Source organism: Natrinema gelatinilyticum (assembly GCF_024266705.1).
In the GTDB taxonomy this organism is placed as follows: domain Archaea; phylum Halobacteriota; class Halobacteria; order Halobacteriales; family Natrialbaceae; genus Natrinema; species Natrinema gelatinilyticum.
Map to the genome: position 1 here is coordinate 1420064 of NZ_CP100756.1, position 57179 is coordinate 1477242.

General features: G+C 63.0%; 50 protein-coding genes and 2 pseudogenes (2 of these 52 running past the window's edge). 23 read left to right on the forward strand and 29 right to left on the reverse strand.

What is annotated here, in order from left to right; translation table 11 throughout:
• From NJU76_RS06975 to NJU76_RS06990, 4 genes are all read right to left on the reverse strand, one after another.
• Positions 1-1062, reverse strand: the 5' portion of a protein-coding gene (locus NJU76_RS06975) for a TrkH family potassium uptake protein (RefSeq protein ID WP_254532052.1). Its footprint begins 435 nt before the window's first position; the window shows 1062 of its 1497 coding nt (coding positions 1-1062); its start codon is at positions 1060-1062; the stop codon falls past the left edge of the window.
• 108 nt (positions 1063-1170) lie between these two features.
• Positions 1171-1440 carry a DUF8028 family protein gene (locus NJU76_RS06980; RefSeq protein WP_254532053.1) on the reverse strand — a complete coding sequence of 90 codons (270 nt, stop codon included), beginning with the start codon at positions 1438-1440 and terminating at the stop codon, positions 1171-1173.
• Positions 1441-1919: 479 nt separating this feature from the next.
• Entirely contained in the window at positions 1920-3503 is a 1584-nt protein-coding gene (gene serA / locus NJU76_RS06985; protein ID WP_254532054.1) for a phosphoglycerate dehydrogenase, read from the reverse strand.
• A 471-nt stretch (positions 3504-3974) separates the two neighbouring features.
• On the reverse strand, positions 3975-4670 hold the full coding sequence (locus NJU76_RS06990) for a DUF7978 family protein (RefSeq protein WP_254532055.1): 696 nt from the start codon (positions 4668-4670) through the stop codon (positions 3975-3977).
• A gap of 122 nt (positions 4671-4792) precedes the next feature.
• Between NJU76_RS06990 and serB the strand changes: the two genes are divergently transcribed.
• Positions 4793-5437 carry a phosphoserine phosphatase SerB gene (gene serB / locus NJU76_RS06995; RefSeq protein WP_254532056.1) on the forward strand — a complete coding sequence of 215 codons (645 nt, stop codon included), beginning with the start codon at positions 4793-4795 and terminating at the stop codon, positions 5435-5437.
• A 227-nt stretch (positions 5438-5664) separates the two neighbouring features.
• Positions 5665-6054 carry a hypothetical protein gene (locus NJU76_RS07000; protein ID WP_254532057.1) on the forward strand — a complete coding sequence of 130 codons (390 nt, stop codon included), beginning with the start codon at positions 5665-5667 and terminating at the stop codon, positions 6052-6054.
• Between the two features lie 240 nt (positions 6055-6294).
• On the opposite strand, the gene metX is transcribed toward NJU76_RS07000, so the two are convergent.
• The 5 genes from metX to NJU76_RS07025 form a co-directional block, all read right to left on the reverse strand.
• Entirely contained in the window at positions 6295-7500 is a 1206-nt protein-coding gene (gene metX / locus NJU76_RS07005; protein WP_254532058.1) for a homoserine O-acetyltransferase MetX, read from the reverse strand.
• Entirely contained in the window at positions 7497-8837 is a 1341-nt protein-coding gene (locus NJU76_RS07010) for an O-acetylhomoserine aminocarboxypropyltransferase/cysteine synthase family protein (protein ID WP_254532059.1), read from the reverse strand. Before NJU76_RS07010 ends, metX begins: the two co-directional genes overlap by 4 nt.
• Before the next feature lie 257 nt (positions 8838-9094).
• Positions 9095-10399 (reverse strand): IS4 family transposase, encoded by a 1305-nt coding sequence (locus NJU76_RS07015; protein ID WP_254532060.1) that lies wholly within the window; start codon positions 10397-10399, stop codon positions 9095-9097.
• Positions 10400-10771: 372 nt separating this feature from the next.
• On the reverse strand, positions 10772-11470 hold the full coding sequence (locus tag NJU76_RS07020; protein WP_254532061.1) for a hypothetical protein: 699 nt from the start codon (positions 11468-11470) through the stop codon (positions 10772-10774).
• 249 nt (positions 11471-11719) lie between these two features.
• Positions 11720-12376: a DUF6517 family protein gene (locus NJU76_RS07025; protein ID WP_254532062.1), complete on the reverse strand. Its 657-nt coding sequence runs from the start codon at positions 12374-12376 to the stop codon at positions 11720-11722.
• 161 nt (positions 12377-12537) lie between these two features.
• On the opposite strand from NJU76_RS07025, the gene NJU76_RS07030 reads away from it, so the two are divergent.
• Positions 12538-13770, forward strand: a complete 1233-nt coding sequence (locus tag NJU76_RS07030) for an MFS transporter (protein ID WP_254532063.1) — start codon at positions 12538-12540, stop codon at positions 13768-13770.
• 246 nt (positions 13771-14016) lie between these two features.
• Positions 14017-14604 (forward strand): plastocyanin/azurin family copper-binding protein, encoded by a 588-nt coding sequence (locus tag NJU76_RS07035; RefSeq protein ID WP_254532064.1) that lies wholly within the window; start codon positions 14017-14019, stop codon positions 14602-14604.
• 55 nt (positions 14605-14659) lie between these two features.
• Here the strand turns inward: NJU76_RS07035 and NJU76_RS07040 are convergent, their stop codons facing one another.
• Complete coding sequence (locus NJU76_RS07040) at positions 14660-14869, reverse strand: hypothetical protein (RefSeq protein ID WP_254532065.1); 210 nt, start codon at positions 14867-14869, stop codon at positions 14660-14662.
• A gap of 3 nt (positions 14870-14872) precedes the next feature.
• Here NJU76_RS07040 and NJU76_RS07045 point away from each other — a divergent pair, with 3 nt between their 5' ends.
• Positions 14873-15040 carry a plastocyanin/azurin family copper-binding protein gene (locus NJU76_RS07045; protein WP_254532066.1) on the forward strand — a complete coding sequence of 56 codons (168 nt, stop codon included), beginning with the start codon at positions 14873-14875 and terminating at the stop codon, positions 15038-15040.
• 285 nt (positions 15041-15325) lie between these two features.
• Positions 15326-16438 carry a pyridoxal-phosphate-dependent aminotransferase family protein gene (locus NJU76_RS07050; RefSeq protein WP_254532067.1) on the forward strand — a complete coding sequence of 371 codons (1113 nt, stop codon included), beginning with the start codon at positions 15326-15328 and terminating at the stop codon, positions 16436-16438.
• 87 nt (positions 16439-16525) lie between these two features.
• Here the strand turns inward: NJU76_RS07050 and NJU76_RS07055 are convergent, their stop codons facing one another.
• Together NJU76_RS07055 and NJU76_RS07060 are read right to left on the reverse strand one after the other, a co-directional pair.
• Positions 16526-16909, reverse strand: a complete 384-nt coding sequence (locus NJU76_RS07055) for a DoxX family protein (RefSeq protein ID WP_254532068.1) — start codon at positions 16907-16909, stop codon at positions 16526-16528.
• Positions 16906-17955, reverse strand: coding sequence for a WD40/YVTN/BNR-like repeat-containing protein (locus NJU76_RS07060; protein WP_254532069.1), 1050 nt, complete (start codon positions 17953-17955; stop codon positions 16906-16908). The genes NJU76_RS07055 and NJU76_RS07060 overlap by 4 nt, the downstream gene beginning before the upstream one ends.
• 125 nt (positions 17956-18080) lie before the next feature.
• Here NJU76_RS07060 and NJU76_RS07065 point away from each other — a divergent pair, with 125 nt between their 5' ends.
• The gene (locus NJU76_RS07065) at positions 18081-19088 is read left to right on the forward strand and encodes a TatD family hydrolase (protein ID WP_254532070.1); all 1008 of its coding nucleotides are present in this window, start codon (positions 18081-18083) and stop codon (positions 19086-19088) included.
• 30 nt (positions 19089-19118) lie between these two features.
• Here NJU76_RS07065 and NJU76_RS07070 read toward each other — a convergent pair.
• Positions 19119-19367: pseudogene (locus NJU76_RS07070) on the reverse strand (fumarylacetoacetate hydrolase family protein); the annotation flags it as partial.
• 117 nt (positions 19368-19484) lie between these two features.
• Positions 19485-20846, reverse strand: coding sequence for an amidohydrolase family protein (locus tag NJU76_RS07075; protein ID WP_254532071.1), 1362 nt, complete (start codon positions 20844-20846; stop codon positions 19485-19487).
• A gap of 102 nt (positions 20847-20948) precedes the next feature.
• Between NJU76_RS07075 and NJU76_RS07080 the strand changes: the two genes are divergently transcribed.
• Positions 20949-21563: a TetR/AcrR family transcriptional regulator gene (locus NJU76_RS07080; protein WP_254532072.1), complete on the forward strand. Its 615-nt coding sequence runs from the start codon at positions 20949-20951 to the stop codon at positions 21561-21563.
• A 589-nt stretch (positions 21564-22152) separates the two neighbouring features.
• Here NJU76_RS07080 and eif1A read toward each other — a convergent pair.
• Positions 22153-22443: a translation initiation factor eIF-1A gene (eif1A, locus tag NJU76_RS07085; protein ID WP_254532073.1), complete on the reverse strand. Its 291-nt coding sequence runs from the start codon at positions 22441-22443 to the stop codon at positions 22153-22155.
• Between the two features lie 132 nt (positions 22444-22575).
• Here eif1A and NJU76_RS07090 point away from each other — a divergent pair, with 132 nt between their 5' ends.
• Positions 22576-22755: a DUF7470 family protein gene (locus NJU76_RS07090; RefSeq protein WP_254532074.1), complete on the forward strand. Its 180-nt coding sequence runs from the start codon at positions 22576-22578 to the stop codon at positions 22753-22755.
• A gap of 351 nt (positions 22756-23106) precedes the next feature.
• On the opposite strand, the gene NJU76_RS07100 is transcribed toward NJU76_RS07090, so the two are convergent.
• Both NJU76_RS07100 and rnz read right to left on the reverse strand, forming a co-directional pair.
• Positions 23107-25083 carry a DUF460 domain-containing protein gene (locus tag NJU76_RS07100; protein WP_254532075.1) on the reverse strand — a complete coding sequence of 659 codons (1977 nt, stop codon included), beginning with the start codon at positions 25081-25083 and terminating at the stop codon, positions 23107-23109.
• Between the two features lie 221 nt (positions 25084-25304).
• Complete coding sequence (gene rnz, locus NJU76_RS07105; RefSeq protein ID WP_254532076.1) at positions 25305-26231, reverse strand: ribonuclease Z; 927 nt, start codon at positions 26229-26231, stop codon at positions 25305-25307.
• Positions 26232-26612: 381 nt separating this feature from the next.
• Here rnz and NJU76_RS07110 point away from each other — a divergent pair, with 381 nt between their 5' ends.
• Together NJU76_RS07110 and NJU76_RS07115 are read left to right on the forward strand one after the other, a co-directional pair.
• Positions 26613-27743 (forward strand): DUF7282 domain-containing protein, encoded by a 1131-nt coding sequence (locus NJU76_RS07110; RefSeq protein ID WP_254532077.1) that lies wholly within the window; start codon positions 26613-26615, stop codon positions 27741-27743.
• A 91-nt stretch (positions 27744-27834) separates the two neighbouring features.
• Positions 27835-28839, forward strand: a complete 1005-nt coding sequence (locus tag NJU76_RS07115; protein ID WP_254532078.1) for an AAA family ATPase — start codon at positions 27835-27837, stop codon at positions 28837-28839.
• A gap of 169 nt (positions 28840-29008) precedes the next feature.
• On the opposite strand, the gene NJU76_RS07120 is transcribed toward NJU76_RS07115, so the two are convergent.
• From NJU76_RS07120 to NJU76_RS07130, 3 genes are all read right to left on the reverse strand, one after another.
• On the reverse strand, positions 29009-29404 hold the full coding sequence (locus tag NJU76_RS07120) for a VOC family protein (RefSeq protein WP_254532079.1): 396 nt from the start codon (positions 29402-29404) through the stop codon (positions 29009-29011).
• Positions 29405-29408: 4 nt separating this feature from the next.
• Positions 29409-29726, reverse strand: coding sequence for an ArsR/SmtB family transcription factor (locus NJU76_RS07125; protein WP_254532080.1), 318 nt, complete (start codon positions 29724-29726; stop codon positions 29409-29411).
• 329 nt (positions 29727-30055) lie between these two features.
• Positions 30056-31216, reverse strand: a complete 1161-nt coding sequence (locus NJU76_RS07130; RefSeq protein WP_254532425.1) for a TIGR01177 family methyltransferase — start codon at positions 31214-31216, stop codon at positions 30056-30058.
• 519 nt (positions 31217-31735) lie between these two features.
• On the opposite strand from NJU76_RS07130, the gene NJU76_RS07135 reads away from it, so the two are divergent.
• Positions 31736-32296: a TATA-box-binding protein gene (locus tag NJU76_RS07135; protein ID WP_006671604.1), complete on the forward strand. Its 561-nt coding sequence runs from the start codon at positions 31736-31738 to the stop codon at positions 32294-32296.
• A gap of 359 nt (positions 32297-32655) precedes the next feature.
• Entirely contained in the window at positions 32656-33075 is a 420-nt protein-coding gene (locus NJU76_RS07140) for a DUF7344 domain-containing protein (RefSeq protein WP_254532081.1), read from the forward strand.
• A 16-nt stretch (positions 33076-33091) separates the two neighbouring features.
• Here the strand turns inward: NJU76_RS07140 and hisG are convergent, their stop codons facing one another.
• Both hisG and NJU76_RS07150 read right to left on the reverse strand, forming a co-directional pair.
• A complete protein-coding gene (gene hisG / locus NJU76_RS07145; protein WP_254532082.1) occupies positions 33092-33976 on the reverse strand; it encodes an ATP phosphoribosyltransferase in 885 nt (294 codons plus the stop codon).
• Between the two features lie 569 nt (positions 33977-34545).
• A complete protein-coding gene (locus tag NJU76_RS07150) occupies positions 34546-34914 on the reverse strand; it encodes an SHOCT domain-containing protein (protein WP_254532083.1) in 369 nt (122 codons plus the stop codon).
• Positions 34915-35327: 413 nt separating this feature from the next.
• Here NJU76_RS07150 and NJU76_RS07155 point away from each other — a divergent pair.
• Positions 35328-36710 (forward strand): annotated as a pseudogene (locus NJU76_RS07155) (permease).
• A gap of 170 nt (positions 36711-36880) precedes the next feature.
• Here NJU76_RS07155 and NJU76_RS07160 read toward each other — a convergent pair.
• Entirely contained in the window at positions 36881-37078 is a 198-nt protein-coding gene (locus NJU76_RS07160) for a heavy-metal-associated domain-containing protein (RefSeq protein WP_254532084.1), read from the reverse strand.
• A gap of 128 nt (positions 37079-37206) precedes the next feature.
• Here NJU76_RS07160 and NJU76_RS07165 point away from each other — a divergent pair, with 128 nt between their 5' ends.
• The gene (locus tag NJU76_RS07165) at positions 37207-37797 is read left to right on the forward strand and encodes an AsnC family transcriptional regulator (RefSeq protein ID WP_254532085.1); all 591 of its coding nucleotides are present in this window, start codon (positions 37207-37209) and stop codon (positions 37795-37797) included.
• A gap of 84 nt (positions 37798-37881) precedes the next feature.
• Positions 37882-40506 (forward strand): heavy metal translocating P-type ATPase, encoded by a 2625-nt coding sequence (locus NJU76_RS07170; RefSeq protein ID WP_254532086.1) that lies wholly within the window; start codon positions 37882-37884, stop codon positions 40504-40506.
• A 102-nt stretch (positions 40507-40608) separates the two neighbouring features.
• On the opposite strand, the gene NJU76_RS07175 is transcribed toward NJU76_RS07170, so the two are convergent.
• Positions 40609-41391, reverse strand: a complete 783-nt coding sequence (locus NJU76_RS07175) for a DUF4382 domain-containing protein (RefSeq protein WP_254532087.1) — start codon at positions 41389-41391, stop codon at positions 40609-40611.
• A 191-nt stretch (positions 41392-41582) separates the two neighbouring features.
• Positions 41583-42254, reverse strand: a complete 672-nt coding sequence (locus NJU76_RS07180; RefSeq protein WP_254532088.1) for a stage II sporulation protein M — start codon at positions 42252-42254, stop codon at positions 41583-41585.
• A gap of 94 nt (positions 42255-42348) precedes the next feature.
• On the opposite strand from NJU76_RS07180, the gene NJU76_RS07185 reads away from it, so the two are divergent.
• The gene (locus NJU76_RS07185; protein ID WP_254532089.1) at positions 42349-43647 is read left to right on the forward strand and encodes an amidohydrolase; all 1299 of its coding nucleotides are present in this window, start codon (positions 42349-42351) and stop codon (positions 43645-43647) included.
• A gap of 178 nt (positions 43648-43825) precedes the next feature.
• Complete coding sequence (locus NJU76_RS07190; RefSeq protein ID WP_254532090.1) at positions 43826-45115, forward strand: adenosylhomocysteinase; 1290 nt, start codon at positions 43826-43828, stop codon at positions 45113-45115.
• A 12-nt stretch (positions 45116-45127) separates the two neighbouring features.
• On the opposite strand, the gene NJU76_RS07195 is transcribed toward NJU76_RS07190, so the two are convergent.
• Together NJU76_RS07195 and ddfA are read right to left on the reverse strand one after the other, a co-directional pair.
• Positions 45128-45985: a PAS domain-containing protein gene (locus NJU76_RS07195; protein WP_254532091.1), complete on the reverse strand. Its 858-nt coding sequence runs from the start codon at positions 45983-45985 to the stop codon at positions 45128-45130.
• 122 nt (positions 45986-46107) lie between these two features.
• Positions 46108-46365, reverse strand: coding sequence for a DdfA family disk-determining factor (gene ddfA, locus NJU76_RS07200; RefSeq protein ID WP_254532092.1), 258 nt, complete (start codon positions 46363-46365; stop codon positions 46108-46110).
• A gap of 260 nt (positions 46366-46625) precedes the next feature.
• On the opposite strand from ddfA, the gene NJU76_RS07205 reads away from it, so the two are divergent.
• The 3 genes from NJU76_RS07205 (at position 46626) to hjc (ending at position 53545) form a co-directional block, all read left to right on the forward strand.
• Positions 46626-52037, forward strand: a complete 5412-nt coding sequence (locus NJU76_RS07205) for a PAS domain S-box protein (RefSeq protein ID WP_254532093.1) — start codon at positions 46626-46628, stop codon at positions 52035-52037.
• An 82-nt stretch (positions 52038-52119) separates the two neighbouring features.
• Complete coding sequence (locus NJU76_RS07210; RefSeq protein WP_254532094.1) at positions 52120-52947, forward strand: CPBP family intramembrane glutamic endopeptidase; 828 nt, start codon at positions 52120-52122, stop codon at positions 52945-52947.
• 73 nt (positions 52948-53020) lie between these two features.
• Positions 53021-53545 carry a Holliday junction resolvase Hjc gene (gene hjc, locus NJU76_RS07215; protein ID WP_254532095.1) on the forward strand — a complete coding sequence of 175 codons (525 nt, stop codon included), beginning with the start codon at positions 53021-53023 and terminating at the stop codon, positions 53543-53545.
• Positions 53546-53723: 178 nt separating this feature from the next.
• Here hjc and NJU76_RS07220 read toward each other — a convergent pair whose 3' ends face one another.
• Positions 53724-54593 (reverse strand): alpha/beta fold hydrolase, encoded by an 870-nt coding sequence (locus tag NJU76_RS07220; protein ID WP_254532096.1) that lies wholly within the window; start codon positions 54591-54593, stop codon positions 53724-53726.
• A gap of 237 nt (positions 54594-54830) precedes the next feature.
• Between NJU76_RS07220 and priL the strand changes: the two genes are divergently transcribed.
• Positions 54831-55919, forward strand: a complete 1089-nt coding sequence (priL, locus tag NJU76_RS07225; RefSeq protein WP_254532097.1) for a DNA primase regulatory subunit PriL — start codon at positions 54831-54833, stop codon at positions 55917-55919.
• 216 nt (positions 55920-56135) lie between these two features.
• Here priL and NJU76_RS07230 read toward each other — a convergent pair whose 3' ends face one another.
• Complete coding sequence (locus NJU76_RS07230) at positions 56136-56381, reverse strand: DUF7472 family protein (RefSeq protein WP_254532098.1); 246 nt, start codon at positions 56379-56381, stop codon at positions 56136-56138.
• 207 nt (positions 56382-56588) lie between these two features.
• On the opposite strand from NJU76_RS07230, the gene NJU76_RS07235 reads away from it, so the two are divergent.
• Positions 56589-57179 carry the 5' portion of an SWIM zinc finger family protein gene (locus NJU76_RS07235; protein WP_254532099.1) on the forward strand. It continues 48 nt past the right edge of the window, so 591 of the gene's 639 nt are visible here — the first part of the coding sequence; its start codon is at positions 56589-56591; its stop codon lies beyond the right edge, outside the window.

Consider the following 57179-nt stretch of genomic DNA (forward strand, 5'->3'; position numbering starts at 1 on the left):
GGCCATCCCGCCCGTAAACATACACAGGAACAGCATGTGCTTGGCACCGGGAGACCAGAGGTCGAAGTTCGTCGACGCGTAGCCCGTCGTCGTCACCATCGATACCACGTTGAACAGGCTATGGCGTATCGTCGCCTCGAGACCCGGAACGAGATGCGGGTCGAGAACGAGAAGGACGGCAACGATAACCCCGATCGAAGCGAGAATACTGACGTAGAAGCGGAACTCCGCGGACTCGAGGGGTCGTCGGTACTCTCCCTGGACGACGTAGTAGAGGAGGATGAAGTTGGTCGCACCGACGATCATGACGGGGATCAACGTCCACTGTACCGCCGGTGAAAACGCGCCGATGCTGTCGGGTTGCGGGGAGAAGCCGGCCGTCGAGATGCTGGTCAGCGCGTGTGCGACTGCGTTATAGAGGTCCATGTCGGGCGCGAACCCAACCAGATGGAGCAGGTAGAGAGCGAGCGTCGTGAGGACGGTCAACCCGACGTACAACCACCAGATGAGCCGAGCCGTTTCACCGATGCGCGGCCGAAGTCTGTGGACGTCACGCGTTTGCGTTTCGGTTTCCATCAACTGGGCACCGCCGACCAGCAGGTGCGAAAAGAGGCCAATCGCGACGATCAGAATACCGAGACCACCGAGCCACTGGAGGATCGCCCGCCAGAGCATGATCGCACGCGAGTGAACGGCGAAATCCTCGATTACGGTCGCGCCCGTCGTCGTGACGCCGCTCGTGCTCTCGAAAACGGCATTGACCGGCCGTGAAAAGACGCCGTCTCCGGCGACGAAAAACGGTATCGCCCCGACCAGTGCGACCCCCAGCCAGGTCAGCGCGACCATCAGGAACGCTTCGCGCTGACCGATCTTCCGGTCGTCGGTCAGTCGCTCGAGGCCGGTCGCGAGGACGAGGCTTACGACGATTGCGACGAGAAACGGACCGGGAGAATCACCGTCGACCAGTGCGAGCGTGAGCGGTGCCACCAGCGCGACGGAGAACCACTTCAGGACGGTTCCGGTGAGGCTACAACTCGAGCGCCAGTCGACACGAATCGCCATCTCACGTTCCGATGTGAATCCGGCAAGGGGAATAACAGTTCGGACCGACTGAGCGGGCACCAGATTAGAATAGAACGCGCCCTCGTTCCGGACGGCGAGCGGAGACAATCAGCTCCGGTTGTACCCGTGACCGAGATAGAGCGCGAAGACGTTGACTAGCAGCAGGACGAAAAACGTCAGCGTGACGGTGGGGTCGCCGAGTCCCTGCGTAAGGAGCGGGAAATAGATGAACGGGAGCGCGATAGCGACCCAGAACGACAGGAACTGCGTCGGGCCTTTGATCGAACGGACGAGACGGTGGCGTAGCTCGGGTTGGGTCTCCGCCTCAGGGCTCGACGGAGCGACCGATTCGTTCGGAAGCGGGGAGGGGTTGGACATCAGGTCGGGCACCTCTTCTCGGTCACGACATTCAACCCACAGGGCATATAACGGGCTGAATGTTGACGTTGTTTCGGCCCGTTTTATCGCGGTCTACCAATTGAACGGTTTTTTTGTCCGTTTAGGATTGTTTAGACCGTTTAGCTGAAATGAGGCGCTCCGCTCCCCCTTCTTTAGCGAGTGCCAACCGAAAGGGAAGGCGTGAGTAGGGAGAGGATAGAGCGTTCACAAGGGTTCACAAGGGCTTCGCTCTTGTGCGCGAACGAGACGCGAATTGTCTCGTCAACGCCGCACGGTTCATATGCACTGTTCGGTGGCAGGTCCACAGACCACCATAGTTTCACTGTTTTTGCAGTAGGGTAATAGTATAGTAGTGACCGAGCCCAATGGGGTCCGACCTCGACTCGGGAGGACACTCGACCTGCCACTTGATACTCACCACGACGTATCGGCGCGGAGTATACACCCGTAGGCGGATGTCAGTGGCCGTTCAGCGTGATGTCGCTGACGCCGATGATCCGCGAGTCGTTCTCGAGTTCCGCTTTCGCGTCCGCGGGGACGTCGTTGTCGACGTTGTAGACGGTCAGGGCTTCGCCGCCGATGGCCTCGCGGGCGTTGAACATCCCGGCGATGTTGACGCCGTGCTCGCCCATGACCGTGCCGATCAAACCGATGACACCGGGTTCGTCGGTGTTTCGCGTGATGACCATCCGACCGTGCGGGATCGCGTCCACGCGGTAGCCGTCGATGCGGACGATCCGCGGATCGTCGCCCGCGAAGAGGGTACCGTCGACCGATACCTGATCGTCGTCGTTGCTGACGGTGACGGTGATCAGGCTCTGGAAGTCTTCGGCCTGACGGGTTTTAGATTCGGTGACGTCGACGCCGCGGTCCTCGGCGATCTGCGGTGCGTTGACCGCGTTGACCTGCCACTCGAGGGGTTCGAAAACGCCCTTGAGCGCCGACGCGGTGACGAACTCGACGTCCTCGTCAGCGATGTCTCCCTCGTAGGTGACTTCGACGTCCTCGATGCGGCCGTCGAGCAACTGGGTCGCGACTTTCCCGGCCGTCTCTGCGAGTTCGATGTAGGGTTCCACACGAGGGAACGCGCTCTCGTCGATCGAGGGTGCGTTCAGGGCGTTTGCGACGGGTTCACTGGTGAGCGCAGCGTTGACTTGCGCGGCGGTCGAGGTGGCGACGTTCTCCTGGGCGGCTTCCGTCGACGCGCCGAGGTGGGGCGTGACGATGATCTCCTCGTGTTCGAGCAGCGGGGAGTCCGGCGAGAGCGGTTCCTCTGCGAAGACGTCCAGTGCCGCGCCGGCCACCGTGCCGTCTTCGACCGCGGCGGCCAGCGCGTCCTCGTCGACGACGCCGCCGCGAGCGCAGTTGATCAGGTAGCCGTTTCCGAGCAGTTCGAGTTCGGTCGTGCTGATCAGCCCTTCCGTCTCCGGCGTGAGAGGGGTGTGAACGGTCAAGAAATCAGCCTGCTCGAGGCACGTCTCGATGTCGACGAGTTCTGCGCCAATACGGTGGGCCCGCTCTTCGCTGATATAGGGGTCGTAGGCGACGATATTCATCCCGAGGGAGTCGAGTTTCTTGGCCACTTCCTGGCCGACGCGGCCCAGGCCGACGACGCCGAGCGTCTTACTGTTGAGTTCGGCACCGAGGTAGTCGCTTTTGGCCCATTCGCCGTTCTTCAGGCGGATGTGAGCCTGCGGGATCGAGCGAGCGGCCGCGAACGTCATCGCGACGGTGTGTTCGGCAGCGGCGCGTACGTTCCCCTCGGGAGCGTTGGCGACGATGACGCCGTGATCTGTCGCGGCGTCGATGTCGATGTTGTCGACGCCGATACCCGCTCGACCGACGATGACCAACTCGGCGGCGGCTTCGAGGACCTCGTCCGTAACTTCGGTGCCGGACCGAACGATCAATCCGTGGGCATCCGAGATCGCCTCGAGGAGGTCGTCACCGTCGACGTCGTAATTCGTTTCGACCTCGTGGCCGGCGTCTCTGAGTACGTCCAGACCCGCATCTGCGATCGGGTCCGTGACGAGAACCTTCATGCGCGAGACAACCGGCCGGAACAGGTAAACCCTTCCGTTGTCGAGGCCGTCGACAAAAACTACCTCGGTCGCGACGTGAAACGCGTGTGAATCCAGCAGCGACCCGGTCGGCCTCGCGGACCGTGGTCGCCTCTCGTTCCCGGAATACGATCGCCTCTAGCCCACCTTCGGCGCTGCCGACAGTGACGACGAGTTCGAAGCCTCGAGCCTCCGGCGGCCGCCGGTCCCGATTCGCTTCACGAGGGGACCGTCGCATCCGTCGACGAGACGGGCGTCGGCTCGCACGGGACGGGGTTGGCGGGATGCCTAGCGTTCGCCATGGTTCGACGGAACGCTCCGCCGATGAGCCGATGAGCGTCGGCCACGCGAGCGCGTCGCCGGCCACATCCTGTACTCGTTTCGTGACGGTGAAGGCCCTCACGACGTGGTCGGTGAGTGCGACAGAGGGTGTAAGCGACTCGAACAGGGAATTCACCGTCTGGCCGCCACTACCTTCGGGAGGGCGGCCACGGCGGCTCCGATGGTGACAAAAACGATCGCGGTGGTGCCAATCGAGACGACCGTCCCGAAATCGGTCGAAGCGGTAACGGTCGGTACTTCCTCGTTGATGCCGGCGTCCCGGTCGGGCGACCACTCGGCAGTCATCGAGAGGCCAACCATCAGGATGACGTAGCACCCGACCAGCGAGCCGAGTGCGAGGCCGGCCTCCCGGCGCGTCTCGAGATGGGCGTATCGGACGACGAGGTAGCCGGCGGCGAGCAACACGACGGTCGGGACGAGGGCTGCGACGTGGCTGGTGAGTCCGCGAATGAAGCCGAACGCACCTTGTATCGTCTCGCCACGACGTTCGAGCGTCACCCCATGATTCCCCAGCGTCACGAGTCCCGTTATTGCCAGGCGACTCGGACGTGTCTCCCCTCCATCGAATACCCCCCCTGCGAACATCGCTCCGACCAGCTGGTAGAGTACCGTGAAGACGACGACGAAGGCGCTTACGCCCACGACGGCGCCGGCTTTCCAGGGCCGGACGACCAGTTGATTTCGAACTCGACGCGGTGCGGTGTCAGATCCGTCGTCGTCGACGTCACCGCCATCGTTTGTAGTAGTCGCTTGCTCGTCCTCGAGACGCGGCCCCTTCTCGTATTCGAATTGTCGCTCGGACGGCATGTACTCGCCAACGAGGGCGTGTCGATAATATCTTACGGTGGGATAGGGTTCGAAAACAGGGCGCGCTCGAGTACACGACGAAACCTGAACTGGTTTATCCGCGGACCGACAATCGGGGAGCGATGACAGTCGTCGCCTTCGACTTCGATGGGACGCTTTCCGACTCCGAGATGACCGTCCTGCTCGGCGATCGCTGCGGCGTCGCCGCGGACATGGAAGACATCACAGAGCGCGCGATGAACGACGAGATCGGGTATGCCGAGAGCCTGCGCGAGCGCTCGGCCCTGCTCAAGGGTCTTTCCCAGGCCGACGCCAAAGCTGCCTTCGACGAGGTCGTTCTCCGGGAGGGGGCTGCCGACCTCATCGAGGACCTGAATGACGCTGGCGTCACGACCGCTATTCTCACGGGGGGGTTCGAACGCGGCGTCGCGGCCGCCCTCGAGCGAGAGGACGTCTCTGTCGACCACATCGTCTCGAACCGGCTCCCGATGGCCGACGGGAACCTGACCGGCGACGTCGAGGGGCCGCTGATCGAGGGCACCAAAGACGACGCGCTCGCAGACCTCGCCGCCGACGTGGGCGTCGACCTCGCAGAGACTATCGCCGTCGGTGACGGCGCGAACGACCTGCCGATGCTCGAGGTCGCCGGACTCGCAATCGGTTTCGAACCCAAACCGGCGGTCGAACCTCACTGTGACGTCGTCGTGACGTCGATGGCCGAGGCCCGCGAGACGTTACTCGAAGAAACCGCCGTCCTCGAGCGCTGACTGGATCTCGAGCATCACCGTTTCGCTCCGCCCAGCCGTTCCCGAACCCGCTCCGTCCAGTTCCCGCTCAGTGTGGTTCCGACGTATTCGATCGGTTACGGGATTCGATACCTCTACTCTTCTGATTGTCGCGTTCCGCTATTGTTCGTGATTCGGAGACCGTCAGACACAATAGCTGATTTCGGCATCGAGGTATTTATTAACTCGAAGTCGAGTAAGTGCACTTGATGATGTGGCAAGACCTGGTATTCACGTTCGGAAGCGCCCTCTCGATCGTCTTTCTCGCGCCCACGCTGCGCGATGCCAGTGCACGGGTTCCGCTGGGTACGAGTCTGCCGTCGATGGGGATCGGGTTCGTCTACGCGATGACCTTCTTCACGCTCGGGATGCGGTTCTCCGCTGCCGGTGCATTCGCTGCCGGTTCGATGTGGTCGCTGATCGCCACGTTCCGTTCTCCCCAGGGCGTTTCGATGACGCTCTTTGCCCACGACAATCTCGCGCTGTTCGTCTCCGACCTGTCCCACTGGATCGACCGCCGGCGATCCGATCGACCGCACGTCGAACAGTACGTCGGGTTCGATCACATTCGGGCTCATGGGCAAGGTCACGAGCGTTAGCGCCTCTAACTGAGGTTTTCTTGCCGTATTTCGCTCGACGATTTTATCTATAATTGAGGGCGCTCAGCCCCCTTCTGCTCACAGCGACGCCGTTCGCATGGACAGCGGGACCCAAGGTCCCGCGCTATCCTCAGCGAGCGTCATCAGAACGCGTACGCGTTCTGATTGGCAGTCAAAAAACAGCGTTTTCTGACGACGCCCGTAGGCGCGAGCCGAGAGAGGATACAGCGTCGCTTGAAATCACTCGGAAAATAGGCTTGTGTGTACCGGAGCAAAGTCTCCGGTATCATCAACTTCCGGTCCCGTATCGGTGATCGCACGACCGGCGAGCCCCTCCTCGAGCAGGTCCGACAGCGGCGGACCGACCTTCTCCGGCTCGACGAGGAAGGCGTCATGACCGTGGTCGGACTCGATCACATGGTGAGCGACGTCGACACCCGTTTCGCGACAGGCGTCGGCCAACGCTTCCGCCTGTTCGACGGTGAAGTGCCAGTCCCCGGTAAACGAGAGGAGCAGGAGTTCCCCTTCGAACGCGGCCAGCGCGTCGGCGTCGGACTCGTAGCCTGCCGACAGGTCGAAGTCGTCCATCGCGCGCGTCATATAGAGATAGCTGTTCGCGTCGAACCGGTCGGTGAACTTGTCGGCCTGATAATCGAGATAGGATTCGACCTCGCGATACGGGAAGAAGGCGGCCGCCGCGTCCGGCGGCTCTTCGCGGACCGTCTCCCTGCCCGCCGAGCGGCGGCCGAACTTGCGGGCCATCGAGGTCTTCGAGAGGTACATGATATGCCCGATCTGTCGGGCTCGAGCCAGTCCGGCTTCGGGTGGCTCGCCGCCGTAGTAGTGGCCGCCGTTCCAGTTCGGATCGGACGTGATCGCCCGCCGGGCGACGGTATCGAGCGCCAGACACTGCGCGTCGAGTCGAGCGGCCGCGGCCACCGCGCAGGCGCGTTCGACGTCGTCCGGAAACCGCCGCAGCCAGTCGAGGACGTTCATACCACCGACGCTGCCGCCGACGATGGCGTGGATTCGGCCGACGCCAAGTGCGTCCAGCAACTCGCGCTGGGCTCGCGTCCAGTCCCCGACCGTGACCGGCGGGAAATCGGTGCCGTAGGGCTTGCCCGTCTCCGGGTTCTCGCTCGCGGGGCCTGTCGTCCCGTAACACGAACCGGGCGCGTTCGTACAGACCACGTAGTACTCCGTCGTATCGATCGCTTTCCCGGGTCCGACGACGTCGCCCCACCAGGCCCGGGCCTGCCCCGCCGTCTCGCCGCCCGCGTCCGGCCGACGGGCGACGTGGGCGCTGCCGGTCAGCGCGTGACAGACCAACACCGCGTTGTCGCCCGTAAACTCGCCGTAGGTCTCGTAGGCCACTTCGAGGTTCGAAATCGACTCCCCGGACTCGAACCGGAACTCCCCGAGGTCGATCCTCTCTTTGGTCGTCATCGTCGCTCACCTCCCTCTCCAGAGGTTCTCGTTGCCACGTCGATGGCTCTTTCGAGGTCCGCCAGGACGTCCTCCGGGTCTTCGATCCCGACCGACATCCGAATCAGGTCGGCGGTGACGCCCGCGTCCTCCCGTTCGTCGGGGGTGAGCTGGCCGTGAGTCGTGCTGGCGGGGTGGATCACCAGCGTCTTCGCGTCGCCGATGTTCGCGAGGAACTGCGCGAGTTCGACGTTCTCGCAGAGTGCTTTGCCCGCCTGGAATCCGCCGTCCAGCCCAAACGCGACCATCCCGCCGTAGTCCTCGAGGTACTGCTCGGCGTTGTCGTGGGTCGGGTGGTCTTCGAGCCCCGGATGCGCGACCCAGGCCACGTCCTCGTGGTCGTCGAGGTAGTCCGCGACGATCGACGCGTTTTCGCAGTGTTTCGCGACGCGGAGGGGCAACGACTCGAGGCCCTGAAGGGTCTGCCAGGCGTCGAACGGTGACTGCTGATTGCCGAGGCTGCGCAGCGAACGGTATCGTGCTGACGCAGCGAAGGGGGCCGCCGAAAAGTCCCGCGCGAAATCGACGTCGTGGTAGGCGTGGTTTTCGCCCGCGATCTCGTCGTAGCCGTGTTCGCCCCAGGGGAAGGAGCCGCCGTCGACGAGGACGCCGCCGACAGTCGTCCCGGAGCCGTGGAGCCACTTCGTCGTCGACTCCCAGACGATGTCGGCCTCGTGCTCGAGCGGACGACAGAGGGCAGGGGTTGCGAACGTGTTGTCGACTACCAGCGGGACGCCGTTGTCGTGGGCGACGTCGGCGATGCGCTCAAAGTCGGGCGTGATCAGCGACGGGTTACCGATCGTCTCGACGTGGACGAACGCGGTGTCCTCGTCGATCGTGGCCTCGTATTCGTCGTACTCGAGGGTGGGGACGAACCGGGGCTCGATATTTCGCCGGGTCGCAGTCTTCGAGAAGTACGCGGTCGTCCCGCCGTAGGTGTCGGTCGAGCAGACAACGTTGTCGCCCGCCTCCGCGAGGATCAACACCGCAGAGTCCAACGCGGCCATGCCGCTTCCTGTCGCAACCGCACCGGCCCCGCCCTCGAGCGAGGCGAGGCGGTCCTCGAGGGTCACGACGGTCGGGTTGGCGATGCGAGAGTAGATGTAGCCGTCGTCCTCGAGGGCGTAGCGGGCGGCGGCCGTGTCGGCGTCCTCGAAAACGTACGAGGTCGTCTGGTAGATCGGCGGTGCCATCGCGCCGGTCTCGGGATCGGGTGACTGGCCGGCGTGGACGCTTCGCGTACCGAAGCCGCACTCGTCGCGGTCAGCGTCACGCCCGTCGCTCGCGTGGTCGCTCATGTTTAGTATGCATATTTCTCTACGTTTATATGCATAGCAGTAACGGCAAAAACAGCAGACTTGTGAATAGCTAGCACGGTAGGTGCAGGAGACGGAGGCCCCGTTGAGCGGGTGAGCGACCCCAAATCCGTCGAACGCTTCGCCTGCAGGTTCAACTCCTGTGGCCGAATGGCGGCCCTGTCCGTGTACAGACAGTGTTTCACCTCGTCGCCGACGACCCGAGTCAGAAACAAACCGCACTCACTATTGGTCTTTAGTTAGGCCTCAGCAGTCGGTTTGATGGCGGTAGCGAGTTGTTCTTGGAGAACCGGCCGTTGTCTGTGGATCTTCTGAGCGTCGTCAATCAGGCGCTCGAGCAGTGGTGGTGGAGAATACCCGAGATAGCCACTCAACTGGTGGAGAATGAGCTGGGCGTGCGACCGGAAGGTCGCCGCCCAGCGTTCCGGCGGAAACACGAGGTCGTCGTCTGCGTGCTCAATAACCAGACTGAGCAACTCACGACTCACGATCAAGGATAACAGCGCCGCATACAGCAAAATCTCTACGATATGCTTCTTCGTCGTATTGAACTCATCCAGTCTGTACTGCGTCTTCAGTTCCCGGAACAGCAGTTCTACCTCCCACCGACACCGATAGATCGTCGCTAGATCCTCCGGGAGGAACTCTTCGCGTGAGAGATTTGTGATGTACAGGTGATAGTCGTCGGCGTCCTCGTTGCGGACGCCGACGACGCGGAACCGTTTCCTATCGCGTGACTGCGTGCCCGCGTACTCTCTCCGGTCAAATTCAACCTCAACTTCGACATCAATGTACTTACGACAGAGATCGTCCACGACGTCGAAGATTTTCTTGCCTTCCAAGGGAATGGCGCGGCCGCGCCATTCCCTGAATTCGCCGGTTACAACCGGGTTAGAACTGCGTTTCAGTCGGCTCACGAAGTAGCCGTTGTTCTCGTCGATCAACGCGAACCGCCGGTACTTGAAATAGGCAAGATCGAGGATCGCTAGACGGCCGTCGAGCCACGATCCTGTCTCGAACTGCGTGCTGTCGTGTCTTTTCTCGTCTGTGACGCTGAATCGGTCAATCGTCTGATCCGTGACATTGTGGAGCAGGTGGAGCCGTGCTCCAGCCTGCTCCTCATGGCGAGCCTCATACTCCTCAGAAAGCAACTCGTGGAGCCGGAGAACCGTTCCATCTGCGATCATCACGTCTCTGAATCGGTTGAACTCCTCTGAAACAGTGTGAGGGACAGCGACCTCGTCGAGACCGTACTCGACGAGGTCGCGCAGATATGCTGCGAGCGTCGGCGTCAACCGCTGAAAGAACCCTCCTGAAGAGAGTGTCTTGTCTGCAGTTGAGTTGTAGCTTCGCCTGAAGCTGGCGAGCGTTCGGCTTGCGCCGCCGGCGAAGCCGAACGCAAACGACCAGACGAGCGGTGGAATCTGCAGCTTCCGGTCACGCTCGACCACGCCGACGGCATCGGCGTGGTCTTCGAGCGCATCAGATGGAAGGAAGTTAGTGAGACGACGTTCAACATCGTGTGAGGAGGTTTTGGTGTGCACAGCTAACACCTCCTCATTCCTTCCGAAAAGAATCCCCGATAAGCCGCCGCTATCGTGCGGTTTTGCGCCTAACTAAAGACGGATGCCGCACTCACAATTGCCGAGAACCTCACGCAGGACGGGTCCGTCGGTATCAGCGACATCGCTGTCGTCGTCCAGGCCGACGGAATCGAACCGCTGACAGCAGGTGGGGACGCAGGGACCGGTGCTACTGTCGACCTCTTTGATCGTTGTTACCCGCAGTACGTGAATGATATCTGCCAAATAGGGAGGTGGATGAGAATAATGGACAGCAGTAGTCGTAGCCGAACACGTTGACACACGCTCGCTAGAGTGAGAGTGCGATCGGCATCGTGCTCGTGCGAGCGGCGGTCAGTCGATCTCGACCGACCACTCGCCGTCGGATTTGACCTCTATGTACCCGACGTCGTGGAACTCGAACGACGGCGGGTTGCCGATGCTGCCGTCGTGGAACAGGAATTCGCGGGTGTCGCCCGTCGCCGAGAGGAAGTGGACGATGAATCGATCCCCGCCGTAGTCGCCGGACGGCCGGTACGTCCCGTCGAATTCGAACGGGCCGTGAACGTCGTTTCCGTTGCCGCTGAACGAGAGCGGCGGGCTTTCTCCGCTCTCGTCGCGCGGCTGTTGAATGAGCACCTCCCAGTCGCCCCCGGCGACGACGCTGAGGCGGTACGATCCGCCGGGCAAATGCCAGGCGGTCCGCCCGTCGTAGGAGCCCGTCGAGTCGACAAATAGCGTCCCATTTCCGTCGTCCACCGGCATGAGTCGGATTCCGAACTCGCCGCCACCGTCGTGGACGGCCTCGACGATAGTGAGACCCCCTCCGATATCGAAGTCGTCGGTGAGCGCATCACCGTTCCCGGAGAACTCCTGCTGGCCCGATCCGGCCGTGGTGGTTATCTCGTCGTCCGTTTCGTTTCCGGTGCCATCGTCGCCCGCTCCGCCATCACCGCCGTCACTTCCCTCTCCGCCATCATCGCTTTCGGTCCCGCCCTCGGCCGCATCGTTCGTACAGCCGGCGAGTGGGAGTGTGAGGCCCCCCAGTGACACGATTTGCACGACGCGTCTTCGTTTCATCTGAGCGCGTTCGTACACGAGAAGCCAATTTTAGTATAGGCAGGTTTACGAAAATCGACTGTCGGTGCGTCGCCTCGGCGATTCAGTTATCGCGGGCTACACGTTCGTCACGTATCATTTCACGATGATTCGAATTTCACCAATTCCGAGGGAACGGTCGTCGGCCACCGCGTCGCCCCCTATCGACTGAGTCACCGGCTCTCGATCTCTCGACGTGCCCGCTCACCCGTGTTCGAGCGACTTCAGCAGCGATCGGACGGCGTCGGACTCGGTCTCTATGCCCTGGACCTGCGGATAGGCCGCGACACAAATCACGAAGTCGTTCTCGTGGGGGACCGGCTCGCTCAGTTGAAGGTAGACGTCGAGCGTGGTTTCGGCGGAGAGCAGTCGGGCACGCGCCTCGTACCGGGCGAGGGCCGTTTCGGTGTCCAGGATCGAAATCGGTTCCTCGTCGACGTACTGGACGTCCTCGAGCCGGTCGTATCGGTTCTGGATCAGTTCGACGAGGTCGTCCGTCGAGTAGTTCCCCACGGGATTGAACGTCTCCCCGAGGAACGACACCTGTGGCGTCGTGAAGGCGGCGATGACCGACGCTTGCACGCGCGTCAAGCCGAGTGCATCGAGCGCTACCGACCGATCGTATTCGGCGTACCAGTTTCGGACCTCGACGGTCCGATCGATCCCGAACCGGCCGACGGTCCGCTCGATGACGACCTGGTCGACGGTGTGTTCGCTGTACCCGGTGTCCTCGAGCGTCGCCCCGGGGACGGTCGCCGCCGTCGACGAAAGCGAGTCTCGAAGGAATCCGGTGCAGCCGGCGACGGTGCCCATTCCGGCAGTCGCTCCCGCGGCGAGGAGCTGTCGACGCGTGACTGTCATCGATAGCAACGGGGCGCCACCGAAGGAAAATACATCGGTTTCGGCTGCGCCGGTCGTCCGTGTGATATCGGACCGCGTCGAGGCGACGGCTTCGGGACCGTCGGTGATTCGGTCGCCCCGAATCTGATGATTTCATACGCACGGAGCGCCAAGCGGCGGTCGTGTCCTCGAGTGATCGCGATCGGGTCGTCCTCGCCGCCCTCGTCTTCGCGGTGTTGTTCTCGCAGGTGTTGCTCTATCCAGGCGTCGCCGCGCTCGTGGAAGCGCTGGGTGCCGGCGGCGCGACGTCGGCGTTCGCGGCGACTGCGCTCGACGCGAGCATGTGGTTTCTGGTCGCCGAGTTCGCGGCCTACGTCGTGTTCGTCGGCGTCTGGGGCCTGGCGAGCGACGTGACCGGTCGCCGCCGTCCCTTCATCGTCGCCGGTGCGCTGACCGGAGCCATCGGCTACGCCGCTCTCGCCGTAGTCCCCGTATTCGGGGCAATTCCCTTCGAGGGCGTCCTCCTCCTGCGAGTCTTTCAGGGAGCGATGACTATCGGCGCGTTCTCCCTGACGATGACCATGCTGATGGACCTCGAGGGCGGTCACGGTCGAAACATGGGGGCGGCCGGGATCGCCATCGGACTCGGTGCCGCCCTCGGCGCACCGGTCGGCGGACAGCTGACGGAACTCGCGCCGGTTGCGCCGCTGCTGGTCGCCGCCGCCTTGCTCGTCTGTGTCGGTACGCTCGTCTCGTTCGTCGGGGAGCGCGCGCCCAACGAACGCCGGACCGCTCGAGCACTCGTCGAGGGCGTCCGTCGACGTCCCACGCTGTCGATTCCGTACGCGTTCGGATTCGTAGACCGACTTACGGCCGGCTTTTTCGCTCTCGTGGGAACCCTCTACTTTCAGGAAGCGTTCGGCCTCGGGGCCGGGACCACCGGTCTCTTGCTGGCGTGTTTTTTCGCTCCGTTCGCCCTGTTACAGTACCCGATGGGGGCGCTCTCGGATCGAATTGGCCGCACGATTCCGATCGTCGTCGGGTCGGTGTGTTACGGCGCGGGCATTCTCGCCGTCGGAGCCGCACAGTCGGTCGCGACCGCTGCGCTGGCGATGGGCGGTGTCGGCGTTCTCGGCGCGCTGGTCGCGCCGGCCACGATGGCGCTGGTTTCCGACCTCGCAGCGGAACGCGAGCGCGGAATCGCCATGGCCGGTTTCAACATCGCCGGCAGCCTCGGCTTTCTCGGCGGCTTCCTCCTCGGCGGGACCGTCGCCGGCAGGTACGGGTACGAACTGGCATTCTTCGTCGTCGGCGGCCTCGAGATCGCGATCGCGGTCGTCACCGTGCCGCTGTTCCTGCGGCTTTCGCTGGGATGCCCCAAACGGGTGCGGGCGGGCGACCGCGGTGATGCGTAATCCGGACTCGCTGGTGTAGCCAAAACTCGGTGATGCGGATGCGGATCGGGCACCCTCGAAATTCGAGGGGACCGTTTACGGACATTACCCGGAACTCGAGGCCATCAAGTTGGACACGAGTGGACGACGGCTCGAGGATGTCAATCGGTCATCAAATGCGAAAATCTTACGTTGTGGTATGTATTGTCATAACATTGTAGGGGTGGAAGGTATCAATTTTTATGTTCACACACCCAAGCGCCGGTGATGGCACGAGACAACGCAATTTCACGGCGAACAGCACTGAAGCTGACGGGCGCGGCCGCGTCGACCGCGCTCATCGCCGGCTGTAGCAGTGGTGGCAACGGGAACGGAAACGGTAACGGGAACGGCAACGGAAACGGCAGCGGGAGCGGCGGCATCGAGATCGAACCCGGAACGGACATCCGATTCAGCGGCCAGACCAGCTACTGGGAGGGCCTCGAGCCGTCCTCGATCGAGGGTGAACAGAATCCGACGCTCGTCCTCACCGAGGGCGAGACCTATACGATCGGCTGGACCGAAGGCGACGGCTCGGCGCACAACATGGAGCTCCGAGACGACAGCGGTGAAGTCGTCGACGAACTCACGACGGGCGACCCCGTCTCGGAGCCCGGCGAGGACCAGGTCATCGAGTTCACGGCGAGCAGCGACATCACCACGTATCGCTGCAACCCGCACCCGAACATGGAAGGCGAGATTCAGATGGGCGGCAGTGGCGGTGGCAGTGGTGGAAACGGTGGCGGTAACGAGACCGGCAACGAAACCGGCGGTAACGAAACTGGCAACGAAACCGGCGGCAACACGTCCGGATAGAAACCGTCGCTAACGTTCCCGAATACGAACCGTCACTATCGTTCTCGGCCAGTAATCAGGTGGCAACGGCAACGGGAACAGCGACGACAGCAGGAACGGCGGCGACGAGTTCGAACCCGCGACGGACATCCGATTCAGCGGCCAGACCAGCTACTGGGAGGGCCTCGAACCGTCCTCGATCGAGGGAGAACAGAATCCGACGCTCGTCCTCACCGAGGGCAAGACCTACACGATCGGCTGGACCGAAGGCGCCGGCCGGGCGCACGACATGGAACTCCGAAAAGACAGCGACAAAGTCGTCGACGAACTCGCGACGGGCGACCCCATCTCGGAGTCCGGCGAGGATCAGATCATCGAGTTCACGGCGAGCAGCGACATCACCACGTATCGCTGCGAACCGCACCCGAACATGGAAGGCACCATCGAGCTCACGTAACCGGTCACTTTCGTCTTCATCTCGCGACCCACGATTGACGTCGCATCGACGTTCGGTGCGCAGCAACCAGTGGAGACGGTTGACTGCGCAGGACCCGGAATACGTTTCCGCTCTGTCGTCTCGTTTTTCCAGTCCCCGTAGCGGACGCTTCGTTCGTCGCCCGCGGTTTTCCGGCCGATCTCGAAACTGTAATCGAGCGTCGGCGGTCGGCCGCCTCACTCCCGGTGCGGCATCAAAAGTACCATACGGTCTCGTGACTCAGTAAGCCGTACTCAGGTGAATTCCGTGACCACGAAACGCGAATATAAAGACGACTATCCCGACAAGACGCTGTACATTCCAGGCCCGACCGAGGTGCGCGAGGACGTCATCGAGTCGATGTGCGAGCCGATGTTTGGCCACCGGATGGATCGGATGACGGACCTGTACACGACCATCGTCGAAGACACGAAGGAGTTCCTCGGCACCGACAACGACGTCGTGATCCTCACGGGTTCGGGGACCGAGTTCATGGAGAGTTCGATCCTCAACCTCGTCGACGAGAACGTCCTCTGTACCACCTGCGGCAGTTTCAGCGAGCGCCAGGCCAACGTCGCTGAACGGCTCGGCAAATCCGTCGACACGCTCGAGTACGAGTGGGGTCAGGCGGTCAAACCCGAGGACGTGCGCGAGGCGCTGACCTCGAGCGACACCGACTACGATGCCGTCACCTGCGTGATGAACGAGAGTTCGACAGGCGTCCGTAACCCCGTCGAAGCGATCGGTGACGTCGTCGCCGACTATCCGGACACCTCCTTCATCGTCGACGCCGTCTCGTCGCTCGGCGGCGACATCGTCGATATCGACGACCACGACATCGACGTCATCTTCACGTCAGTTCAGAAGGCATTCGCCATGCCGCCGGGACTGGCGGTCTGCGTCGTCAGCGACGACGCCTACGAACGCGAACTCGAGAGCGAGTCCGCGTCGTGGTACGGCGGGTTCCAGCGCACGATCGATTACTACGACCGGAAGGGCCAGACCCACTCCACGCCGGCGATTCCGATCATGCTGGCCTACCGCACACAGATGAAATACATGCTCGAGGAAGGCCACGAGGCTCGCGATCAGCGTCATCGCGAGATGGCCGAGTACACGCGTGAGTGGGCCCGCGAATACTTCGACATGTTCCCCGAGGAGGGCTACGAGTCCCAGACCGTGAGCTGTATCGAGAACACGCAGGGGATCGACGTTGCCGAAACCATCGACGCGGTCTCGGAGGAGTACGATATGGTCTTCTCGAACGGATACGGGTCGGCGCTTGGCGAGAAGACGTTCCGCATCGGTCACATGGGTGAACACGACGTCGAGAGCATCCGGACCCTGACCGACGCCATCGAAGACGTCGCCGGATTGTAAGTCGAGGCTCGAGGACGCGGCTGCTCGAGTCGGTCGAATTCTACAGAGATACAGCGAGAGTGCCTCGGGGCGTGACCCCGAGGTACTTCACTGCCCCGTGTCCTGGTCCGCTTCGTGGAGCAGGGCGATAGCACAGCCGGTCAGCGCCACGTTCTTGCAGAAATTGATCTTGTTGTTATTCCGTTCGGCGCCTTCCATCTCCCAGAAGCTGTGGATGACGGGAGTGGTACTCAGGAAGAACACTACCAGCGCACCAGCCGAGGCCCGGGGGTACCTCCAGGCAAGGATCCCAAGGTTCGCGACCAGCAACATCCCGGTAGCGAACGGGACCGCGACCTCGGGGAGCGGAACGCCACTCTCACGGGCAATCTCGACGCGCTTCTCGTTGTTGCGGAAGCCGTCGACCGCCATATACAGCAGTGTCCCCGCGAAGAGGAACCGCCCGAGCCTAGACGGCGCCGCCCCGCTCATGGCTCCAGCGACTCGATTCGGCTGACGTTTGAGGCGACGTGACCGACGGTCTCGTATTCGCCGTCGTCGGTTCGCCTGGCGATGCGTCCCTCCACGTCGTTACGGGTATCCGGAACGTCGAACAGGCCGGACCCACAGAGGACCTCCCCGTCGTGGATCGTCCATGTCTCGACGACCTCGTGGGGCTCGCCGGGGTAGGGAACCCGCTCCCAGTCGCGGCCGAAGTTCGTCGACTCGAACAGCGCGCTCTCGTGTTCGTCGTTGACCCAGGCCGGCGGGGCCTCCTCGCCACCGGAGAAAATGACCGTCCCGTCGTGGATGAACACTCGGCGAATGTACGAGAAGTCGTTGCCGCGGTCGATCCGGTCCCAGGAGTCCCCGCCGTCGACCGTGCGCCAGAGGCCACCTTCGCCGACTGCGTGACCCAGTCCGAGGTTCTCCAGGTTGTGGTCAAGGTATCCTGTCGTCGCCAACCAAACGTCCTCTGAGAGAGGCAGGACCTGATGGATGTCGTCGACGATGGTGTCCCGACGGTCCGTCCAGGTTCGGCCACCGTCGTGACTGATATGGATGCCACCTGCCTCGACGCCAGCGATCAGGTGATCCGGCCGTCCTGGGACCTGCTCCAGGGCTCTGAGCCGGGCGTAGTGAGGGTCGATTGGAGACTCCCAGTGGCCGCGGGAGGGGAGCTCACGGAACCCCTTCAGTTCGGCCCAGGTCTTGCCGTCGTCGACCGACCGGTAGACGTAGGGATCGTTCGTCCCCGCGTACCAGGCCTCCCGGGTCACGAGGGTCGACCACACCTCGCTTTGACCGGCGTGCCAGAAACGGTCGCCCAGCGGAACGCCCAGGTCAGTCCAGGACTCGCCGCCGTCGGTCGACCGATAGGCGCCTTCCGAGGACGCCACGAAGACGCCCTCAGCAGCGTCGAAGGTCTTCACCGCGGTCACCACGCCACAGTCCAGCACTTGCTCGGGTTCCCCCCTCTCGAAGGGAACCGAGTCGACACGGAACAGGCCGTCGTCGGTTCCGATGAGCAACGACATGTGTGAGACGTGTTCGCGATACACAATAAGGTTTTACCAAGCTGTAAACGATAAGTGGGCACCGACCGAAGCGGGGGGTGACGGCGACGAGGCCGAGAGCCTGGCCCGGAGCGCAGGTGGACCACATGGATTCGAACTCGACCTATCCAACCGCACGACCGACCGACGCATCGTATCTACAAGAAGAGCCGGACCTACCGACTGATCTGCTAAACTTTCCGTGGATCGACGGCCACAACCACGCCCAGACCCTCTCGTGGGACGACCGCGAGCGCTATGCCCTCTCCGGCTGTGCAGGGATGGTGATGGTGGCCTCGGGCTATCACTGGACGCCCTACAAACCCGTCCAGGCCGCGGACGTGCGGTTCCTCTGGGACGATGCCATCAACCGCCGGGCGGCCATCGAGCGCAACCACTTCTTCCAGGCTCGCCTGGGACTGGGGGTTCATACCGGTGTCCGCATCGAGAACCCCGACGATCTGCTGGAGGCGATGCACGAGTACCTGGCCCTCGAAGAGGTCGTTGCCGTCGGCGAGACTGGCGTCACGCCAAGCCAGCACGTCACCGCCTGGGACCTGGGCGAACAGCGCGCTGTCGTCGGCGCACAGATGGAACTGGCTGCCGACCACGATCTGCCGGTCATACTCCACACGCCAAACACCGGAACCGAGTCCAAGCGCGAGTACCGCGAAGACGTTGGGACACCGGGCTACGAGAAGAACTACGGCCTGGGGTCCGACCCGGTCATCGACGCGGAGAACCCCGCGCTGGAAGCGGTAAAGATCGACATCGCCGAGGCTCGAGATGCAGGTCTAGCCGACGAGCAGGTGGTAGCCTCCCACGCCGATCCCAACAACACCGAATACCTGATGGAGGAGACCGACACCTACCTGAGTTACACTATCGGCCACTCCTGGCTGGTCGGGGTCGACGCCGCGGACGTCGCCAACGCCATCGACGAGTACGGGCCCGAACGGATCATGGTCGACACCGACTGCGCGAACGTTCTGCGGACCGACCCCTACGCCATCAAGCGGGCCATCCTCGAACTCTACCGGTACGGTATCGAACCCGACGCGATCCGCAAGGTCGTCTGGGAGAACCCGAAAACAGTCTATGGTTTCGACGAGTAGACACCCGGAAAACGGCCACTGACCTGCGAATCAGTCGAAGACGCAGTCCTTCGTTATCTTGCCCAGGCCTTCGACGCCGATGGTGACCTTGTCTCCCTCCTCGAGCAGGACGGGCGGGTCGCGGTAAACGCCTACGCCTGGCGATGTCCCAGTGAAGATGAGGTCGCCGGGTTCTAGAGTGAACGCCTGGCTACAGAACGATAGCAGTTCGTCGGTGCCGAAAATGAAGGGCTCCGTCGAGGAGTCCTGGAGGCGCTCACCGTTGACATCCGCGTGAAGTATCTCAGGGGCAAGCCCCGAGACACTCTCGTTGTATCTCTGTAGATTCCGAGTCGCATGTCGTATGCGTAGGAGTTTATCGTGGTCGTGGGTGAAATCGAGGGTGGTTCAGGGACGCTACATGTCGATGCCGGCTTCCTCGATGAGACGCTCGCCGGACTCGACGAACCGGTCGAACTCCTCGTCGACGAGGTCGTTCAGCAGTTCACCGTCGCGGACGCGGAACTCGCCGTCGACCAGGACGGTGTCGATGTGGGACTGATCGGCCTGGAAGACCGCGGTCTGGACCGGCGAATGCGACGGCGCCGTCATGAAGTCGTTCATGTCTATCATGACGATGTCGGCGCGCTTGCCGGGAGTGAGCGTCCCGATTTCGTCTTCCATGCCCAGCGCCTTCGCGCCCTCGACCGTCGCCATCTCGAGAGTTTCCTGCGCGCTGAGTTCGGTCTCTATGACCTCCTCGCCCGCCTCGAGCAGGTCCTGGTTCTCCAGCATCCGGTGGACCTGCAGCCCGATGCGCATCTGGCTACCCATGTCACCGGAGACGTTCGAACAGACGTCAACGCCCCAGGCCACGCGGCCGCCGGCGTCGAGCACCTTCCCGGTGACGGGGATGCCGTGGCCCATCTGCATCTCGACCTCGGGGGTCGACGAGAAGGTGGCGCCCTGGTCGACGGCGTGCTGGACCTCCTCCTGGGAGAAGTGGTTCGCGTGGGCGATGTTCACGTCGGGACCGAGCATGTCCTCGATGGCCCCGAAGCCCTGGTACCCAGGGTTGTACTCCGATGAGGTCCACTGAGCGGCGCCCATGTGGATGGTGGCGATGACGCCCATGTCACGCGCCAGTTCCAAGTCGCTGCGGGCAATCTCGTCGGTACAGAAATCCGGTCCCCGGAGCCCGATCGCTAGGCTGAGCAGGTCGTCGTCGCGGATCTCCTCGTTGTAGAGCTCACGGATGTTCTGCTCGGGGAGGCCGACGTCGCTGTCGTACCACCACTTCGCCGCGTCGTCGCCCGGCGGGCCGTAGGTGTACACCGTGCGCAGTCCAGCGTCCTTCAGCGCGTCGACGGCCCGTTCGCCGTGTTCGAGCGAGTTGGGGTACGACCAGTCCAGGGCCGTGGTCGTCCCCGTATAGAGCTTCTCCAGCGCGCCGAAGAGGCCGCCGAGGTACATGTCTTCGGGCTGGTAGAGCCCGGTGATATTGCCGAGCATGTGCTCGAAGTATTCACCCATGAGCGACCAGTCCCCGGCGATGCCCCTGACCTGGGTCTGTGCGAGGTGAATGTGCGAGTCGACGAAGCCCGGGACCACCACGTGGTCGCTGGCGTCGACGACCTCCGCGCCGCCCGCCGTGTCCGAGAGGTCCTGGCCAATGTCGATGATCTCGCCATCCTCGATGAGGATGTCCCCGTTTTCGAGGTCCCCGACATCCTCGTCGAGGGAGACGATGTCTCCGTTCTGTATCAGTTTCCTTGCCATGTGCAGACATACCATTGTGACCAGTTGGTAAAAAATTACCGTGCGGTAAAGGGTCCGTGCAGGGGATAAGCGATATATGCGCTGCTCACACGATCCTCAAGTATGAGCACATCGGGGACGGGAGACGTGCCGCCGGACACTCGGGAGGAGATCATGGAGGCGACCTTCCGGGCCCTGAGCAAGCACGGCTACTCCGATCTGCGGATGCGCGATATCGGCGAAGAGATGGAGATGACCCGCCAGGTCATTCACTACCACTACGACGGCAAGTACGACCTGATGTCGCACTTCCTCGAGTACATCGTCGAGCAGTACGAGGGGAGCGTGGAGATCGACGGCAACGCCCCGCCCAGGGAGGAACTCGACGCCCGCATCCACCAGTGCCTATTCGGACCTAGCTTCGAAGATTTCAGCCACTGGGACCGCATGAAGGTCTACCACGAGCTATTCACCCACGCCCAGAACGACGAGCGTCACCGCGAAATCTTCAACGAACACTACGGCCGCATCCGGGGGAGTATCACCGAGGTTGTCGAGGACGGCATCGAACAGGGCGTCTTCCGCGACGTCGACACCGAGCGGATGGGGCAGATGATCACCGACCTCATCCATGCCGCCCGTGGCCGCAAGCTCTCGCTTGGCCACGAGGAGGCTCCCGTACAGACCTGGCACTCCATCGACGAGTTCATCTTGGACTCCCTAGTCCGGGAAGAGTGAGACTTCCCCCGCCTGGCATGACAGGGATGAAACGTTGTCTAGATAATTACGAGAATCCAACGGGAAATCTCATTAATAGATTGGCATGAACGCTGTCCCGATGTCTCCGGGGCATCGTGCTGAATATATTCTCTCTATTCACCAGGCAACTCTTGGCATCTACTGATGGTTTCAACAGTTCCGAGTGAAAATATCGGAACCGGCCATGAGAACTCGCTCGAGTCCGTCGACGGCGAGCGAGCGGTTCGAAGAACCCGAGAGGTGAGCGGTTCGGAGTGAGCGCAGGGGGCGAGAACCGCTCGAAAGCGATCGGGGAACGGAGTGATTCGAGCGTGATACCTTCATCGCGAGCGCCGGAGGCGCGAACGGGCCGACGATTGACCCGGAATGAACGCAGTGAATGGAGGGGAAAGAGGAGTGCTTTTCATCGAAGCAAACCGTGATCGGAGATTTCGCGAGGTCGTCGGCGCTTTGCGCCAACTGCAAGCGATTCCGAAGGAATCGCCCAGTCCAAAAGAGCGCGAAGTGCTCTTTTGAGGCTTTTGCCGAGGGCACGGTGAAGCCGTGCCCGCAGCGCAACAGTTCGTTTCTATTGAATATGGCCTTCGCGCCGGAGCTGGTCGGCGTCGCTCTTCTCGTAGCGCCAGGTGATGTCGGCCTTTTCGTCCTGCCAGTCCCAGGGTTTGACGAGGACGACGTCGTCCTCGCGGATCCAGATGCGTTTTTGCATCTTGCCGGGAATCCGCGCAGTGCGTTCTTTGCCGTCGGCACAGCGTACTGTCACCCGATTCGCCCCAAGCATGTTGGTGACGGTCGCAAAGACCTCGTCGTCCTCGGGCATCCGGAGGTTCTTCCGACCACCATTACCGTCCTCGCTCATGGCCGTCGGTTAGCGGTCGAGCGGTTTAATCCTTTATCGTTCTTTCGCGCCGGTCCTCGTCGTCGTCGACCTGGGCACTCCCACGGGCGAAAAACCGCGTCGTTTATTCCGTTCGCCTCTCGAGCCCTGCGTATGTTGCAATCACTCGACGCACTCGGCGTCGCCGGTCTCGTGGTTCTGCTCGCCGGTATCGCCCTCATCGCATCTCAGAATCTGTGGATCGCCGTCGGGATGGCGCTCATCGTCGCCGGGCTCGGTCTGCTGATCAGATCGTTGATCTCTGGCATGCTCCGGAATTTCGGGATGTTTTGAACTTCCGGAGCGGAAGCGCTCCCAAACGACGGCTCGAGCGTTTTGCTTCTGGACCGCGTATTTGAGTATAGGATACACGCTCCAGTACTACGATCTGTCTTGGGTGGTATCGGCGCGAGCCTCGGAATCGGAGCCATGGTCGGCCTCGTAACGTCCATACCGTCACCGGCCGCGATTGTCGGGTTCGGCGCGGTCGCGACCGGGTTCATCGCTCGCGCACTATACATCAACGAACCGGTCGACGACACCGACGATCTGACCGAGGAGGTCGCCATAGAGGAGGTACCGAAGGTGCTGTCACCGTTAGAAACCGGCCCGGAAGTGGAGGTTCTCGATCCGACGAACAGTCAACTATACTTCGTTGTCGCCCGCCCGGTGTTCGCTGATGAGCTGGTCGACCATTGCGGCTTTGCGGTCCCGTTTTCGATCACGCGCGCGTTCGTGCCAGTCGTCGATGACCGCATCGACGTCGTCCTCTCGAGCGACGGCGAGTTCGTCCACTTCTTGCATGGCGACGTCGTCTGCGGGACCGACCGGGATTTCGGCGTCGAAGAGGAGTTCGTCGGCGATCTCCGAGAGGCCGCCGTCCTTCAGGATGACGCGGGGGTCGAACTCCGTCATGAGTTCGGCCGTCGACCGACCCGCGCCACTCGCGTCCCGAATGTAGACGACGTCGCCGGCGGCAATGCCGTACTGTTCGTCCGCCTCGCGGATGGCGCCTTTGGTGAACTTCTCGACGACTTTGACCGGCACCAGCCCCTCCTTCTTCGCCGAGACGTCGCTGAAGTTCGAGTGATCGAGCTTCCAGAGCGCCTTCATCCGCTCGACTTTCTTCTCCAGCGTCCCGACCTCGTCCCGAGCGTCGTCGCGCTCGCGCTCGAGCCGGTTGGCCTTCCGCTCGAGTCGGCTCACCTCGCGGTCCCGACGGACCTCCGTTCGCTCTTGCCGGCGGGCGGTACTGAGTTCCGTCTCGAGTTCGTCGATGCGGTCGTCGCGGTCCTCGATGCGGCCCTCGAGTCGCTCGACGTGCGACTGGAGGCGCTCGACCTGGCGCTCGAGATCTTTGATCCGCTGTTCTTCCGCGGTGAGTTCACGCGGTTCGTGGTGGGTGGACTCTTCGTCGCCGCCGGAATCGTCGTCGGTCAGATCTCGCAAAACCGCTTCGACGCTCTCTTCGCCGGCGACGACGCGGGCGGTGACTTCGCCGCGATCGATACCCGGCGGGAGCTTGTCGGCGATCCGGTCGAACTGGTCGGCGTGGGCGTCGACGGCGTACAGCGCGGCGGCCATCGCGTCCCGCTGGTGGTCGTTGTCGTAGGGATGGTCGCGGGTTCGGTGCTGTTTCTCGTCGATCGGCAGATCCCGGTCGGGCGTCCAGGCCGCGGCGTCGAAGCTTCGGCGGAACTTCTCGACGGTCTCGGGGATCGGCGTGACGTCGGCCGCGACGATGATCGGTCGGCCGCGTTCGACGATCCACTCGATCACTTCGGCGGTATCACTCGTGCGCGAACTCCAGACGTCCAGCACGTCCCCTTCGAGGCCAACGATGGCGACGGCAGTCGTCGTCCCGGGGTCGATCCCGACGACGACGTGGTCGCGGCGCTTGACGAGTGGGCGGAATTCGATGCCGTCGCGCCGCTCCCGTTCGATCTCGACGCGAACGTCGCCCGATCGATTCCGCGAGACGGGGATGTCGCTGGGCCGGGCCCGGACGGTGAAGATGGCGTTGGCGTAGCCGCCGTATGATTCGCGAATCTCCGTTTCGTACTCGAGGTTCGCATCCTCGAGTTCGGATTCGACTTCGCGGGAGCGGCGCTTGACGGACCCGTGGATGCGGCGGGTGAAGCGGTCCTCGCTCCAGCCGCCGCTCCCGGTTGAGCGGCCTCGTGAAACCTTTACTTCCGTCGTGTCGGTAAACGCGGAGACCTCGTGGCCGACGTTGTGAGCGGCGAGCCGGGCGGCGGCCTCGGCCTCCATCATGGGATCTTTTCCGTAGGGAATCCCGTGTCGTTTCGCGACGCGAGAGAGCGGTTCGGGTTGCTCTGCGCCGGTCACCTGGACGAGACGGGTGTTCGCGGGCAACGAACCGAGGAAGTGGATGAGCTGATCCTTGTCGGCTGCCAGCTCGTACATGTTGTCCGTCGCGACGATTGCTGGTTCCTCGTCGTCGATCAACCGTCTGAGTTTTCGGTGGGAGACGACGTCACGCGCGACGTCGTCGCCGTCGTAGACCGCCAGTGCGTACGATGGTGCATCGCCACGCACGTCACCGCTCTGAACGTCGACACCGAAGACGACCGCATCGAGCGCACTCGTTCGCGTACTCACAGGCCGTTATAGGAACGAGTCGGCTATAAATCCGACGCGGCCGTTCAGCCAGTGAGCCAGTTCTGGCACGATGGTGGACGTGGTCGTGACCGCCTTTCGCCGTGACTCTCGAGGGCGACGATGTCCGGATAGGTGGCTAAGACGTTCGAGTCGAAGGAACCGACGGAGAGTCGGCTACGTGGCCGTCGCCGGACATTTCCTCGCTTCACGAGGGCCCTCGGTCACTCGTCCGAATACGGAATCTCGAGTTCCTCGCCGTCGTCGGGGAGGAACACCGCGCCCTCGAAGGCTTCGCGGGCCTGGCGTTCGTGGTCCGCGGTGTAGCCCGCGTACCGCGAGGACAGGTGCATCAGTGCGAGCCGATCGGCGCCGGCCCGAGTCGCTATCTCGGCCGCCTGTCGGGCCGTCGAGTGGGCGGTATCGGTTGCCCGATCGGCGCGGTCGTCGGCGAACGTCGCGTCGTGGATCACCAGGTCCGGGTCGTCGACGACGTCGATCGTCGCCTCGGTGGGACGGGTATCGCCCGTGTAGACGATCGATCGACCCGGACGGGGGGGCCCGACGACCTGTTCGGGTCGGACGACGGTGCCGTCATCGAGTTCGACCGGATTGCCCTCGTGGAGCCTCGAGAATTTCGGGCCGACCGGAACGCCGAGTTCCTCGGCGCGCTCGCGGTCGAATCGACCCTTGCGCTCGTCCTCGACGAGAGCGTAGCCGACCGATCGGGTGTCGTGGTCGGTCTCGAACGCGCGAACCTCGTACTCCTCGCCGCGATAGGCGACATCCCCCCTGCCGACTTCGTTGATTCGGACCGGAAACGAGGGGTGGTTTCCGAGGGCGGTAACGAGTGATTCGAGGTGGCGCCGCGTGCCGTGTGGGGTGTAGATCGACAGCGGCTCCTCGCGATCGTTGAAGTCCATCGTCTGTAGCAAGCCTGGAATCCCGAGGACATGATCGCCGTGCATGTGCGTGACGAACAACTGCGAGACGGAAAACCCCGTTTTGAACCGCATCATCTGGCGCTGGGTCCCCTCCCCGGCGTCGAACAGGAGCTCTTCGCCCTCGCGAGCGACGAAGACGCTACTCGGGTTCCGTTCCGTCGTCGGAATCGCGCCGGCCGTCCCCAGAAACGTCACGCGCAGTGGCATCGGTATACGTTCGACGGGCCGCGGCTAAACCCGCTTCGGATCGCTTGAGTCCGGTCCCTCAGTTCGGCCCGGATTCACCGTGTGGAAATCGCGCCAGTCTCAGTCGATGGCCGGATCGGCCGCCGACAGCGTGTCGACCGACCAATGCGGTTCGGTCGGGATCAGTAGGGGTTTTCAAACTCACTGTCGGGGCCGCCTACCGTTCAGCGCGCCGTTCAGTTCGTCGGTCATTTTCGTCCGATTCCGCGGACGATCAACGGGCACGGACCGTCGTAACTTGCAATTATTCGGGTAAGCTGTCCCGAACAGGCCCGTCGGTCCGCGAACGGACTGCGCGTTTTACGTCCGTCGAACCCGACAACGGGGACGACAACAACCCCAATGAGTTCGAGACAGTCGTTCGGCACGGTCAAGCGAATCGGTGCGATCCTTATCGCGGTCGTGATCGTCGCTGTTGCCGGTATCGTCGTCGGTCAGGCGCCGGCCATCTTCGGCGTCGAGGAGGAACCGGAGGCGTCGATCACGTTCGAAGACCAGCAGGGCAACGGCTCTTCCGTTACGATTCAGGAGGTCTCCCTCTCCGACGGTGGCTACGTAGTCATCACTGACGGCGGCGACGAACCACTGGCTGTGTCCGAGCGCCTCAACGCAGGGACCCACGAAAACGTCACTATCGAGCGGGAGAACGACGTTTCGCGCGAGCTAATCGGTCAGTTGACGGCTACGGTCCACCAGGATACGTCCGACGACGAGGGCTACGCCTACGAGTCGAGCGGCGGTGAGGAAGACCAGCCGTATCTCGACGACGGGTTCCCGGTCAGCGACACCGCGACGGTGACGACGTCCGACGAGGCTACGCTCGGCAACTCGTTCCTCGTCGAATCGATCGATGCGCCCACGACGGCGACGACCAACGAGACGGTCGAGGTAAACGCACGGGTCCGGAACCCGACCGAGTTCCAGATGCAGCAACCGGTCGAAGTCCGCATCGCCGGCGCCGTCATCGAGCGACAGGTACTGGAACTCGACGGCGGCGAAGCGCGCAACGTGACCTTCCAGACGGATACGAACGGCGCGCCACCTGGTAACCAGACCATCGGGATCTACACCGAAAACGACGGTGCGGTCACATGGATCGACCTCGAGTTCCACACCGATCCGAGTGTCGCGGTCACCGACGCGAGCAACGAGAGCGTGACCGTTTCGGCTGCGATTCCGCAGCGCGGATTCGTGGCCCTCGAGCGAAACGGAACCATCTTCGCCACGAGCGACGAACTCGATCCCGGCGAGCACGAAAACGTCACCGTCGATCTGCCGGCGGACGCCTCGATCGCGGACGCTGACGAGTTGACGGCGACGCTCTACGCCGGATCACCCGACGCCGCCGACGCGGCATCGCCGATCGTGTTCGAGGGCGAACCCGTGCGAACGACCTTCACGATCGCCGAGGCGTCCGCCGACGAATCCGGAGACGGTGGCTCCGAGTCGGGGAACGATTCGAACGGCGGCTAGTCGGCAGACGGTCGGTCGACGACTGCTCGAGTGCGGCCTGAGCGGCGAGTAACCGACCGATACTTACCCACCGCTCCCCTATTCCACGGCGATGGATGCGCCGCTGTGGACCGAAACCCACGCGCCCGAACTGGCCGAGTTACCACAGGACGACGCTCGCGAGTACCTACAGCGGGCGGTCGAGGAGCCGATCAACCTCCTCTTGCAGGGCCCACCTGGAAGCGGAAAGACGGCGGCTGCGCGTGCATTGGCCCGCGAGGCTCACGACGATCCGGACAACGATTACGTCGAGATCAACGTCGCCGACTTCTTCGGCCGGACCAAGACCGAGATCACGAACGATCCCCGCTTCGAACACTTCCTCACGGGTCGCTCCTCGATGTCGAAACGAGACATGATCAACCACGTCCTCAAAGAGTCAGCGAGCTATGCGCCCGTTTCGGGGGGTTACACTACGATCTTGCTGGACAACGCCGAGGACGTTCGCGAGGACTTCCAGCAGGCCCTGCGCCGGATCATGGAGCAACACCACCGAACGACACAGTTCATCGTCGCCACGCGCCAACCGACCAAGCTCATCCCGCCGATCCGCTCGCGGTGTTTCCCCGTCTCGTTTCGCGCGCCGACCAGCGAGGAAACCGTGGCCATCCTCGAGCGAATCGTCGAGAAAGAAGACGTAGACTACAACGCAGACGGCCTCGAGTTCGTGGCGGGCTACGCCAACGGGAATCTCAGGCAGGCAATCCTGGCGGCGCAAACGACGGTCAAGGACGCCGGCGAACTGACGATGAGCACTGCCTACGAAACGATCGGCGAGGTCGGCCTGGACGACGAGATCGAGTCGATGTTAGACGACGCCGAGGCCGGCGCGTTCATCGACGCTCGCAAGACGCTGGACGATCTGCTCGTCGACGAAGGGTTGGATGGAGAGGAAATCCTCGATGCGATTTTGCGGATCGGGCGCAAGCGCTACCAGGGTCGGCGCCTCGCCCGGATCCATCGGCGGGCCGCGGACGTCGAATTCGAGATGACCGAGGGGACGAGCGACCGGATTCACGTGTCGCATCTGCTGGCGGAACTCGGCCGTGAGGCCTGATACGGACTGCTGTCCGCCAGTTCCGGAGCAACCGCGATCGTTCTGTGGGTGTTCCGGTAAATACGTACCACTTGGATGGGAGAACTGAGAAGAGTGATATTGTTGAATCCCTCGAGGGCCACGTGCTGCTGTCGGCATCGAGAGGGTGGCGTGGTCCACTACGTCCATCTCACTGCTGCATGATCTGGATGAGGTTCCCGCACGTGTCGTCGAAGACCGCCAGCGTGACGCCCCCGGCGGTCATCGGCTCCTGGCTGAACTCGACACCCTGCTCGCTCAGGCGTTCGTATTCGGCCTCCACGTCCTCGCACCCGAACATGGTCCAGGGGATGCCGTTGGTGACGAGCGCCTCGCGGTACGTCTCGAGCTCCTCGTCAATCGTTGGGTTTTCTGTGGGTTCCAAGAGCAACTCGACGCCGTCGGTCGAGTCAGGCCCGACCACGGTCAGCCATCTATTCTCGCCCACTGGTTCGTCGGTCTTCTTTTTGAAGCCGAGGACGTTCGTGTAGAACTCCAGGGCCTTCTGCTGATCGTCTACGGGCACGTTCGTTACGATGAGTTCCATTTTATTATCTCTCCTCAGTTTCCGTGTCGATGTCGTTCTCGGCCAGGCTGTCAAGCCAGGCTATTATCGTCTTGATGCGGTCTGCGCCCGCAAACTCCAGGACCTTGTACTTGCCCTGCCGGGTCGAGGCGACCAGACCGGCCTCTTCGAGGACTTCGAGGTGGTTGCTGACCCCTTGCCGGGACATGTCGACGTCGTGTTCCATGGTGAGACGCACGCAGAGTTCGTAGAGCGTCTGCTCGCTGTTGTCCGTCAGTTCCTCGAGGATCAACCGCCGGGTGCTGTCGGCCAGCGCCCGGAACACGTCGTCGTTGGAAGACATGAGACAACATGCAACTATATGCTTGCATGTATAGATAAACCTATTGGTGAGCCACTTTTTTCGGGTTTGGCTCATCAACTTCCATACCTTTCGCTGGTCTCCGAAAACCAAATTGGGATGTCTACACGCCCACGGTCACGAAGCCGATGGTGTCGATACCCTAGCGGGTGTAGTTACCGGTGAAGTACCTCGGGGCTTGTCCCCGAGGCACTCGCCTTGTTCATCTGTAGATCCACGACGAATTACGATGCGAGATACGCGCGTCGTCTCTCGCACGCCCATGCTATCAACTTCTGTATAGTAGTGGACCAGAACTATGGATTACGCTGCTAATTACTATCTGCTGGTCGCTCGAGCACCATCACGTACCGCGTCAGCGACCGATGCACGCGGCGCTCGAACGCCGACTCGAGTTCCCAGCCGACCGTTCGTGCCTCCTCGATCCACGACCGATCCGCGACCACGACTGCCCGCGGCGCGATCCGGCGGGCCTCAGCGAGTGCACCGGAAACGAGGTCCTCGAGTCGGTGAGTGTCGATCTTCGATTGTCGGCCGTAGGGCGCGTCGAAGATCACGCCGTCGGCGGCGTCGTCCACTAGCGGCAGCCGGGTCGCGTCGCCGCGACCGACGTGCCACGAGCCCCGCGAGACGCCGGTCGGCGACGGCTCGTCGGTCTCGAGGAAATGTGCCAGGTTCTCGCGCGCGCCGTCGGCCATCTTCGCCTGGGCATCGGTACCGATCACGTTCGCGCCAACGAGGCCGGCCTCGACGAGAACGCCGCCGGTCCCACACATCGGGTCCAGAATCGTCGCCCCCGGCCGAGCACCGGCGACGTTCGCGACGGCACGAGCGAGCAGTGGGTCCATACTCCCGGGTTGGAAGAACGGTTTGTCCGTTGGTGCTCGAGTCCCGAAATCGCGGACGCTCTCGGCTGCGAGCCAGCCGAGCGCGCAGACGGATACGCGCACGTCCGCACGGTCGTCACCGTCGGCTCCGTCGGCTTCGAGTGCGTCGTTGTCTCCGCCGTGCTCGTGGGACTCGTGTGCGCCGTGGTCCTCGCCGAACTCAGGGACGGTTGTCGTCTCGCCAGGTTCGACCGTGCCCTCCGAGAAAACGACCCGTAGGAGATGATCCGGTTCCTCGAGGTCGACGGCGAAGCCGCGGTCGAACAGAATCTGGCCCAGTTCACGTTCCGCACGCTCGGTGCGGACCCCGCTCGAGCCGTGGACATCGGTCGCGCGCACCGCGACCGATCCAGTTCGGTCGATCGCAGCAGCCTCGAGGACGGCGCAGGCGCTCGCGAGATCGGCGTCGCCCCGTCCGAGGAGTTCGCTCGCGCGGTGAGTGTAGGCGAGGCCGCGGACCCGCTCCGGGACGATTCCACGCGCGACGGCGAGGCCGGGTGCGATCCGATCGACGCCGGTCGCTGCGCTTCGGGCCTCTCGGGCCGCGAACACGTCGTCCTCGCCGCCCAACTCGAGCAGATACACGGTGGAATGTCGCCCCCGCTCGCGTATGAGGCTGGCGTTTTTTCGGGTCGGTGACCCCGTTCGCGGTTGACGACGTGTGAACCCGTTGACCGGCGACACCGCCGGTCGGATTCCCGTTCCGCACACGCTGGGTTCCATTCCAGTCACTCCCTCCGTCGTCCGCATCGGGTCGTCGAAGCAGAGGAATCGACTTCGAGCAACGTCGGTAGTCGGCTCGCTGGGCGGGTCGCTGGTTCGGACGAAATCACCCGGCGTCCTCTGATACGGACTACTGTAAGTCATTGCCGGTGCAACCGCGACCGTCCTGCGGGTACACCGGTACATTGTCACAGCAGACCGTATGACGGTTCGCACTAGCCACCGTCCGTCGTTCGTCGCGCGCGACGAGCGGACACCGCCGGTAGTATCGGCCGTATACGATCCGTGACAGTCCCGAACTGATGCCGGTCATATATACCGGATATATCAGGTGGCGGCACCAACCTTTATAAACCTTAAATACGTCTTTTTAAGCGACTAATGACGGATCCGAAGGACACCATCAACATCGAAAACGTGGTGGCGTCGACCGGTATTGGACAGGAACTCGACCTCCAGAGTGTCGCGATGGACCTCGAGGGGGCCGATTACGACCCCGAACAGTTCCCCGGTCTCGTCTACCGTACCCAGAATCCGAAGTCCGCTGCCCTGATCTTCCGGTCCGGGAAGATTGTCTGCACCGGCGCGAAAAGCACCGACGACGTCCACGAAAGTCTTCGCATCGTCTTCGATAAACTTCGTGAACTCCAGATTCAGGTCAACGAAGACCCTGAAATCGTCGTCCAAAATATCGTCACCTCGGCCGACCTGGGCCGAAATCTCAACTTGAACGCAATCGCGATCGGATTGGGTTTGGAGAACATCGAGTACGAACCCGAACAGTTCCCCGGACTCGTGTATCGACTCGACGAACCGGAAGTCGTCGCGCTGCTCTTTGGCTCCGGCAAACTCGTCATCACCGGCGGCAAGAAGCCCGAGGACGCCGAACATGCAGTCGACAAGATCGTCTCCCGGCTCGAGGACCTGGGCCTGCTCGAATAACACCGTCCGCGTTTTCGCCAGTCGATCGACCGATCACAGACACCGCAACGTATTCCCGCGGGCGCTCTGGTCGCTCGTTTCGGACTCGTGTATTTTCGGATTTCCGATATCCGATTGCATCCGCTTTGGAACGACGGGTTCCCGTCGCGATCGCTCTCGAGCAGGTCTCGACCGCGATAGAGATGTCCGAGCGCTATTTCTGTTGGACCATCGTTTACTTCGACACTTCGTGTCGGTTGGATCGGATTGTCGATCGTTCAATCACGGCCGTATCGGACCGAAACGGGTGAATTTGGGCTGAATCGCCGAAACGACCGGATACGTTTATTCCCCAATACATCGCCGAGTCTCACGTGCCAATGACGATTCACACAGACCGAACGACGTCCGTTTCAGATCGGTATCCTTCTGCGAGCGGTGGCGTAGTCGGCCGTCGGTCGCTCCCGCGTGAGACGATCAATCGCGTGCTGGAAAGCGACCGCCGGAGCGAGGCGCTTCGCTGTGTCCTCGCCGCGGACGGACCGGTCGCGGTTCGTACGCTGGTCGGCCGCATTGCCGATTCCGAGGACGACGCGACCCTCGAGACGTCGATTCACCAACTTCGCCAGCGGATCCACGTCTCCCTGTGTCGGACCCACCTCTCGTTGCTCGAAGATCACGATATCATAACGTACGACCGTATTCGAAGCTTCGTCGGACCGGGACCGAACCTCGACGCATTCGAATCCGAACTCGAGTATCAATCGCTCGAGCGGTCGATTGCCGGTCGACTGGGATGACCTGACTCGTTCGCCACTATTCGACGAGCCGTTCGATCTCGGTTACTAGAATATCGCTCGCGCCGGCATTTTTGACGTCGGTGATCGTCTCGAAGACGTCCTGTTCGTCGACGACGGCGTGGACGGCGACCTTGCCGTCACCGGTTTCGGTATCTTCGGCGGCCGATCCCGTTTCGTCGGCGATATCCATGACCGTCGGCCCACCCAGGCCTGGAATGACCGCTCGCACGTCCGCGAGTCGCTCCCGAGGAACGTTCATCATCAGGTACCGCTTCCCGTCGGCGTGTTTGACCGAGGAGAGTGCGGTCCTGACCTCCTCGACCTTCGGGTCATCTACGACGTCTTCGCGGCCGAACAATCGAACCGAACTCGAGAGAACTTCGTCGACGACGGCCAGCCGGTTCATCTTGAGCGTGGTGCCCGTGCTCGTGATATCGACGATCGCGTCGGCCATCTCGACGTGGGGTGTGAGTTCCGTCGCGCCTGTAACCTCCACGATGTCGGGCTCGACGCCGGTCCCGGCGAAGAAATCTGCGGTGACGTTCGGAAACTCCGTCGCAACGATCTTCCCGGCCAGGTCGTCGACGGACTCGATGTCCCCGTCTTCGGGTGCCGCCAGCACGAGTCGACAGCGCCCAAACTCGAGGTCGAGCAACTCGTCGACGGTGTCGACGCGGGCCTCCTGGACCTGATCGAAGCCAGTGATACCGAGGTCGGCCGCGCCGTCGGCGACGTACTCCGGAATATCGGCCGCGCGGGCGAACAGCACGGTGACGTCGGGGTCGACGGTATCGGCGTAGAGTTTCCGGTCGGCCCCATTCTCGAGGTGGAGCCCCGCCCGCTCGAGGAGGTCGATCGTCGGCTCGTGCAGGCGGCCCTTGTTGGGAACGGCGATTCGCATATGGCCGGTGTTGGGCCCCAGCGGGGAATTGTCTTTTCATCCGTCCGAACGAGCGACTCGCGGTGCAGATGCGGATTCGAGCACAGCCGTCTGCGACTCCGCTGTTCATTGCCACCTGCAGTTCCTTGTCCCGTGACCGCGTATCACCGATCGATGGACGACCACAATCGTCGAGCCGGGGACGAATCCGCCGACGGCGACCGGGACGACCGCACGCGCTCGAGGGAGGGTCGAGGAGTCGCTACTCGAGGACGAGACCGAAGACGTCGAACGGGCGCGAGACGAGGATCACGACCACATACGGCGATTATGATCGCGGTATGCACAGAGACGATCAACGCACACGACGACCACTACTGGTCGGAGTCACCACACTCTCCCCGTTCCAACGACCAGCGCACAGACCCGAGTCCCGTCCACCGTGACGGGACTGTTTCGTCCGGGGACGCGTAGACCGGCTGAGACTCCCACGGAGGAAACCACGCCGTTTACGATGCGGCGGATATCATTGCCGTGAACTCACTCGACCTGATGCTCTGTCTCGCGTAGGTTCGCTTCTCGTTGTTCGTCTATCTATCTCGCTCGAGTGCGTTTCGTCGTTGCTCGTACTCGTCGTGGCTCAGATCGCCGCGAGCGTACGCGCGGCGAAGTTCCTCGAGCGCTCGATCGGTGTCGTCTCCGCCGGCGAGCGCCCGGTAGAGGAAATATCCAGCACCGACGATGACGGCGACGAACAGCAGTTGCATCAGGACGGCGACGAGCATCATCCAACCGGGTGCCGTTCCGTCACCCCACATGCCGTAGCCCCACGCGCCGCCCATCATCGGGCCGAATCCCATCATCCCGAACCCCATAAACAACGCGGGGAGAACCACGAGGAGACCGAGGATGACGAGAGCGATCGTGACGAGTTTGGTGTCAGTCGTTTCTGCAGCCATGATATCTCACTGGCGACGGGTCGTCCGTCTCCGGGTACTGATACGTGCTTCGGACTCAATGCAGTTCTCCCTTCGAATCTAATCTCCGAGACGGGGACCATCGCGATCCGTCGTCAGGCGTACCCGGTCAAATGTATCCGATCCTGGACGCGTCGAAACCGGGTTTCCGCAGGTATCGTCGTGTATATCATCGGTTCTGATCGTTGCATCATAATTCAATTGAGGAATACGAGCGAACAGTCGTCGCCCCAATCGGAACCGGCAATGGGCCACGAGAGAGTGCACTGAGGCCTCTCGACGCTCGAAACCGTAATCAGATACCGTCGATCACTTTCGCATCCGTATTTTTCGACGGTGAAGAGCCTGTTTTCCAAAGGACAACCGCAATAGCCGAATAAACCGATGGATTACGCATGGTAGTGCCCCTTCTCGAGGGGGTTCTCGAATCGCTCCGGATCGGTCTCGGGTTCCTCTGAACGGCGGCGTGGGCGATCATCATGGGACTCACGGTCACGAGTCTCGTGCAGGTGTACGTTTCGAAGGAGCGAATGGCGCAGGTACTCGGGGAGAGCGACCTCGCGAGTCTCACGAAGGCGACGGCATTCGGCGCCGCGAGCAGCGGTTGCAGCTTCGGTGCAGTCGCCATCGCGAAGGGGGCTCATGTGGTGAACGTACTCGCGTTCATGTTCGCCTCGACGAACCTGATCGTCGAACTCGGATTGATGATTCTGCTCCTCTTGGGGTGGGAGTTCCTCGTCGCGGAACTCCTCGGCGGGCTCGTTCTCATCGCTGTCATGGCCCTCATCGTCCGTTTGACGCTCCCAGAGGCGTTGTTCGACGAGGTTCGGGCGGAACTCAACCGACAGGACCACGACCGCGGCGTCACGATGGATCCGACGTGCGGTATGGAGGGGACAGCCGAACACACCATCGTGACCAACGGTGGCGAGACGCTGAAATTCTGTTCGGAGGGGTGTCTCGAGACCTATCGCCAACAGCTGGTGGGCGGTGGTGGGTGGCGCGCCGAACTCCGTTCCTGGGGCGGGTGGTACAAGCTCGGCAATCAGTACCGTAGAGAGTGGTCGATGATTTGGACGGACGTCGTCGCGGGGTTTCTCGTCTCGGGTTTCGTCATCGTGTTCGTTCCGCAACGGGTCTGGAACGCGCTGTTCGTCCAGGGTAATAGGCTGTTAATGACCGCTGAGAACGCGATCGTGGGCGTCGCGATCGCCGTTGTCAGCTTCGTCGGAAGCATGGGTAACATCCTGTTCGCGGTCGCGCTCTGGGGCGGTGGAATCAGTTTCGCGGGCGTCATCGCGTTCGTCTACGCCGATCTCATCACCATCCCAGTGTTGAACGTCCACCGGAAGTACTACGGTTGGTCGGTCATGCTGTACATCTTCGGCGTCTTTTTCGTGACGATGGCGTTCACCGGATTTCTCATGGAACTGCTCTTCGACGCGCTCGGGATCGTTCCGAATCTGGCCGGCGGCGAGACGGCCACCGAGGAGAGGTACTTCGAACTCAACTACACTTTTTACCTCAATCTCGTCGCGTTCGCACTCTCTGGTTTCCTGCTGTACGTGTACCGTCGGGGACTCGGTGCACCCGGGCAGTATCGCGATCCAGTGTACGGCATGCGAACCGACGACCGCGGTCCGAACGCGACTCACGGGGGCGAGACCTACTATTTCTGTTCGACCGCCTGCAAGCGGACGTTCGAAGACGCGCCCGCGGAATTCGAGCGGCAGTCTCCGTCCGGTTCGGATTCCGAAACGGCTCACGATCACCACTGAAACCGCTCTCGACGACCCCGTCGTTCCAGGTCACGAAGAGTTCCTGGCGCTGATGCGCGTAGACGCCATCGAAGCCGGTCGTCACGTGCCAGAACCGACGGTTTCGGAGATGACTAACTGGTATTCTCCGTGCGGGGGAAGCCTCGCCGGAGGCGGCGAAGAGGATTTTATTACGTTGCTGCGTCGTACCCCGCCTCGTCGACCGCACCGACCAGCGCCTGTGGATCCACGTCCCCGTCGACGATCGCACGTTCTTGCTCCCGATCGGCCTCCGCCGACATCACGCCGTCGACGCCCTCGAGCGCGTCTTCGACCGCTTGCTCGCAGTGTTCACAGGACATGCCTTCGACGGTGATGGTCTGACTCATGTGATGACGTACGAGCTCACATTCTTTGTACATTACTGTTCCGGGTGATAAGGAGCAGTCGATTTTGGGTTTGGAATCGAAAGCGATAGTCGTCAGTCTCTTTTCTTTCGAGCCCGAACGGACACGACATGCGCGACCTCGACGAGACCGACATGGCAATCTTGCGACTGCTGGGCGACGACGCTCGTCGGCCCTACAGCGACATCGCCGAGGAGGTCGGCCTCTCCGGACCGGCCGTCTCGGACCGCGTCAAACGCTTAGAGGAGGCAGGAGTCATCAACGGCTTCACCGTCGACATCGACCAGTCCCAGCTGCGAGCGGGGGTCCCGGTGTTCGTTCGGGTGACCGTCCCCGTGAGCGAAGTCGACGACTCCAGAGCGGCTATCGCGGCCGCCGATGCGGTCGAACACGTATTCGTGACCGCTGACGGTGAGATTCTGTTCTACGCTCGCGCACGGGTCCAGCAGGTCCGCGAGTGGCTCGAGGGGCTCCTCCCTGTCGGGGACCGCGTCGAGTACGAGGTAACGTTGGTCGACGAGGCCGAGTGGACGCAGTCGCTCGACGGAACGTCGTTCGCGCTCACCTGTGCGGAGTGTGGGAATACCGTCGACAGCGAGGGAGAATCGACCCGCATCGACGGTGACGTGTATCACTTCTGCTGTCCTTCCTGTTCGAGCCGGTTCGAAGGACGATACGAACGGCTCGAGGAGGGGGCATGACTTTCGGTTCCGAAGTTGCCACCGCAATTCGCTTTGGGTTCCTGCCAGTAAAGTGGGTAAAGCACGATCCCTTTGTACTCTATAATGAGTACGTGGACCGCACACTTGGACATCCATGGCATGAGCTGTGCGAACTGTTCGCAAACGATCGACGAGTCCCTGGAATCGCTCGACGGCGTCGTCGAGGCGAACGCCAACTTCGCCACGGACGAAGGAACCGTCGAGTACGACCCCGAAGCAGTGTCACTCACCGATATTTACGGGACGATCGAGGACGCCGGCTACGGAGCGGAGCGCGCGAATCGGTCGATCGGCATCACCGACATGAGCTGTGCCAACTGCGCCGACGCAAACGAATCGGCGCTCGAGTCGGTCCCCGGCGTCATCGACGTCGAGGTCAACTACGCGACCGACGAGGCGACCGTCGAGTACAATCCGGTCGACGCCTCGCTGGAGGATCTCTACAGAGCGATCGAGAACGCCGGCTATACCCCCGTCCGCGACGAGGACGGTGACGACGAGACGTCGGACCGGGAGCGACGGGACGCGGCTCGACAGGCCGAGATCCGAAAGCAACTCCGGCTGACGCTCTTCGGTGCGGTGCTGTCGGCTCCGTTTTTGTTCTTCCTCGCCGATCGCTTTCTGCTCGGTGGGGAACTCGTCCCCGAAACCGTCTTCGGCGTCGAGTTCGGGTGGCTCGAGTTCCTGCTCGCAACGCCGGTCCAGGTCGTGTTAGGCAAGGAATTCTACAGGAACGCCTCCAACGCGCTCGTGAAGAACCGCTCGGCCAACATGGACGTGCTGATCGCGCTCGGTTCCTCGACGGCCTACGTGTACAGCCTCGTCGTCCTGTTGGGCCTGCTCGCGGGGAGTCTCTACTTCGACACCGCGGCTCTGATCCTCGTGTTCATCACGCTGGGCAATTACCTGGAGGCCCGCTCGAAGGGGCAGGCCAGCGACGCGCTGCGGAAGCTCCTCGAGATGGAAGCCGAGACGGCCACGCTGGTCGACGACGACGGGACCGAACGCGAGGTACCCCGGGAGAAGGTCGCCGTCGGCGATCGGATGAAGGTCCGGCCGGGCGAAAAGGTGCCAACCGATGGCGTCGTCGTCGACGGCCAGTCCGCGGTCGACGAGTCGATGGTAACCGGTGAATCGGTCCCCGTCGAGAAGGAGACGGGCAACGAGGTGGTCGGCTCGACGGTCAACGAGAATGGCGTGCTGGTCGTCGAGGCGACGAAGGTCGGATCGGACACGGCGCTCCAGCAGATCGTCCAGACCGTCAAGGAGGCCCAGGCGCGCCAGCCGGAGATCCAAAACCTCGCGGACCGCATCTCGGCGTACTTCGTCCCCGCGGTCATCCTGAACGCGACGTTCTGGGGACTCGTCTGGTTCGTCTTCCCCGAGGTACTCGCGGGATTCGTCCGCGCGCTCCCGCTGTGGGGACTGGTCGGCGGGGGCCCGGCCGCGCTCTCGACGTTCGAGTTCGCCGTCGTCGTCTTCGCCTCGGCGGTGCTGATCGCCTGTCCCTGTGCGCTGGGCCTGGCGACGCCCGCGGCGACCATGGTCGGAAGCACTCTCGGGGCGAAAAACGGCGTCCTGTTCAAGGGCGGGGACATCCTCGAGCGAGCGAAGGACGTCGACACCGTCGTCTTCGACAAGACCGGCACGTTGACCACCGGCGAAATGACGCTCACCGACGTCGTCGCGCTCGAGGGCGACGGCGAACTGGCTGCCGACGGTGGCGACGGGACCGCCGTAGACAGCGGTGACACGGCCGCCGGCAGCGGTGCGCTGGCTTCACGTCCGCCCCTCGATCGCGAGGCGGTGCTTCGCCTCGCGGCGAGCGCGGAGCGCAACAGCGAGCACCCGCTCGCGCGAGCCATCGTCGACGGTGCCGACGAACGCGGCCTCGAGTTACTCGACCCCGATTCGTTCGAGAACGTCCCCGGCCAGGGCGTCCGGGCGACCATCGAGGACCGCGAGGTGCTGGTCGGCAACCGGCGGCTGCTCGAGGCCGCGGGCGTCGATCCCTCGCCCGCCGAAGCGGCGATGGAACGGCTCGAACGCGAGGGCAAGACCGCGATGTTGGTCGCGGTCGACGGGGCGGTCGCGGGCGTGATCGCCGATGCCGACACGGTAAAGGAACGGTCGGCCGATGCCGTCGCTGCCCTGCGAGAGCGCGGCGTCGACGTCATGATGATCACCGGTGACAACGAACGGACGGCTCGAGCCGTCGCCGAGCGGATCGGGATCGACCCGGATGACGTTCGCGCGGGCGTCCTGCCGGAAGAGAAAGCCGACGCCGTCGAGGACATCCAGTCGTCGGGACGGACGGCGATGATGGTCGGAGACGGCGTCAACGACGCGCCGGCGCTCGCTGTCGCGTACGTCGGGACGGCGATCGGGTCCGGGACTGACGTGGCCATCGAGGCGGCGGACGTCACGCTGATGCGCGACGATCCGCTCGACGTGGTGAAGGCGATCCGCATCTCCGATGCGACGCTGCAGAAGATCAAACAGAACCTGGTCTGGGCGCTCGGATACAACACCGCGATGATCCCGCTCGCCTCGCTCGGCCTGCTCCAGCCCGTCCTCGCGGCCGGCGCAATGGCGCTGTCGTCGGTGTCGGTCCTCTCGAACAGCCTGATCTTCCGCCGTTACTCGCCGGACCGGGAGTACAGGCTGCTCGGTCGTCTCCGGCGATAATCACGACGCACAGTCTCGGACTCACCGACTCGCGCTCGAAAGCGCGCACGATTCGCACTCGAAATCGCTGGCGATTCGCACCGCAATCGAAAACAGTTCGCGTCAATCCTGCATCGGCTTTTCTTCGGGTATCGCGTCTCCGTTACCGACGGAATTGTCGGTCTCGACGTCTCCCGTCCCTTCGTCGGTTCGTTTCTCTCCCTCTTTCTCTTCTTTCTCGCCCGCTTCGTTCTCCTCGTCGATGACGCGGATCTCGACGTCGCTACCCGTGCCGCTCTGGCTGATCACCGGCTTGAGGATGTACGTTCCACTCTTCCCAGCTTTGTGGGGTGCGATGTCGTAGACGAAGTCGACTGGCTCGTTGTTCCCGATGGTGAACGTCGTGTGCAGTTGAAGTTTGTTGCTCGGAAGCGTCACGTTCGTCTCGCTCCCGTCGGTCAGAACGCCTTCCGTGTCGCTGATGTGGATGAAGACCGTCTCGTATTCTCCGGCCGGCAGATCGAACTCGTCGATCATGGTCGCGTTCGCGCCTTTCAGTTCGGTGAGATCGGCCGCCCGTTCGTCGACGTCGTATTCGACCCAGTGCCCCTCGGGCGCGCCGCCGTCACCGTCGTCCGTTTCGCCGCTTGCCCCGTCGGCTGCGTCTCCGGTCTTTTTGAAGCCGACCTTCGTGATCGTCACGTTGAGATGTCTGAAGTCGTCGATCTGGCTCGGTTCGTCGCTGACGTAGAACGCGACCGTTCCCGTTTCGCCACTCGAGTCGATCGTATCCCGTGAGTTGTCGGCCGTCGGATCCTCCGCTGGTTTTCTGCCCATTCCGCCGGCGCAGCCGGCGATCGCGACGAGCGCCGCGACGAGTATCAGTTGAATCGCGCGTCTGTTCATATCCGATGACAGTCGGTCAATCGATAATAAAAGGGGTGCGACTTTCAACTCCGTGTAGAACCGTTCAGTCCCGTAAACTGTTCGAAACTGACTCTCGACAGCTCTCGGGTCATACGGTCTGCTGTAAGTCATTGCCGGTGCAACCGCGACCGTCCTGTGGGTGCACCGGTAAATCGGTACAGCAGACCGTATCAGGAGGCCGCCTGCAACTGCTCGGAGAACAGGGTCTCGAGCAGGACGGGGGTGACGAACGCCTCCACGAAGGCGGCGACGACGAGCAGCAGCCAGGCGACGACGACGAGGATGCCGGTCCTGTAGAGGTAGGCTTTCGAAAAGACGGCGTTGCGGCCGCCACGAATGCGCTGCCCGACGCGGTAGAGAAGCCGGAACCCGACGCCGGCGGCGACGAAAAGCGCAGGAAGTTCGAAGATTCCGTGAGGGAGGAGGCCGACGAGGATGTACCCGACCCCCGCGTCGGTGGCGACGAATGCGCCGATATTGCCGACGATGACCCCGTTGAAGAGCATTGCCCAGGCTGTGAGCAATCCCAGGGAGAGGACGCCGAGTATCGAAAGGACGAACGCCCGCGAGTTGTTCACGAGCAGAAAGCGCGCGAGTTCGAGTTTGCTCTGTTCGCTAATATCCGGGAATAGCGGCTCTCCGACCACGTTTTCGATGATCTCGAGCAAGTTGTATCCGGCGGCCATGAGGCCGATACCGATGGCGATCCCGACCGCAAACAGGCCCGCGGCGAATCCGACGTAGCGGCTGTGTTCGTTCCAGGCATCCTCGAGCGCTACGCGCGGCGGATATCCCTCCCCATCGCCGGTCCGATTCCGTTCGTGCCGGGTCCGATTGCCCATGTGTTCATGTCGTCAAAATAACTGATAAACGTCCCGCCTCTTCTCGCCGCAGGGTATCGACAGTCTAAGGCTCCCGGAGAAGAACCCTGCTTCAATGACGACGCTTGCGATTACCGAGGGGCGAATCCTCAGACCCGGTCCGACGGTGACGACTGCTGACGTACTGATCGACCGGAACCGCGGCGAAATCGTCGATATCGGCCCCGAACTCGCGGCCGACGCCGACGAGACGCTCGACGCCGCGAACTCGCTCGTCACGCCGGGATTCGTCAACGGCCACTGTCACGTCGCGATGACGCTCCTGCGGGGGTACGCCGACGACAAGCCGCTCGACGCGTGGCTGCAGGAGGATATCTGGCCCGCAGAGGGCGAACTGACGCCCGAGGACGCCCGCGCTGGTGCCGAACTGGGGCTGCTCGAGATGATCAAATCCGGAACGACCGCCTTCGCGGACATGTACTTCCACGTCCCCGAGATTGTCGCGGCGGTCGAGACGGCCGGCCTCCGCGCCCGTCTCGGTCACGGAGTCGTCACCGTCGGCAAGGACGACGACGCGGCCCGCGAGGACGCCCTGACGAGCCTCCAGATCGCTCGCGAGTACGACGGCGCGGCCGACGGCCGGATTTCGACGGCGTTCATGCCCCACTCGCTGACGACCGTCGGGAGCGACTATCTCCACGAGTTCGTTCCCGACGCTCGAGCGGCCGGCGTGCCGGTCCACTATCACGCGAACGAGACCGAAGACGAGGTCGCGCCGATCGTCGACGAACACGGCGTTCGACCGCTCGAGTACGCGGTCGAGCTTGGGATGCTCGAACCGGAGGATTTCGTTGCTCACGGGGTCCACCTCGACGACACCGAAATCGAACTGCTCGCCGAGGCGGGGACTGGCGTGATCCACTGTCCGGCGTCGAACATGAAACTCGCCAGTGGGATGGCCCCCGTACAGCGGCTGCTCGAGGCCGGCGTCACCGTGGGCCTCGGAACCGACGGTGCGGCATCGAACAACGACCTCTCGATGCTCGACGAGGCCCGCGACGCGGCCATGCTCGGGAAACTCGCCACCGCCGACGCCAGCGCGGTGCCCGCTGGAGCCGCCGTCGACATGCTGACCGACGGCGCCGCGGCGGCGATCGGCCTCGAATCCGGTCGTCTCGAGGTGGGTGCGCCGGCCGATCTCGCCGTGATAGATCTCGAGCAGCCGCATCTGACGCCGCAGCACGACCTCGTCAGTCACCTCGCGTACGCAGCAGCAGCGGCTGACGTCCGCCACACCGTCTGTGATGGTCGGGTCCTCATGCGGGATCGCGAGGCTCTCACGCTCGACGAAACGGCGGTGCGGGAGCGAGCGAACGAGGCGGCCGAGGCACTTTCCGCTCGAGTGGAGGGATAGACGCGGACTCGAGCCGTCGGCGTGTCGGCACCGAAAACGAAACTAGCGCGACACGATCGCGTTCGATCAGGCACGTAGTGTACACCCACCACCGTTTTGCCGCCCCGTTTCCACCGCTCGAACCCGTTCTCCGGAACGGTTCGGTAGCGTTTTGGCCTCGGTCACTCTCAGTCGATCCATGACCGACACCGAGTATCCACCGATCAGCGATCAGCTGGCCGACATCGAGTCGGCGCGCACCGAGGGGCGCCGGAAGATGGACTGGGCCGCACAACACATGCCGATCATGGAACACGTGCGCGAGGAGTTCGTCGCCGACGAGCCACTCGAGGGCGAACGAATCGGAATGGCGATGCACGTCGAGGCGAAGACGGCGATACTCGTCGAAACGCTCGCGGAGGGCGGCGCGAAGGTCGCAGTCACCGGGTGTAACCCGCTATCGACGCACGACGACGTCTCGGCGGCGCTCGACGCGCACGAGAACATCACCAGCTACGCCAGACGCGGCGTCGACGACGAGGAGTACTACGAGGCCATCGAGGCCGTCATCGCCCACGAACCGACGATCACCGTCGACGACGGGATGGACCTCGTGGCCGCGATCCACGAGGACTATCCCGGCCTGATCGACGGCATCATCGGCGGTGCGGAGGAGACGACCACCGGCGTCCACCGGCTCCGCGCGATGGACGACGACGGCGCGCTCGAATACCCCGTCTTCGCGGTCAACGACACCCCGATGAAGCGCCTGTTCGACAACGTCCACGGCACCGGTGAATCCTCGCTCGCGTCGATTGCCATGACCACGAATCTCTCGTGGGCCGGCAAGAACGTCGTCGTCGCCGGCTACGGCTACTGCGGTACGGGCATCGCAAAGAAGGCGGCGGGTCAGAACGCGAACGTCATCGTCACCGAAGTCGAGCCCCGTCGTGCGCTCGAGGCCCACATGGAGGGCTACGACGTCATGCCGATGGACGAGGCCGCCGAGATCGGTGACGTCTTCCTGACGACGACGGGCAACCGCGACGTCATCGTCGCGGAGCACTTCGAGAAGATGAAAGACGGCGTCTTACTCGCGAACGCCGGCCACTTCGACATCGAGATCGACCTCGAGGCGCTCGACGAACTCGCCGTGGATCGCTACGAGGCCCGCGAGGGCGTCGAGGCCTACGAACTGGCGGACGGTCGCCGCCTGAACGTCATCGCCGAAGGCAGACTCGTCAATCTGGCCGCCCCCGTCTCGCTCGGTCACCCGGTCGAGGTGATGGACCAGTCCTTCGGCGTGCAGGCCGTCTGCGTCCGTGAATTGCTCGAAAACGGTGACGCCTACGAATCGGGCGTCTACGACGTTCCCGACGAACTCGACGAAGAGATCGCCGAGATTAAACTCGAGGCGGAAGGCGTCGACTTCGATTCGCTGACCGACGCCCAGCGCGACTACATGGGAAGCTGGGACCACGGGACGTGAATCCGACGACCGTCAGCGTTCTCGCTCGTCACCAGTTGATTCGGTGACCACGAAGATGAGACTCCCGTCTTCCAGCCCGTCGAGGCTGAGCTGGGCGGTAAACGTCGCTCCCGTTTTTCGACGGCCTGTGCTATTGCCGGTCCATCGCCACCCCTCTGCGACGGTCGGGATCGCCGTCGACTCGAGGCGGGCGACGGCCGCGTCCGTGAACAGATTTTGCCAGGGCATCCCGGCGAGCGAGTCCCGATCGTAGCCAAATTGCATCGCGAACACGCGACTCGCGAACTGGACCCTGTCGTCGGGACCGACGATGGCGATCGAACCTCCCGCGAACTCGAGGCTCGCGAGCGTCCGCCGCGTCAGCACGGCCAACCGGCGGTATTCGACGAGATCCCGTGCGCGCCGCTCGAGGTGGTCGGAGACGTCGTCGCGTTCGAGGATGGCGGTCAAGTCGTGAGATCGAACCGCATCCGCGAGTTCGGGGGTCCGTTCGTTCGCGACGACGATAATCGGAAGATCGGGGGCGCTCGCCCTGATCTTCTCGAGCAGGTCGGCTACGTTTTCGTCGCTGTCTCCCCGCTCGTTCTGGGCTTCCGCCTCGGTTTCGGCCGCCGTCTCGGGTGCGTCTTCGTCGGCCGGAGCCGTCGGCGGTGCAACGACGAGGCAGTCGATTTCCTCGAGTCGATTTCGTGCGTCCGCGAGGGTCGCTGTCGTTTCGAGGGTCCAAAGGGGGTCGCCGTCCTCGGATCTATCGTCCTCGAGGGCGGTTTCGAGGTGATCGCGACGCCGTCCGGTCGCGACTGCGAGGAGGCGAAGATCCGCAGGGACTGTTCGTGCTGTCTGTGTCGACGTCGGTGGTGGAATCAGCATGGGACCAATATCGGTTCGCTATCGTTCGATGACCTCGGTTACGCTCGAGGCGAGCGCGGCTGACGTGGCGTTCGCGGACTGGGAGAGCGATCGGAACCGAACGCGGTTCGAGTGGTCGTCGCTTACGCTCGTCCGTGGATCGTCCCATCGATCGCGACGGTGCCGTCGCTACGAATTTCGACCAGCAAGCCGTCGTACTCGAACTCGACGCGAATGGGCGCGTTCGAGTCGGACTGGAACAGTTGATCGAGCGCCTCGGGATCCACGACGTAGTACAGCGGATCGAGTTCGTGTGGTTCGGTGTTCGTCGCGTTCGCGATAGCGTCGATGACTCGGAGACTAATTGAATCGTGGTGGTAATCTAGTGTGGTGCTGGTCATACTAGTTGGTCTGAAGTGACCGGACGGTATCGGCCTACCCATTATATGCGTAATCTCGGCTCACGGGATGACACTACGTGTATAGTGTCTTCCCAAACCGAGAGCCCGCACCCGGTCTGGGCGGTCAGGGGGGCCGTAGTGACCTCGCGGCGTCGAATTTCGGTCCGGAGGGACGGCCCGGTCGAAACGATCGTGACGTCTGCGGATCACGTTCATATCCTAACCACACGTGTCATTGTCACTCGGTTCGTAGGGGGGCTATGTTCGCTGCTGTGGCCCACGCTGTACCGCTCGCAGGTGCCACTGCTGAGACTGTCACGATACTCTCGAGTGCGGTCGGACTCCTGAGTGCGTTCGGCGTTGCGAGTACGGTCGGGGTCCAGTTCGAAATCGTCGGTGAATTACTACTCGAGAGCCTCGCCGCTGCGGGGGAGTGGCCGGAACCGGGAGCCGAAGTGGTCCTGCTCGGTCTGGCCGCTCGGAGCGGGTCGGGTCGGGCGAACGATATCGAAGCGCTCACCGCCGAACTTCGGCAGTTCGTAGATCGAGTCCGCGGGAACGCTTCGGTATCCAAAGCGGAAACCGCTGAATCGGCGACGGACGGCGACCGACACGCGGAGACCGAGGAACCGATCGACTTCACCATCGATCGGGACGACGAAGTCGGCCGGCTGTCCGAGGTGATCGACGATCTGGCAGACACTGTGCGCGAACGCGAAGACCGGCGGGCACGGAGCGAGCGCTACCGGCAGGACCTGTACCGAATTGCGACCGATCCGACACTGTCGTCCGAGTCGAAGATCCACCGGCTGCTCGAACTTGGCTGTGATCGACTGGGGGTCGACGACGGGATCGTTTCTCGGATCGACGACTCGGCCGAGTACTCCGAGGTCGAGGCGGCCGTCGGGCAGCACGCCGATCTGCAGGGAACGACGGTGGACCTGTCGCACATCCATTGCCAGGAGGCCGTCACGTCGGACGACGTACTGGCAGTCTCCGACGTCGGGGCGACGGGACCGGACGACCAGTGTTCCGACTTCGAGTTCGACGTACGCAGTTACATCGGCGGGGAGATCCTCGTCGAAGGCGATCTCTACGGGATGCTCTGTTTCGTGAGCCAACGGCCTCGAGACGAACCGTTCGCGCCGGACGAAACGGCGTTCGTCGACCTGATGACCCACAGCATAGGCCAGATACTCGAACGGCGCGCCCACGCCAGGCAGATTCGCGAGCGAGAGCGCCGAATCGAGCGCGCCCGCGGGTTCACCGACGATATGTTAGACGCCGTCGACGACGTCGTGTACCTGCTCGACGAAACCGGCGAAGTGCGTCGCTGGAACGAGAGCCTGTGTGAGGCGACCGGGTACGCGGACGACAAGATCGAGTCGATGCACGCCCTGGATTTCTTCGACGAGTCGGATCACGAACGGGTGATGGACGCGATCGCCGAGGTTTTCGAGACAGGACACGCGCGCATCGACGTCCCCCTCGTCACCAGCGACGGCGAGCGGATTCCCTACCAGTTCTTTGGGTCGGCACTCGAGACCCCGGCTGGAGATCGGGTCATCGCCGGCGTCGGCCGAGACGTCAGCGAACAGCAGGCGAAAGAGCGGCGCCTCGAGCGATTCGAACAGTTCACGAACGACGTGGTGGATGCGTTAGACGACGTGTTCTACATCCTCGACGACGACGGGACGTTCCAGCACTGGAACGAGACGCTGGTCGAGGTGTCAGGCTATACAGACGACGAGATCGAGTCGATGCACGCCCTGGATTTCTTCGACGAGGAAACCAGACCGGCGATCCGCGACTCGTTGGAGGAAGCCTTCGAGACCGGCGATACCCGCGTCGAAGCGGATGTGCAGACGAAATCGGGCGACCGTATCCCGTACGAGTTCATGGCGTCGGTCCTCACGGACCCAGATGATACCCCGGTCGAAGTCGGAATCGGTCGGGACATCTCGGAGCGAAAGGAGAAAGAACGCCACCTTCGCGAGCGCGAGGGGCACCTCGCACGAACGAAGACCATGTTCGAGCAAGTCCAGCGGTTGGCGAAGGTCGGCGCCTGGGAACTCGACGTGTCCGAGAAGTCGTCCGACCTCCGGTGGTCCGATGAGGTCCGGCGGATCCACGGCGTCTCGCCCGACGAAGAGATCGACGTCGAACGGGCGATCGAGTTCTACCATCCCGACGACCGTCCGACGGTCCGCGAGACGGTCGAACGCGGGCTCGAGGACGGTGAAACGTTCGATCTGGAACTACGCATCGTTACGACCGACGGCGATCTGCGATGGATACGGACCATCGGTGAGCCGCTCCGTGAGAGCGGCGAGGGAGAACACGGACCGTCCGACGACGGAGAGATCGTCAAACTGGTCGGGGCGTTTCAGGACATCACGGAGCGCAAGGACCGCGAACGCGACCTCGAGCGTTCCGAGACGATCATTCAGACCCTCGACGAACTCGTGTACACGATAGATGCGGACGGATGCTTCACCTTCCTGAACGACGCAGTCACGTCGGTCGTGGGCTACGAACCCGAGGAAATGATCGGCGAACACGTCTCGGAGGTGATGGTTTCGGACGACCTCGAGACCGCTCGGGATTTGATTCGCGAGTTGCTTCGCGCCGACGAACCCTCCGAGACGTTCGAAATGGTCCTCGAGACCGTCAACGGCGAGGCGATCGACGTGGAAAATCACATGGCGCTGTTGCCGACGGCTGACGGCGAGTTCACCGGGACAGCGGGCGTCATTCGCGACGTTACCGAGCGAAAGGAGCGCGAACGCCGTCTGAAATCGACGAGCGCACGGCTCGAGGCGCTGTTCGAAAACTCCCCCGATATGGTCGACGTCCTCGATACCGAGGGAACGATCGTCGACGCGAACCGACGGCTTTCCGACGAGTTGGGTTACGTGGCCGACGAACTGGTCGGGACAAGCATCTGGGAATACGACACCCTGTTCGACGCCGATGAGGTGCTGGCCATGCTCGAAGAACTGTCGGTCGGCGATCGGCGGAAATTCGAGAGTGCGTATCAGCGCCGCGACGGGTCGACGTTTCCCGTCGAAATCCACCTGATCTGTATCGAACTCGAGAACGAAAACCGCTTCATCGCGATCAGCCGCAACATCACGAAGCGGAAAGAACGCGAGCGCGACCTCCGCGAGACGAAACGCCGTCTCGAACTGGCACTTAAAGGGACGAACACCGGCGTCTGGGAGTGGGATCTGGAAACCGACGCGGTCACCTGGAACGAGACGTACGAGGGGCTGCTGGGGCTCGACCCTGGGTCGTTCGGTGGAACGTGGGAGGCCTTCAAAAGACGGGTCCATCCAGACGACCTCTCCCGCGTGGTGGAAACGGTCAAGCAGGCGATCGAGAACGACGAACTGTTCCAGATGGAGTTCAGGTTACGACACGAAGACGGGAGCTGGGTCTGGGTCGGGGCCCGCGGTCGGGTCGTCGACGACGGCAGGCGGATGGTGGGGATCAACAACGACATCAGCCGGCGCAAAGAGCACGAACTTGATCTCGAGCGGACGACCGAGTTGCTAAAGCAGGCAGAGCGGCTCGCCGACATGGGCGGCTGGGAACTGGACGTTAGCGGCGACGCGCGACGTATGACGTTGACTGACGGGCTCCGTCGGCTGTTCGAATTTGGACCTGACGAGCACGTCGATTTCGATCGAGCGCTCTCGTTGACTCTCTCCGACGACCAACCGGCCCTCATGGAGGCCGTCAAAACGGCGCTCAAGGACGGCGAGAGCTACGAGATCGAACACCGTTTGCGGACGACCCAGGGTGACGAGCGGTGGGTGAAATCCATCGGTGTGCCACTCGTATCGGACGGAGAGGGCCGGCGTCTCCCGTATAGCCGAACCGCCTCAAATGCCGACGAAGTCGTCGGAATACGCGGGACGGTTCAGGATATCACCGCGCACAAGGAGTACGAACTGGCACTCGAAGCGCTCCACGACGTCGCGCGCGACCTGCTCGGCACCGATTCCGAACGGGAGGTCGCGGAACTGGTCGTCGAGACCGCGACCGACATCCTCGAGGCGTCGGGCGTCGCCGTCTATCGACTCGATTCGGACGTAAACCGGCTGGTCCCAGTCGCGTACACCGACGGGTTCGCGACGCTCAGCGACGGTGCGCCATCGGTCACCGTCGGCGACGCCGATGCGGTCCTCTGGAACGCCTACGTGTCGGGGACGGGGACGGTAGTCGACGATCCGGCGTCGTTCGATCGCTCGCGAGTGTTCGGTTCCGACGTCGAAAGCGGCGTCGTCGTCCCGATCGGCGACCACGGCGTCTTCACGGTCGCGTCGGGGACGAGACCGATCACCGCCGAGGCCCGACGGCTGATCGAGACGCTCGTCGCGACGACGGAAGCCGCGTTCGATCGTCTCGAAAGCGAGGCCAGCCTCCGCGAGCGGGAAGCGGAACTCGAAGAACGAAACCGTCGTCTCAACCGCCAGATCGCCACCACTGAGCTCATCAGGCGGATCGACCAGCTGCTCATCGGTGCCGACAATCAGGAGGAGATCGAACGAACGGTCCCCGAACGGCTGGTCGAGGCCGACGACATCGCGTTCGCCTGGATCGGCTCGGTGGATCCGAGCGGTACGCGACTCGAGCCTCGCGCCTGGGCCGGCGACGGCCAGGAGTATCTGGGCGACGTCTCGCTGTCGTACGACGCGTCGTCCGAACCGGCCGTCCGGACCGCCCGAACCGAAACGCCGACGGTCGTCTCGAACGTGGTCGAGGGCCTGCAGGACGATCCCTGGCGGCGCGACGCGCTGGATCGGGGGTACCAGTCCGTCATTAGCGTCCCGCTCTCGCACGCCGAGTACTCCTACGGCGTCCTCACCGTGTACGCTGATGATCCGGACGCGTTCGCCGACCTCAAGCAGACCGTCGTGATGGAACTCGGGGAGGGAATCGCGAACGCGATTACGGAGGTGAAAACGCGCGAAGCGCTGCACGCCGAGACGCTACTCGAACTGACGCTTCGAATCGACAGCTCGGCCGACTTGCTCTCCCGGGTCGCGTCGATGAGCGGCGCTCGCGTCTCATACGACGGCCTCGGAACCCACACCGGTGACGAGACGCTGCTGTTCTTCAAAACTGGCGGCGTCCCACCCGAGGACGTCCGCACGGTCCTCGACGAGATCGTCTCGGTCACGGATTACAGACTGCTTAGCGATGCCAATGGCGACTGCCGCTTCGAGGCGACCGTCGTGGGCGATACCATCGCTTCGCGGCTGGTCCGTCACGGCGGCAGTCCGCGTTCGATGCACGCCGACGGGAACCGATTGGAGGTCACCGTCGACGTCCCCACGGGGACCGACGTCCGCGAGTTCGTCGAGATGCTCCGAGAACAGTATGGGACCGTCGAGTTGCAGGCCCGCCGTCACGTCGAGCGGTCCAAAGGGACCCGAAGCGAACTCGTGGCGTCGCTGTTCGATGTGCTGACCGATCGACAACTCGAGGTACTGCGGACGGCCTACTTCGCCGGTTTCTTCGATTGGCCACGCGAGAGCACCGGCGAGGAGATCGCCGACATGCTCGAGGTGACACAGCCGACGGTCAATCGTCATCTGCGGGTCGGACAGCAGCGGCTGTTGACGCAATTGTTCGAGACCGAACAGCCGACGTCCGCGGACTGAGCGGGACCGAGACCGAACGCGTCGGACCGAACCGGATGCGCCGGACGGGAACGCCCAAGGGCCCGCTGTCCGTATTGTCTCTATGGCCGCGTTTACACGTCGCCGGTCCGATGGCCCGATTTACTCGACGCTCGTCGCCGTCGGACTGGCAATCTTCGGCATCGTTGCCCAGCAAATGACGACCCTGCCGGCGTTCCTGCTCGATCCCGCCCTCGCGACCGCGCCGACGGAGACGTCGATCGCGAGTCGCGCGGCCGTATTGATCCTCGGGTTCGTCGGATTCTTCGTCGCTGGTGGCATCTATCTCGCCGTCACCGATCGGGGCTGGTCGTACGTCGACCTCCGCTGGCCGACGAGGAGGGAGTGGCGCTACGTTCTCGCCGGCGTCGGCGGCGGGATCGCGTTTTACATCCTGATCAGTCTGATCGTCCAAGTCCTCTCGCTGCCGTCCGCTGAGAACCAGGTCTCGACCTACATCGGGAACGACCAGACGATGATCCTCGTCATGATCGCCATCGTCTTCGTCTTCAACGCGCCCGCCGAAGAGTTCCTCTACCGGAACATCGTCCAGAAACGGCTCTACGACGCCTTCTCCCGGTTGCAAGCGGTCGGTATCGCCAGTGTCATCTTCGGCCTGATCCACTTCCCGGTTTACGCCGCGCTCTCGGAGTCACTACTCGCGACCGCCGTCCCGGTCGCCGTCGTCATGGGTGGGGCCGCCATTTTCGGATTTTTGTACGCGAAAACGGACAACCTGCTGGTCCCAATCGCCGCCCACGCCGTCTTCAACGGCGTACAGTTTGGCCTGGTCTACATCGCCCTCGAGTACGACCTCGAAACGGCCGAGCAGTCGACGTCTCTCCTCTTCGATACCGTCAGTCTCGTCGTGGCGGTGGCACTTCCGTTCTAATCCGGCGTCCGTACGGGCGACGTCGGCAGCTCGGGTCCGTTCCTTTATTATCGGGCGGGGGAGAGAAACGGGTATGTCCCAGGCGAAGGGCGACCGCCGCGAACGCGAACTCGTCAACGCGCTCGACGAGGCCGGTTTCGCGGTGATGCGTGCGCCCGCGAGCGGCTCTGCGACCGAACGAGAACTCCCGGACGTCCTCGCGGGCGATGGCGAACGGTTCTATGCGGTCGAGGCGAAATCGAGTTCCGGCGACCCCATCTATCTCACCGGCGAGGAGGTCGAGGCGCTTATCTTCTTCGCGCAGAACTTCGGGGCGAAACCCCGGATCGGCGTCCGTTTCGACCGCGAGGACTGGTACTTCTTCCACCCCGGTGACCTCCACGTGACCGACGGCGGCAACTACCGCGTCAAGAAGGAAACGGCGCTCGCCGAGGGGGTGGACTTCGCCGAACTCGTCGGTCAGTCCAAGAAAGTCACACTCGACGAGGTCGGTGACGACGCCACCGATACCGGCCCGGACGAGGAGGTCCTCCGCGTGCTGAACGCGGTGCAACAGGGCGTGATGGACGCCGAGGAAGCCGCGGAACTGCTCGAGTAGTCGGCCGGCGGCACGCATCTCCAACGGCCGAATCGAGACGATCAGGATCGCGATGGGCGGGTCCGCGGGGGTGCCGGACCGAGGTAAGCCACCCTCCTATACGGACTACTGTACGTTATTGCCGGTGCAACCGCGACCGTCCTGCGGGTGCACCGCTACATCGGTACAGCAGACCGTATCAGTCGTGCTCGTCGAGGAAGGTTACGAGGTGGTCGTTCACCTGATCGTCGTCCTCGATAAAGAAGAGGTGCGAGCCCCCCTCGACGAGTTCGAGACGGCTATCCGGAATCTTCTCGGAGAGCAGGGTCGCGTTTTCGACGGGAACGACGTCGTCGTTCGTCCCGTGGAGAACGAGTGTCGGGACGCGGAGTCTCTCGAGTCGATCGCTGACGTCGAAGTTCAAGACGGCGGCGGCCTGTGCCTCGCGGGCGGCCTCGCTTGCGTCTTGCTCGAACCGCCACTCGATGATCCGATCCATCAGGTGCGGGTTCCGATTGGTGAACCGCTCGTTGAAGGCGGGTCGCATCCGATAGCGGATTTTCTCACGCTCGCTCGCTCCGTCGGGAGTATCGAACATGTGTTCTTGCGTTTCGTCGGGCACGGGTGCCGCGTCGGGCCCGCCGTGGCTCGTACAGCAAAGCGTCAGCGACTTCGCGCGGGAGTACTCCAGTGCGTACCGCTGGGCGATCATCCCGCCCATGCTCGCGCCGACGATGTGTGCGTCGTAGAGCCCGGCGTTCTCGAGGACTGCCTCGAGGTCGGCAGCCAGGCCACCGATCGAGTAGCCGGCGAGTTTCAGGATGACGAGCGCCCGAAGTTTCCCGGGAAGTCGCGGGACGAGCGGCGGGAGGCCGACGTCCGATCGACCGGTCCCCCGGTTGTCCGGGGCGATGACATCGTAGTCGGGCGCGACGGCCTCGCGCTGCCAGCGCCACATCCACCGACCGAATCCCAGCCCCTGGACGAAGACGACGGGTGTGGAGCCGTCGCCGTCGCTTTCCTCGCGCTCGTAGTAAATCGACACGCCGTCTCTCGTCGCCTGTGGCATACCCCGAGTGTCGAGTCGAACACCCTTGAAATCGATCATCGACGCGGCCGATAGCGCCGCGACGGGGAGCGATCGGACCGCTCACGCCGGTACCATCATCCCTTCGCCGCGGCGATCGACGCATGCGGCGGATACCGAGTTCCGAGTTTTCCGTCACACCGCCGATGCGAGTAGTTTCTTTAAGCGAGTATTGTGTAACCAGCGCGTTTATCCTGCCTCAGTAATACAGTATTACCGATGCATCGACTTCACGCCCGATACCCGTTTCTCGAGGCCGCTCGCGAATCCGTCGCGACGGAGGCGGTCGATCTGGCGACCGTCGTCGAGCAGGATCGGGCGGTCGTCGACCGGGCCCGTCAACGAATTATTACCGCGCTCGAGGAGGGCGACACCGGAGAGTCACACCGCGACCATCGGATCGAGTTACTTTCCTACCCGGTCGCACGGGTGCTCGTTTCCATGGTCGAGGAGCAGATCCTCGTCAGGAAGTACGCCCGTGCGGAGGCCGAAACGGCCTACGACCGCTTCACCGCCGATATGGCGGAAACGACCGAGCTGAAAAGCGTCGAATCCACGGGTCTGGACCTGGGTGCGCTGCTCGACGAGTTCGCGTTGCAGGGTGCGATCGACGAAACGGACGCGGGCTATCGAATAGACGTCGGGACGTACCTGCCACTTTCCGAAGATTTGTGGGCCGACGAGTGGCGGCTCGTGAACCGACCGCTTTCCGCGGGCGAGGTCCCCGTCGACGAGGACGAACTGCGTACCTTGCTCCGTGAAGCGATCCGGGGTCGCATCGAGGACGGGCTGCCATTCGACGTCCCCGATGCTATTGCGTCCGTTCTCGAGGACGACGCCGCCGCGATCCGCGACGTGATGGCGGATCTCGAGTTGACCCGCGAAATCGATACCGTCGTGCCGGACCTCTTTCCGCCATGTATGAAAGCGCTCCTCGATCAGATTCAGAAGGGCGAACACCTCCCGCACCACTCTCGGTTCGCGATCACCGCCTTTCTCTCGAGCATCGGGATGACGACCGACCAGATCGTCGAACTCTACCGTGTGAACTCGTCGTTTGGCGAGAAGATGACCCGTTACCAGACCGACCACATTCGCGGGGAGACCTCGCCGACGGAGTACTCGCCGCCGTCCTGTGCGACGATGCAGTCATACGGCGACTGTGTCAACAAGGACGACCTCTGCGAGCGAATTCCGCATCCGATGGCGTACTACGAAGAACGGATCGACGACGTTGACGACGACGAGATCGAAGACTGGCGGGAGCGGGCCGACGAGAGCGAAAACGGCGCCACGAGCGGCGACTAACGAGTTCAGCCGAACGCTCGATAGGACAGCTCGGTTTCGAAGTAGATACGTTCGCGGGCGTCGGGCAGACTTCGGAGACGCTTCGCCCGTTCGGTGCTCGTTTCCGCGATCGGTTCGTAGTGAGAAGAGACGTCTTCCCGAGGGTGGTTCTGACGAGCGTACAGAGGAGGCCCGCTCAGGTAGGTGAATCCGATTCGAACGGGAGACCGAGGCCGATCAGAACGCGCCGCCGTTGGGCTCGAGGCCGTCTTCCGGTTCGTTCAGCGCGTAGGCAAGGCCGATTCCGACTGCGGTGAGCAGGAGGATGAAACCGGCAATGACCCAGACGAGCATCCAGCCGCCCTCGGACGAGAGCGTGCTGTCGATCCCGTAGGTCGAACCGACGTAAACCATCGCGGCGAGCATGAGGAGGACGGCACCCACGGAGACGACGATTTCGATGATCTGTTCGCGATCGAGCATTGTCGGGGGGATTTCGCCGGACGTGTAAAAAACGCTTCGAAGGGGTGGTGAGACGACTGGTCGTGAAATCGGCCGCTCTCCGGGGCTCGTGGACAGTTTCGTTATATAAATTCGCCACCTGAGCACGCAAGCGCGCCCGTTATTTCACTCGAGACCCTACCCATATCGAATAGCCAGCCGACTAGTGAATCCGCTCTCGACGCACCTATGAAAACAACAGCGTCACCGAAAGCACCGCTTCCAGCACCGTCGACGGACCATCTCACGAGACGATCCCGCCGAGCGCGCACCGAACCGATGTCGGTATTGCCCCTCGGCGACGGGCTTTACGAGGTCGAATCCGCGAGCGATCACACCTACCTCGTCGATCTCGAGGGTGGGCGATGCACCTGTCCAGATCACGTCTTCCGCGATGCTCGCTGCAAGCACATCCGGCGGGTCGCGATGGAGATCACGGAGGGGCGAACCCCACCGCCGGGCGAGATTGCCGTCGATTGCCACGACTGCGAAGAGACGATCTTCGTCGACGAAGAGACGACCGCTCCCTTCTACTGTGAGGTTCACGAGATCTTCCCGGGCGATACCGTCGTCGATCGCGAGACCGGCGACCGCCTTACCGTCGTCGACGTCTCGGAACTGCGAGCCGACGCCGTGGAAATCGGGGCGGCCGACACCACCGTCGCCGACTACGCGACGAACGAGGACTACGACCCTGACGTTCCGGTCGTCGGCGCGGTCTACCCCCACGCGCGTGTCGCCCGAAACGGCGTCGTTCCATCGTCGCTGAAGGTGTACGTC

What these genes read in the sequence shown, in the direction of transcription:
- NJU76_RS07045 (WP_254532066.1), top strand. Translation starts at nt 14,873, where the DNA reads ATGGAACTCCGAAAAGACAGCGACAAAGTCGTCGACGAACTCGCGACG.
- NJU76_RS07140 (WP_254532081.1), top strand. Translation starts at nt 32,656, where the DNA reads ATGACGATTCACACAGACCGAACGACGTCCGTTTCAGATCGGTATCCT.
- NJU76_RS07230 (WP_254532098.1), bottom strand. Translation starts at nt 56,381, where the DNA reads ATGCTCGATCGCGAACAGATCATCGAAATCGTCGTCTCCGTGGGTGCC.
- NJU76_RS07195 (WP_254532091.1), bottom strand. Translation starts at nt 45,985, where the DNA reads ATGCTGATTCCACCACCGACGTCGACACAGACAGCACGAACAGTCCCT.
- NJU76_RS07165 (WP_254532085.1), top strand. Translation starts at nt 37,207, where the DNA reads ATGCGCGACCTCGACGAGACCGACATGGCAATCTTGCGACTGCTGGGC.
- NJU76_RS07125 (WP_254532080.1), bottom strand. Translation starts at nt 29,726, where the DNA reads ATGTCTTCCAACGACGACGTGTTCCGGGCGCTGGCCGACAGCACCCGG.
- eif1A (WP_254532073.1), bottom strand. Translation starts at nt 22,443, where the DNA reads ATGAGCGAGGACGGTAATGGTGGTCGGAAGAACCTCCGGATGCCCGAG.
- NJU76_RS07180 (WP_254532088.1), bottom strand. Translation starts at nt 42,254, where the DNA reads ATGGGCAATCGGACCCGGCACGAACGGAATCGGACCGGCGATGGGGAG.
- NJU76_RS07210 (WP_254532094.1), top strand. Translation starts at nt 52,120, where the DNA reads ATGGCCGCGTTTACACGTCGCCGGTCCGATGGCCCGATTTACTCGACG.
- NJU76_RS07170 (WP_254532086.1), top strand. Translation starts at nt 37,882, where the DNA reads ATGAGTACGTGGACCGCACACTTGGACATCCATGGCATGAGCTGTGCG.
- NJU76_RS07205 (WP_254532093.1), top strand. Translation starts at nt 46,626, where the DNA reads ATGTTCGCTGCTGTGGCCCACGCTGTACCGCTCGCAGGTGCCACTGCT.
- NJU76_RS07060 (WP_254532069.1), bottom strand. Translation starts at nt 17,955, where the DNA reads ATGTCGTTGCTCATCGGAACCGACGACGGCCTGTTCCGTGTCGACTCG.
- NJU76_RS07160 (WP_254532084.1), bottom strand. Translation starts at nt 37,078, where the DNA reads ATGAGTCAGACCATCACCGTCGAAGGCATGTCCTGTGAACACTGCGAG.
- NJU76_RS06990 (WP_254532055.1), bottom strand. Translation starts at nt 4,670, where the DNA reads ATGCCGTCCGAGCGACAATTCGAATACGAGAAGGGGCCGCGTCTCGAG.
- serB (WP_254532056.1), top strand. Translation starts at nt 4,793, where the DNA reads ATGACAGTCGTCGCCTTCGACTTCGATGGGACGCTTTCCGACTCCGAG.
- NJU76_RS07185 (WP_254532089.1), top strand. Translation starts at nt 42,349, where the DNA reads ATGACGACGCTTGCGATTACCGAGGGGCGAATCCTCAGACCCGGTCCG.
- rnz (WP_254532076.1), bottom strand. Translation starts at nt 26,231, where the DNA reads ATGCCACTGCGCGTGACGTTTCTGGGGACGGCCGGCGCGATTCCGACG.
- NJU76_RS06980 (WP_254532053.1), bottom strand. Translation starts at nt 1,440, where the DNA reads ATGTCCAACCCCTCCCCGCTTCCGAACGAATCGGTCGCTCCGTCGAGC.
- NJU76_RS07080 (WP_254532072.1), top strand. Translation starts at nt 20,949, where the DNA reads ATGAGCACATCGGGGACGGGAGACGTGCCGCCGGACACTCGGGAGGAG.
- NJU76_RS07025 (WP_254532062.1), bottom strand. Translation starts at nt 12,376, where the DNA reads ATGACAGTCACGCGTCGACAGCTCCTCGCCGCGGGAGCGACTGCCGGA.
- NJU76_RS07055 (WP_254532068.1), bottom strand. Translation starts at nt 16,909, where the DNA reads ATGAGCGGGGCGGCGCCGTCTAGGCTCGGGCGGTTCCTCTTCGCGGGG.
- NJU76_RS07150 (WP_254532083.1), bottom strand. Translation starts at nt 34,914, where the DNA reads ATGGCTGCAGAAACGACTGACACCAAACTCGTCACGATCGCTCTCGTC.
- NJU76_RS07220 (WP_254532096.1), bottom strand. Translation starts at nt 54,593, where the DNA reads ATGCCACAGGCGACGAGAGACGGCGTGTCGATTTACTACGAGCGCGAG.
- NJU76_RS07035 (WP_254532064.1), top strand. Translation starts at nt 14,017, where the DNA reads ATGGCACGAGACAACGCAATTTCACGGCGAACAGCACTGAAGCTGACG.
- NJU76_RS07000 (WP_254532057.1), top strand. Translation starts at nt 5,665, where the DNA reads ATGATGTGGCAAGACCTGGTATTCACGTTCGGAAGCGCCCTCTCGATC.
- NJU76_RS07065 (WP_254532070.1), top strand. Translation starts at nt 18,081, where the DNA reads ATGGATTCGAACTCGACCTATCCAACCGCACGACCGACCGACGCATCG.
- serA (WP_254532054.1), bottom strand. Translation starts at nt 3,503, where the DNA reads ATGAAGGTTCTCGTCACGGACCCGATCGCAGATGCGGGTCTGGACGTA.
- NJU76_RS07190 (WP_254532090.1), top strand. Translation starts at nt 43,826, where the DNA reads ATGACCGACACCGAGTATCCACCGATCAGCGATCAGCTGGCCGACATC.
- NJU76_RS07115 (WP_254532078.1), top strand. Translation starts at nt 27,835, where the DNA reads ATGGATGCGCCGCTGTGGACCGAAACCCACGCGCCCGAACTGGCCGAG.
- NJU76_RS07110 (WP_254532077.1), top strand. Translation starts at nt 26,613, where the DNA reads ATGAGTTCGAGACAGTCGTTCGGCACGGTCAAGCGAATCGGTGCGATC.
- hisG (WP_254532082.1), bottom strand. Translation starts at nt 33,976, where the DNA reads ATGCGAATCGCCGTTCCCAACAAGGGCCGCCTGCACGAGCCGACGATC.
- NJU76_RS07010 (WP_254532059.1), bottom strand. Translation starts at nt 8,837, where the DNA reads ATGAGCGACCACGCGAGCGACGGGCGTGACGCTGACCGCGACGAGTGC.
- NJU76_RS07135 (WP_006671604.1), top strand. Translation starts at nt 31,736, where the DNA reads ATGACGGATCCGAAGGACACCATCAACATCGAAAACGTGGTGGCGTCG.
- NJU76_RS07090 (WP_254532074.1), top strand. Translation starts at nt 22,576, where the DNA reads ATGTTGCAATCACTCGACGCACTCGGCGTCGCCGGTCTCGTGGTTCTG.
- NJU76_RS07075 (WP_254532071.1), bottom strand. Translation starts at nt 20,846, where the DNA reads ATGGCAAGGAAACTGATACAGAACGGAGACATCGTCTCCCTCGACGAG.
- ddfA (WP_254532092.1), bottom strand. Translation starts at nt 46,365, where the DNA reads ATGACCAGCACCACACTAGATTACCACCACGATTCAATTAGTCTCCGA.
- metX (WP_254532058.1), bottom strand. Translation starts at nt 7,500, where the DNA reads ATGACGACCAAAGAGAGGATCGACCTCGGGGAGTTCCGGTTCGAGTCC.
- NJU76_RS07120 (WP_254532079.1), bottom strand. Translation starts at nt 29,404, where the DNA reads ATGGAACTCATCGTAACGAACGTGCCCGTAGACGATCAGCAGAAGGCC.
- hjc (WP_254532095.1), top strand. Translation starts at nt 53,021, where the DNA reads ATGTCCCAGGCGAAGGGCGACCGCCGCGAACGCGAACTCGTCAACGCG.
- NJU76_RS07175 (WP_254532087.1), bottom strand. Translation starts at nt 41,391, where the DNA reads ATGAACAGACGCGCGATTCAACTGATACTCGTCGCGGCGCTCGTCGCG.
- priL (WP_254532097.1), top strand. Translation starts at nt 54,831, where the DNA reads ATGCATCGACTTCACGCCCGATACCCGTTTCTCGAGGCCGCTCGCGAA.